This is a genomic window from Helicobacter canis (genome assembly GCF_008693005.1).
Lineage (GTDB): Bacteria > Campylobacterota > Campylobacteria > Campylobacterales > Helicobacteraceae > Helicobacter_B > Helicobacter_B canis.
Genome location: NZ_VXKE01000022.1, coordinates 1 through 57671, shown reverse-complemented (window position 1 = coordinate 57671; position 57671 = coordinate 1). Strand labels below are relative to the sequence as shown.

Genomic DNA, 57671 nt, shown 5'->3' with positions numbered 1-57671 from the left:
TTTCGTTGTAGAATCTAGGCTCACATTCACTAAAGGAGAAGGTTATGAAAACACTTCAGCAAAAACTTGTCGCTACATTGGGGATTTTGGGCTGCGCAGTCGCTCTTAATGCTGCTGAACCAGCAGATATTATTAAGACAAAATGCCAAGCTTGCCACGGAGCCAATATGGAAAAACAAGCACTTGGTAAAAGTAAAATCACAAACACAATGACAGAAGAAGAGATTAAAAACGATCTTCTAGGCTATAAAGCAAAGACCCTAAACCACTTTGGTCTTGGTGCTACGATGTGGGGGCAAGCAGCAGCATTAAGCGATGAAGAGATTGATGCGCTTGCAAAATATATCCCAACTTTGAAAAAGTAGCTGCAGTCCCTAATGCCTACCTACCCTAGGGTGGTGGGCGACCTTAAATATCCCGCGCATTACACACACACCACATAGAGAAGCTATAAATTGAAGCCACATAACGATACAAACACCCTAGATTCTATGGATTCTAGCTCCAAAAAGTCGCCACTAACTTTTACCGACACTGATGGTGATGATAAGGCTGGGCAGGATTTTTTACGCGAAATCCAAGAAAATCCAGAGAATATCAAGCAGCTTTTGGAAGAGTTTATCAATATCAGCTACCGCTACGAAAAAGATGTCAAAGATGCTAAAGCCTTGTATGAATGGCTCATTGAGACGCTGCCGCAAGCGATTTGGGTTTATAATCACGATGGCAGCTTTTTTTACCGCAACACGCGTGCGATAGATATTTCCCCGATATTAGATTCTATACAGGCAAAAAAGCCCCACTATAAGCACAAAGCTGGCAATGGAGTAGATAGCGAGCTTGAAGTCGAGTATGATAAGAGGATTTTCCTTGTGCAAACAGGCTCTTTCCAAAACCGCCTGCTTATCACTGCCACAGATATTACAAGCCAAAAGCGTCAGGCTAGGCTTGCATCTATGGGGCAGATTTCTGCGCACTTAGCACACGAAATCCGCAATCCTATCGGCTCTATATCAATCTTGGCTTCTGCATTGCATAAATCCGCACGAGAATCACAAATCCCACTAATTGATGAGCTGCAAAAATCGATATTTCGCGTGGAGCGCATTATTAAGGCGACATTGTTGTTTTCTAAAGGGATTAGTGCTAATAAGCAGCCGATGAGAATCTGCGAGCTACAAGATGAGCTGCAGGCATTGGTAAAGAGCTATAGCTTTAGCAAGCATATAGATTTTATCTATACATTTGCCGATAAGATTGCGTATATGGATAAAGACTTAATGCTCATCGCTTTGCAAAATTTCTTATTTAATGCCATTGATGCGATTGAAGAGAGTGAGAGCGAAGATGGCACGATATTGATACAAGGCGATGTTGTGCAGGGGCAAGTGTGCTTTTTGATTAAGGATAATGGTAAGCCTTTTGATGACCCAAATATTCTCTTTGAGCCATTTGCGACCACTAAGCTTAAAGGCAATGGCTTAGGGCTAGCACTCTCTAGCCAGATTATCCACGCGCATTCCGGGCGGATAGAGCTTAATGCCAAGGACAAAGAGTTTAGGATCTATTTGCCCAAGGTAGGTGTCTAGCAAAGTGGGATATAAATACTAGGCTTGTTGTAGAGCTAGAATCTATAGTTAAAGATTACTTATTAAGGCTGTATATGCTACAAATTATCGACTCCACGCAAAAGTTAGATTCTAGCTTTTTGCAAGCCTTGCAAGCAAGGCTTCAAGCTGCGCTAGAGCAAGCTGCCGCTAGCTTGGCTACACACGCGCCCACTCTCTTGCATAAGGATATTGAGCTGCTTCTTTGCTCTAAAGAGTATATGCACTCGCTCAATGTTGATTTTATGGGTAAGGATTATGCCACTGATGTGCTAAGCTTCCCGCTTGCGCCACTGGATTTTGCTAGAGATTCTAGTGGGCTGGATTTTATGCCAGAAGTCCCTTTGGGGAGCATTGCTATCAATCTTCCTTTAGCTCAGATGATAAGTGAGCGGTATCATCATAGCCTTTATGATGAGTTGTGCTTGCTTTTTTTGCACGGGTTACTACATCTACTAGGCTTTGATCACGAAAGGGACAATGGCGAGCACCGCGCACTAGAATCTAAACTGATCGCTTCTCTAGCACTTCCAAGTGGGCTGATTGATCGCACGCTTTTGCCATAGCCATATTTATAAATGCGTAGAATCTAAACACATATCCTCCAATATGCCACTAGTTTTTATGATTTCGCCACTTTATTTTTGCCATTCCTATGCTGTTTTGTGAGTTTGTGTTAAAAGTGTGTTAAAAATACACAAAAACCCAAATGGATTTTGTAAATTTTTGTGTATTAAGCGGAAATCTCTTACACTAAATCGTGGTCGCTTTAAGGCTGGCTTATGTATTAGGCTTTATGCGTCAATCTTACTAAGGAGAGAGATTATGAATGTCTTAGTTATCAACTGCGGAAGCTCATCGCTAAAATTTCAGCTTATACAGACTTCTACAAGCAAGGTGCTCGCATCTGGTATATGTGATCGTATCAGTCTTGATGGGAGTGAGATTAGCTACAAAAATGAAAATGGAGAGAAAACGAGCATAAGCACACCTATAGAATCCCACGCTAAAGCCATACAGCTTGTGCTGCAATGTCTGGTAGATAAGAATAAAGGCGTGATTGGCTCACTGACAGAGATTTCTGCTGTGGGGCATAGAATTGTGCATGGCGGGGAGACTTTTAAAGAGTCGGTGCTTATTGATGAGAGGGTTTTAAATGAAGTCGCAGAATGCTCAATGCTAGCCCCACTGCATAATCCTGCTAATATTATTGGCGTGCGTGCTTGCCAAGAGCTTATGCCAAATGTCCCTATGGTTGGCGTATTTGACACAGCATTTCATCAAAGTATGCCACCTAGAGCATATGTCTATGGCGTTCCTTATGAGTGGTATGAGAAGCATAGGGTGCGCAGGTATGGGTTCCACGGCACAAGCCACAAGTATGTCTCGCGCCGAACTGCGGAGTTTCTAGGTCTAGATTATCACAACTCTAAGATTATCGTCTGCCATTTGGGCAATGGCTCATCAATATCTGCGATTAAAAATGGCAAATCTGTCGATACAAGTATGGGGCTAACACCACTTGAAGGACTGATTATGGGGACAAGAAGCGGGGATTTAGACCCGGCTATTTTGGAGTATATTGCCGATAGAGAAAAGCTAAGCACAAAGGAAGTTGTCAATATTTTAAATAAAAAATCCGGCGTGCTTGGGATCTCTGGGCTATCAAGTGATTTTAGGGATCTTTTAGATGCTGATCTTAAGGGCGGTGAGCGTGCTAAATTAGCTCGAGCTGCATTTGCATATCGTGTTTTAAAATACATCGGCTCATATTGTGCGGTGCTTATTGGTGTAGATGCGATTAGCTTCTGTGGTGGCGTAGGTGAGAATGCAAAATTTATCCGAGGAATGATTGTGGAGCATTTGGAGTTTTTAGGCGTGAAGCTTGATACAGAAGCTAATAATGTCTGCGGGCAAGAAGCCATCATCTCCACTGCGGATTCTAAGGTCAAAGTATGTGTAATCCCAACAAATGAAGAGCTTATCATCGCTCAAGATACAGAAGCAATCGTTTCTAAGCTCTAATGTTAAAGCTAGCCTAATTGCGCAGGCTAGTGGCTCCATAGCTTGCCTAGATTCTAGTGTTTGATTCCGCTAGAATCTACTTTAATCAATTTTTAGCACCGCGAGAAATGCTTCTTGCGGTAAATCAACTTTACCGATAGATTTTAGACGCTTTTTGCCCTCTTTTTGTTTCTCTAGGAGTTTGCGCTTTCTTGTTATATCCCCGCCATAGCATTTAGCGGTTACATTTTTGCCAACAGAGCGCACACTCTCGCGCGCAATAATCTTTGAGCCAATGCTTGCTTGAATGGCTACTTCAAAGAGCTGGCGCGGGATAAGGTCTTTCATCGACTCTACAAGCGCACGCCCCTTTTCGTAGGATTTGGACTTCTCCACAATGATTGAGAGCGCATCGACAATCTCGCCTGCTACGCGTATATCAAGCCGCACCAAATCCCCACTTCGATACTCGATAGGCTCATAGTCAAAGCTCGCGTAGCCTTTGGTGCAGGATTTTAGCTTGTCATAAAAGTCCATTACAATCTCATTGCTAGGTAGGGCATACTCTAGTAGCACGCGATCTTGTGTGATGTAGTCCATTTTCTCCTGCACGCCGCGGCGATTTGCCAGAAGTGTGATGATATTGCCCACAAATTCGCTTGGCGTGATGATACTAGCGCGGACATAGGGCTCTTTGATGTGATCAATTTTCTGCACTTCGGGCAGCTCGCTTGGATTTTGCACTTCTATCATAGAGCCATCGGTGAGATAGACTTCATACACCACCGTGGGTGCTGTGGCGATGAGACTTAGCCCAAACTCCCTCTCCAGCCGCTCTTTGACAACCTCCATATGCAAAAGCCCCAAAAACCCTACGCGAAATCCATAGCCTAATGCCACAGAAGTCTCTGGCTCAAAGCTTAGGGCGGAGTCATTGAGTTTGAGCTTTTTCAACGCCTCGCGCAGCTCTTCAAACTTATCTGTCTCAATGGGATAGATTCCAGCAAAGACAAAGGGCTTGGCAGGCTTGAAGCCTTCTATTGGTGTTTGTATGGGGGTTTGCGCATCAGTAATCGTATCGCCTACTGCTAAATCTGTCAAAGACTTTACCCCAAGAGAGATGATCCCTATTTCGCCGCATTCAATCCTATCGGTGGGGATTTTCTGCACAGGGTGGGGATAGTAAAGCCCTAAAATCTCATAAGTCTTTTGACTACTCATCACAAGCACGCTCTGCCCCTTTGCTAGGCTGCCATCTTTAAGCCGCACCAGAGCTAGCGCACCTAAGTAGTTATCAAACCAGCTATCATAGATAAGGGCTTTTGTAGGCGCATTTGGCTCGCCACTTGGGGCGGGGATTTTGCGCACGATGGATTCTAGTAGCTCGGCTATGCCTACGCCGCTTTTGGCACTCACGCTTAGGGCATTGGAGCAGTCAAGCCCTATGCTTTCTTCAATCTCGCTGCACACCTTTGGCACATCGGCTGCTGGGAGGTCGATTTTATTTACCACTGGGAGAATTTCTAGGTTATTATCAAGGGCGATATAGACATTGGCGATTGTTTGGGCTTCTACGCCTTGGGTAGCATCTACGACAAGTAGTGCGCCTTCACAGGAGCTAAGAGAGCGCGAGACTTCGTAGCTAAAATCCACATGCCCGGGCGTGTCGATGAGATTTAGGATATATTCTTGTCCTTGATAGACATAGTGTAAGCGCACAGATTGGGCTTTAATGGTAATGCCGCGCTCCTTTTCTATATCCATAGTATCCATAATTTGCGCGGTCATTTCACGCTCGCTCACCGCCCCACACTCTTGGATAAGCCTATCGGCAAGGGTGGATTTGCCGTGATCGATGTGGGCTATGATAGAAAAATTGCGGATAAATTGCTGCACTACACAATCCCTCTAAAATACGCAATGGTCTTTTCTAGTCCCTCTCTTAACTGCACTTTTGGACTAAAGTTTAGCTCTTTTTTGGCTAGGGTTATGTCTGGTTGGCGTTGCTTGGGATCATCTTGGGGTAAGGGGAGAAATACAAGCTTTGATTTAGATTCTGTAAGCTCAAGCACATTTTGTGCGAGTTCTAGCATACTAAATTCGTGTGGGTTGCCGATATTTACCGGTCCATAGAATCCATCTTTGCTATCCATAAGAGCAATCATTCCGCTAATCAAATCATCTACATAGCAAAAGCTCCGCGTTTGACTCCCATCGCCATAAATGGTAATGTCCTCCCCACGCAACGCTTGAATGATAAAGTTACTCACCACTCGCCCATCATTTGGGTGCATTCTAGGACCATAGGTATTAAAAATCCGCATTACTTTGATGTTTAGATTATGCTGCCTTTGATAGTCAAAAAATAGCGTCTCCGCACACCTTTTGCCCTCATCATAACACGCCCTTATGCCGATAGGATTGACTGAACCTTTATAAGATTCTACTTGCGGGTGGATTTCAGGATCGCCATAGACTTCGCTTGTGGAAGCTTGTAGAATCTTTGCTTTCACGCGTTTAGCAAGCCCTAGCATATTGATCGCCCCCATTACAGAAGTTTTCGTCGTTTGCACAGGGTCAAACTGATAATGCACCGGACTTGCTGGACAAGCAAGATTATAAATCTCATCAACCTCCACATACAGCGGGAAAGTTACATCGTGTCGCATAAACTCAAATCTAGGATTTGATAAAAGGTGTAGAATATTTTGCTTTGTGCCGGTGAATAGATTATCCACGCACAGCACTTCATCACCGCGATTTAATAATCTCTCGCATAAATGTGAGCCTAAAAACCCCGCCCCTCCAGTTACTAGAATCTTTTTGTTTAGCATTGGAATCCTTAAATATGTAAGTATTTTGCGATTATAGCATAGTAGCCGATTAAGGTATGTGCAAGAAGCTACAAAGCCATAGGCAATGGCAAGCGTGTAAAATCTTACATCAAGCACTAGAATCTATGTAGATTGCATTAGCAAGGCTTAAAAATGATACTCCACATAGCCGCGGAAAATCATATAGCTTCCAAGGTTTTGTCCAAATTTTGATGGTGCTTGTGTTGGGTTACTTACACCAAGTGCGCTTATGCCCATTCGCACATTTTGTATGGGGGTGATGTCCATTCTAGCTTCCCAGTTTAAAACACTTTGAGAGTCAAGGATGCTTGTCCTAAAAGCTCCATAGAGACTGACATATTTCCACAAATCCGCTGAGACAAAGACATAAGGGGTTGTAGCATTGTAGTAGAACACCCCATCAGCTCGCTCAAAAGGGGTTTTTTGCCCAAAGCCATCGATATAGATCGCCCCGCCTTTTGGCGTGTTGATGATACCAGCACCAATGCGTATCCACGACATATCAACGCCACCTTCTGCCCAGATGATCCCACCACCACTGCTATTGAGTGCCTTGCGCTGGTCATTTAGCTCGACATAAGAAGTAAGATGTATCATACCTTTAAACAAGATTCTCTTAGTAATGGGGAGATCAAGCTCGCCCTTGAGCCCGGGTGCCACGAAGAAATCTGGCACAAGGTAAATGTAGGGGGTGAGAGTGATTGGGGCTTGTGGGATAGAGAGCTTCGCGCGCAGATAAAATGCCCCACCTGTCCATTTCCCTACTTTACCGCTTTGATACTCGCCAAATACTTTGTAGTTTTGTGAGAAATGCGGAGTGATGTAGGCATTCCTTAAAGACCACGCAAATGCTAGTGAGAGATTAGGGATTTGATCATAGCTTAGAGAAAGCCCCTCGTTGAAGTGCGTGATCCACTCTTCGTCCATACGAAATCGTCCAATTGTCCCACCAAAACGCTCGTATTGATTATAGTAGTCTGCATAGAGTTGGGACATTTCAAAATAGGTTTGGCTTTTTCTAAAGTCGTTAGCAACTCCTTCATAAAGCTTGGGGATTAGCCACATTTCTGCGCCAAATTTATAGCCCATAAAGCGTCTGGATTCATAGCCAAGGCTTAGATTGATGTCGCCATAGGTGGGGGCTTTATCAATGGATTGCTGGAAGAGTAGCCCTGCGTGCCCATAAATCAGCCCACGCTCAAAGGCATCTTGAAATGAGTTTGCCGGAGCGTCATTGAGCCTAATATCCGCACCTTGCATAAGCCCAATACTCAAGCAAACAAGCACTAGCTTCCTTAGCTTCATCACCATTCCTTGTAGTAGTTCAAAAGTCTTACGCAGCTACCAGCAAAAATAATGCCAAGTTTTAGATTCTAGTGAAAGTTTTAGATTCTAGCGGGTGTGGGTGAGTGAAAAGCTAGCGCGCTAAGCTAGCAAAGTCTCTGGTGCTCAAGCTTAATGCAGCTATCTTCTTCATAGGTAACCCCAGCTTGCGTGAGCATAGCATTTGCTGCTGCATTATGCAGCCCTAGCTGCACCCAAACACACTTTGGCTTAAGCTTTAGCTCTAAAATCTCTTGGGCGATTTGGGGTAGGGCTTCACTTTTACGAAAGATGTTAATAATATCTATGTCGATATTTTGAGCGCGTAGAGATAGGGCGCACTCTTGCAGGGTAGGGAATGTCTCTTGCCCTAGAATCTTCCCGCCTTTTGGATAAATGGGGATAATGCTATAGCCTTGCTCTTGCAAATACGCAGCGACTCTGTGGCTAGGCTTTGTAAGATCAGGTGAGAGCCCAATAATGACAATCACCCTACTTTGAGCTAGAATCTGCGCTTTTTGTGTGTCGTTTAAGATTGGCATATTTTCTCCTATTCTCTACCTATTTCTTCAATTGTATGACCATTGAGTAGCTCAGTGTCTTCCTTAGAAAGCTCTGTAATCTTGCATTTTTCCAGCAAGATGATGATGTTGCTAGTGGGAGTGCCATTTTTACCAATGAGTGTGTAGGTTTGACTAATGAGACTGAAGTCATTTTTATGCACTAAAAATCCTTCGCAATCAAGCGTCTGCCCAGACTCAAATGCTTCTTCTAAGAGCGTGGTGATGCTTGTGCGCTTTGATTGGGTGTAGTTATATCCACCAATTAGCAAAAGCACGACTGATAATATCGCGCCTATGATGAGCTTTTTTTGCTTTGTGAGGTGTGATTGAAGTAAGAGCACAAAGACAAGCGCACCTAGTAGGCAAAAAATCCCAATAACAGAGATTGGTCCCATCATTTTACACCCCGTAGCTGGTAGGTAATATCCCCTGCGCCAAACCCTATCACTATGCCTTGTGTCAATGTCGTAAGCAATGTGTCATTATCATAGATTTCTAAGACATTGCCATTGCGTTGTGTGCGCGTGGCAAGTAGGGGATTATAGTGGGCAAAAAGCTCTTGCAAGTCTATCTCCCTAGGCTCTTCTCCAGCGCGCCAAACAGGCAGGATAATGAGCCGACTATCGCTAGAAAACGCTCCATCAAAGCAAGCTTGAAAGGCACTAAGATTATCAAAAAGCCGAGAATACTTATGCGGCTGCCAGATTGCTGTGATAGTTGTAATACCTCGCAGCTTGGCATAGATTTGTAGGGATTGTATGGTGGCTTTGATTTCTGTGGGGTGGTGAGCATAGTCATCGATGATTGTGAGTGGGGAAGTGCTTAAAATGTCAAAACGCTTCTTAATCCCGGCAAAATGCTTTAGATTCTCGCGCACTTGTTGGATATGGCTAGGAGAGTAGCTAGCGTGATCTAGTGTCGCTCTTTGTTGAGTGAGATTGCTAGAATCTACTCGCATAGATTCTAGGGCGGCAAGTATGGCTAGGGCGGCATTTTGGGCAGTATGCTCGCCTAGCCCCCACACAGCAAACTCTCCTACATTGCGCAAGCAAAAGTGTGTATAGGGCATATCATTTTCTAGGTGGTAGGTGATATTTGTAATGTCTTGTTGTGGATTTAGGTGTAGGCAGGGGATCGCGCTTGTGCGTAAAAATTCATCACTATCATTAACACAACGCAAAGTAGCTTTGCTAAGGAATTGATTATAAGCAGCTTGCAGCTCTTGGGGGTTGTGGTTATAGGTCTCCATATGTTCTGGCTCGGCATTTGGGACTATGGCTAGGTATGGATTGGAGTTTAAGAAGCTCTTGTCTGATTCATCTGCCTCAAAGATAATGCTCTCGCTCTGGGCTTCGCGGACATTGGAGTGAAACTCCTTGCTCTCTGCGCCAATAATCGCGCCAAAATCTGGGAGTATGCTACTAAGCATAGCACTGATGCTTGATTTGCCGTGTGCCCCGCACACACTAAAGACACGCTTAGAATCTAAGATGAGCTTTAAGGCTTGCGTGCGGGATAGGACAGGGATATTGCTAGCTTTTGCTTGGATAATTTCTGGATTATCTGGCTTGATTATGGCGGAGTGGATTATTAAATCTTGCCCTTGTATCGCGCTTTTGTCGTGGGGGATATGGATTTGCACGCCAAGAGAGCGGAGATAGTGGGTCGTGGGTGAGTGGGCAATGTCGCTGCCACTAATGATCGCGCCCTGCGCGCGCAAATATTTCGCCAGCCCTGAAATCCCTATGCCACCAATGCCGATGAAGTGGATTCTAGCTTTGTGTAGTGGTGGAATCTGCGCTTGTATAGATTCTAGGCTAGAATCTAACGCCAAACCTAGTCCGCTAGATTCTACATAGCTTGTGCGCATAGATTTGTGATAAAACTTCGCCAAATCGCTTAAAATCTCTTGCATTTGCTCTGGTGGATATACTAATGCTATGCGCACATACCCTTGCCCAGCATTTTCTCTGCCTAGAAATCTGCCCGGTAGCACCGCAATGCCTGTATGCTCGTATAGCTCTTTAGTGAAGGCAAGATCATCTTTTACAGGGAGCCACATATAGAAGCTATAAGGCTCGATGTGAATATGTGGGAAGAGAGTTTTAGCAAGCTGCAGGTTTTTGCTATATATTTTGCGGATTTCTAGCGCACTTGTCTCATCACTCCACGCTACTGCGCTTGCGCGTGCTAGTGGCATAGGCTGGGCTAATCCCGCATAAGTGCGATAAGTCATATAGCCTTGTAGGATCTCCCTATCCCCTGCGACAAATCCGCTCCGCAAGCCCGGTGCGCTACTACGCTTGGAGATGGAGTTAAGTGCTAAGATGTTTTTAAAGCTTGTATTACCAGCTTTTATACTTGCTTGCAAAATCCCTGCCGGGGCATAGTCTTTAGTGCAGGTGGATTCTACGGAGTCTGGGATTTGATAAATCTCACTATAACACTCATCACATAGGAGTAAAAAGTCGTATTTTAGGGCTTTTTGCACCCACTCCACTAGCTCATCTAGACTTAGTGTAGCACCTGTTGGGTTATTGGGTGAGTTTAGTATCACAAGATTGGCGAGCTTGCATTGCTCATCGCTTAAGTGTGGCTTAAAGTTGTTCTCTTTTGTGAGTGGCATATAGATAGTTTTAGCAGAGCTTGCAATCGCAGCTCCTTCATAGATTTGGTAGAAAGGGTTTGGGTGGGCTATGACAGGGCTCTTGATTTGTGCTAGGTAGAACTGCGGGAGATTAAAAAGCACTTCTCTTGTGCCAAAGGTGGGGATAAGCTGCTCGTGGCTAAGTGTAATGCCATAGCGAGTTTTGATAAAGCCTAGCATTGCGTCTTTGAGATATGCAGTCCCAGCTGATGGCGGGTAGTAGCGCAGCTCGTTAGCATAGTCTTGTAGAGCTTTGGTGATAGATTCTGGTGTGGGTAGCTGCGGCTCGCCAATTGTGAGCTTGCGGATAGGGGCTTTGGGTGTAATATCGGCTAAAAGTTTCTGCAATCGCTCAAAAGGATAAGGCTCAAAATGCATACTATTCCTTTGAAATTATTTTGTAATTATGGGGCGTATCAAGTGGGGTATTGTAGGGAAAAAATACTAAAAGTTACTTTTATGCCTTGATTTTTTTAATGAGCATTGCTAGAATTACGGCTTTACAACGCGGGAATAGCTCAGTGGTAGAGCACAACCTTGCCAAGGTTGGGGTCGCGGGTTCGATCCCCGTTTCCCGCTCCACTTTTACATTTAATCAATATCTTTGAAATATTTTCACTATTTTCGTCAATACTTGCCCGGGTGGTGGAATGGTAGACACAAGGGACTTAAAATCCCTCGGACATTGTGTCCGTGCCGGTTCAAGTCCGGCTCCGGGCACCACCTTGGGATTAAGGCGACATAGCCAAGTGGTAAGGCAGGAGCCTGCAAAGCTCTGATTCCCCAGTTCGAATCTGGGTGTCGCCTCCAAGCTACATTTTCTGCGATATACGGGAGATGGCTGAGCGGTTGAAAGCGGCGGTCTTGAAAACCGTTGAGGGTAACACCTCCGGGGGTTCGAATCCCTCTCTCCCGGCCACTTGTTTTATCTCTACAAATTTATAGCGATGGTTGTTGAAGTGATATTTTAAGATTTTGGCAATGATATGCTCGCAGAATATGTGCGATGTGGGAGAGTTGTTATAGCTGCTAAAAATAGGCTTGTGAGATTGCTTGTGGAGATTACTCAAGGCTTATATTTTCTAATAATTCAATACTATCCCCCCAAATTAGTAGCGCATCAACACAATATTGACAGCTCTGCAAGTCAATATGCAAGGCTTGTAGGCTTTGCACAATCCTATGGGCATCGCGCTCATATTTGGAAAAGTTAGATTCTAGGGGTAGCTGGAGATTGCGACAGGTGAAAAGTAGCATATCAATGCTAGCGTAGATTTTTTGAAGCTTTTTAGCTGTGATGGCATAGCGCGGAGAGAGTGAGCCTGCTGCGAAAGTCTTTACTTCAACAAAGTGCAAAAGATTATCACATAAGGCGATGATGTCAATCTCGCCAAATTGTGTGTAATAATTACGCGCTAGAATCTTAAAGCCTTTAGATTCTAGCCATTCACACGCCTTTTGCTCTCCTGCTACTCCTTTTATGCGTGTTTGTTTTTGTGGTGGTTGTGCTAGCTTAAACTTTTGATCACTCATCTTCTATACGGATAATGACGGGCTTTTGGCGCACGACTTCTAAGGATTGTAAGCCTGTGATCGCATTTTGTATGGCAAATTCAGAGGTTGTGTGTGTGGCAAGCAGGACTTTAGCGCAGTTTTGAGAGCTGCTAGAATCTAGCGTGCTTGGTTTTTGCAAAAATGTGCTAATGGAAATTTTATTGTGGCTAAGAGTTGCAGCGATTTTCTCTAAAACCCCGTGCTTGTCATCAGCTAGGATTCGCAGATAGTATCTGCTTGTGATGTCTTGCTTAGGGATAATGGCGTAGCTTTGCTCGGTGATAAAGCCTAGCATTGGATTTGCTTGGTCTTGCCTGTGGTTTTGGCTATATAAGCGTGCGATAGCGATAAGATCACTTATGACAGAGCTAGCAGTGGCATTGCCCCCAGCACCAGCTCCATAATACACACTCTCACCAGCGCAGTCGCCAACAACACTCACAGCATTCATCACGCCATCGACATCTGCTAGTAGCTTTTCTTCATCAATCATTGTGGGATGCACGCGTAGCTCTATGGAGCTATCGTGCTTTTTAGCAATCCCTAGTAGCTTTATGCAGTAGCCAAATTCTTTGGCAAACTCAATATCTTCAGGTGCTATATGCTCTATGCCCTCTATAAGCATATCTTCTGGGCGCACATCAATGCCATAAGCAATGCTAGCAAGGATTGAGAGCTTGTGCGCTGCATCAAGTCCGTTAATATCTAGGCTTGGATCTGCTTCAGCATAGCCTAGCTCTTGAGCTTTCTTGAGTGCTTGGGTGAAGTCCCAGCCATCTTGAGTCATTTTGGTTAAGATATAGTTGCTTGTGCCATTAAGAATCCCTCTTATAGCTAGAATCTCATTCGCACTTAAGCCGACTTTGAGCGCATTGATGATAGGGATACCTCCACATACGCTTGCTTCAAATCCTATGGGTGTGCGTGCGAGTTTTGCTAGCTCATAGCGGTGGTAGGCGAGCATAGCCTTATTGGCAGTTACAAACGCCTTCCCCTTTGATAGAGTGGCTTTAGCAATATGATAGGGCAACTCTCTTCCGCCCATTAGCTCAACTACCACATCAATCTCATCATCATTTATTATCTCATCAATATCATCTGTCAGTGGGATAGGACAGGCTCTAGGCTTGCTTATATCTCGCACGCAAGCCTTTTTGATAATGATTTCTACCCCCGCACGCGCGGTAATAATATCGCGATTTTTTTCTAGGGCAGCAATCACACTGCTACCCACTACACCAACCCCTATTACCCCAACTTTAAGCTGTTTTTGCGTTAGCACTTTGCTCATATTACGCCTTTGTCTCTAGGATAAAGAACTCTAATACCGCCATACGAACTGCTACGCCATTTCTCACTTGCTGTAAAACTTTGCAGCGAGAGTCTTTGAGTAGCTCATCTTCAATGTCGATATTGTGATGCACAGGACCCGGGTGCATAATGACTATATCCCTATCGCCTATGAGCTGCTTTGTTAGGCAGAATTGGTTGGCATAATCGCGCAGTGAGCCGTAATTTTGCTTGCTATGTCGCTCTGTCTGTGTGCGTAAGGAGATGATGGCGTGCAGAGAGTCTATCACCTCTGTAATATCGTGTGTGTAGGCAAGCTTGCTATGTGGCGGGAGGAAGTGTGGCGGAGCTATAAGCACAAGCTCTGCACCATAGCGGGAGAGTAGCTCGATATTACTATTTGCCACGCGAGAAGTTTTAATATCACCGATAATGCCTATCCTTTTGCCAGCAAGATTTTGCCCCAGACATTGTCTAAGTGTGAGCAAGTCAAGTAGGGCTTGGGTAGGGTGCGCATGCGCACCATCACCGCCATTGATAATGGGGCAGGAGACGGATTTAGTAAGATGCACAGGCGCACCAGAGCTTTGATGGCGGATAATGATAGCGTGCGGACTCATCGCATTAAGATTTGCAGCGGTATCGCTGATGGTCTCGCCTTTTGAAGTTGAAGAGCGTGAGACATCAAGCCTTGTGATAGAGCCGCCTAAATTTTTCACCGCGCATTCAAAGCTACTTAGTGTGCGCGTGGAGTTTTCAAAAAATATGGTGATGATATTGGTGTGTGCTAGGCTTTGTGCTGGTCTCTTACTAGAATCTAAAGTTGTGGAATCTAACATAGGGAGAAACTGCGTGGCTTTATGTAAGATGCGCTCGATTTCATCTGTGGATAGATCGCTTGTCTCTATAAGGTGGCGCATAGGCTTCCTTGGTATTTGGTAAAAATGGATATAATCATAGCGTTTTTTTCACAAGAAAAGCCTAAAGGATTGCTTTTGGGGATTTGGAGAGTAGGGCTGGTTTTGGTGCTTGCTTGTGCCTTTGTATCTTGCACAAATTACTTTGAGAAAGGCTATCACCCAGAATTGTTAGAAGAAAGGAAAATCCAAGCTACAAGGAAATTCCAAATAATTCGCAATGATAAGATTGATCTAGTTGTGTTTGCAACTTACCTAAATGATATTGAGCGGACATATTATAAAAATTTGGAATATTTCTTTATAGAGATTTATGCTCCAAGTCAAGAGCCTATTATCTTCAAGCGATTGCGTATCGATCTAGCTACACGCGATGGTAAATCGTGGCTAGAGCCGCAGTATATCCGCCTGCTTAATAAAAACGAGTATGATGAAGTGCTGCACCCTATTAACAAATGGTCAAACTGCTATCTTGTGGCATTTGCAAAATCTACACTTATTGATACAGATAAAATGCTTTTGCGTATTGTTGTAGATGAGCAAGAAGAAAAGCTTGACTATAGCTTTAAAGTCATACCATTTCAGGCGTTGTAGGGGATTTATGCGGCTTGACAGGTATTTGGTAGATATAGGGAAGTTTGACTCTAGGCAAAAGGCGCAAGAGGCGATTAGGGCTGGCAGAGTTATGCTTGGTGGTAAAGTGGTGCAAAAGCCATCATTTGAGATTATAGATTCTAGTTTAGAGAGCGATGAGGGTGTGGCAGATAGGCTAGAATCTAGGCTGGCTGTTGAAATTAGTGGGGAGGAGTTTGTCTCTCGGGCTGGAAGGAAGCTTCAAGGGTTTTTGGAAGAGTGCAAGAGGCAAGGAGTGGCTAGAGCTTGGGAGAGTGCCATTGATGTGGGGGCTGCTAGGGGGGGATTTAGCCAAGTGCTGCTGCGCTATGGGGTTAAGCATATTTGCTGTGTTGATGTAGGAAGCAACCAGCTCCACCCAACAATCGCCAAAGACTCTCGTGTGGAGGTGTTTGAGCAATGTGATATACGAGTATTCACGCGCAGATATGCTAGAGATTTTGACCTAGCTGTGTGTGATGTAAGCTTCATTAGTATCAGGCATATTATTGATGATTTATGCAAGCTAAGTAGTGAGCTTATCGTGCTTTTTAAGCCGCAGTTTGAAGTGGGTAGATGGATTAAGCGAAGCAAAAGAGGGGTCGTGCAAGATCACAATGCAGCCCAAAGTGCATTGCAAGAGTGTATAGCGACTATTTGCGCACGCGGACTTTCTGTGCGCTTGGTGGCAGAATCTAGTGTGAAAGGAAAGGAAGGCAATGCAGAGTTTTTCATCTATGCTTGCAGAGAATCTTGCTCCTAAGCAGATTACAAGTCTGGCGATTGGGAAGTTTGATGGGATACACTTAGGGCATAGGAAATTACTAGAGCTGCTAGGTGATCGTGGTGCGGTGCTAATCATCGACAAAGCGATAGAGCAGAATCTAATTAGCCAAAGTCCAAGCGTGCAGAATCAAGGCTTCCTTACTTCGCTACAAGATCGGCTTGATCAGTTGCCAAATGCCTATTTCGTGGAGTTTGCAAGCGTAGCGCATATGAGTGGGGAGGAGTTTGTCTCTACGCTGCTAGAATCTTTGCCAAGTTTGGAGACAATTATCGTGGGGTATGATTTTCGCTTTGGTAGAGATCGACTCTGTGGGGCGGACGATTTGCGGCATTTGTGTGAGATTAGGCAAAGTAGCCAAGGGCGAGCGATACAGGCAATCATTGTCCCCAAGGTCTGCTATGGTGAGATTCCATTGCACGCAAGCGTGATTAAAGACTTTGTGAGACACGGAGATATTGCTGTGGCAAATGCAATGCTAGGCTGGCACTATACGATAACAGGTGATGTGATACGCGGACAGGGGATAGCGAGCAAGGAGCTTTTCCCTACGATAAATATCCGCGCTCAAGGCTATGTTTTGCCAGCAAGTGGTGTGTATGCTACGCGCGTAAATGGAAAAATGGCTGTGAGCTTCTTTGGGCATCGTGTTAGCACAGATGGGGTATATGCAATAGAGAGCCATATTATTGATAGTGAGATTACACAGGTGCCAGAGCAGCTAACGATACAGATGTATAAAAAAATCCGCGAAAATCGCCGCTTTGACTCACTCCAGGAGCTTAAGGCTCAAATAGAGTGTGACATTAAGCAGGCACGGGAGATTTTGGAGCAAAGATTATAACCAACAACAATCTTTTCTGCTTGATTGTGCGGTATCTCAAGAAGCATTTTTTGTGCGAAACCAAATATAGAGAATCCCAAGCACCCCAACAGGAATTGCAAAAGAAAATATCATACCTTTGATAAAAAATTTGATAATAAGCATAGTCCAGAGTGGCAAAAATACCGCAGTGCCTCCCATAAGCATATCGCGCATTTCGTCCCAAACAAGTGTAGCAAATGGAAAGAATAAGAGATTGATTGTCAAGATGATAATAAGTGGTATTGGAATATCTGGCAAAAGAAACACACAAGCTGCCCAAAAACAAATACCAAAAATATAGTTTCTAATCAAAAAGCTAGGCGTGAGCGATGAAAAGATATGTTTGATAAACTGCATAAGAACCCTTTCGTGTCAAAATTAGACAGGCATTCTAATCAAAAAAAAAAAAAACAGCTTAAAGCAAGCAAGATTTTTGAAAGTGTGTGTTTAGATATTTTTGATTTTGGCAGATTGGCTGTGTGGCTTTGAGATTGTTTTGTAGTTTATGCAAATGACTTGCTAGATTCTAGTGTGGATTTGTGTTTGAGATAGCTCGCTGCTATGCAGCGAGTATATACTAGTGGAGATCACTCCATATTTTACGCTTCCATAGGTATGCAAGAATTGTCATAACAAGGAAGAATATAATAATCTTAAATCCAAGTGCATTGCGCTCGTGTTTTTTGCTATCTCCTACAGAGTCTAGGTATGCGACAATTTGTTTCTCTGCTTGCTCTGTAACACCAACCCTAGGCATTGCAGTCTGTGGCAATAGTCTTTGAGGATCATTGATAAAGTTGCTTAGGTAGTGCTCTCCACGAGATCGAATCATCATTGAAAGATCTGGGACTTTTGTCCCAAGGTATCGCTTGAGATCTTGTGGATCACTTGTGCTTGCAAGATTATCGTAGCTTACACTATGGCAGCGCGCACACGCTTGCTCAAACACTTGCTTATCATTTAGAGACTTTGGCGCAATTGATGCGAAGTATGCAATAATATCTGCAATTTCCTGATCGCTAAGATATGAGTAGGGTGGCATAGGGTAGGCAAGTCCATCTTTATGCCAAAGTTTTGATGCCAACACCGGATCTTTTAAGAAGTGTGCCAAGTAGGTGTGGTCAAATACAGCAGCGATATTGGACAAGTCTGGGGGGGTTACACCATAAGCAGCAGATACATCAGCATTGCTTTGTCCGCTAGAGCGAGCGAGCTTTTGAGAGTCAATAGTATGGCAGGCGAGACATTGTTCTACAAGAGCTCGTCCAGCCTGCGCATTGCCTTTACTTAGGTCTATTTCCTTCCAGAAATTTTCAATAGAAGCAAGATAGGATTGATTTTTGGCAAGCTCTTTCTCCAAACGCTCGATATTGATCGCATCATTTGCATTGCGCGCACTTTGAAGCTCTGTTTCAAGGTTTGCGATTGTAGCTTTTAGCTCTGCCACATCATCGGCATTTGCTTTAATATAGTCATATTGTGCATCGGCAACTTTAGGGTGCATAATGCTATGCGCTAAAGGCTCTACACCCCAATATATTACGCCCACGACAACAACTAGGATTGCTAGGATTTTTAGCTCTCTCATTTTGCACCTCCTGCATTGCCGCACTGCCCACAGCAGCTTGAATTTTTACGCTCGTTGATTGTAATAAGTGGAAGCGCAACAAAGATAAGAAGCAAAAATGCAATAGAAGCAACAAAGCCAATGTAAGTGTTAATGCCCTCTGGTGGTAGCTTGCCATACACGGTGAGCACAATAAGCACAACTATAAGCGACCAGAACCATACAAAGTATCCTTTGCGTTGATGGGCTGGGCGCACAACAGGACTTCTATCAAGCCAAGGGAGAAGCAAAAACACTACCTGTGCCACACCAAATGCTACAAGACCAATGTCAGCAGCTTTAATTGGTCCAACATCAAAGAAAAAGCCGCGCAACACTTCATAGCTCCATAGGAAATACCACTCTGGATAAATATGTGGTGGAGTTTTAAGAGAATCTGCTGGATCGAAATTCACTGGATCCATAGCAAAGTCAAAGTGGTAGCATACAAGGTAGAAAAATAGTGCCATAAATGCACAAACTACAAAAATATCTTTAGACATAAATACGGGCCAGAATGGGATCACTTTGGCTTCTTTTTTCTTGCCTTCTTGATATTTTTTCGCTTCTGCTTCGAAGTCTATTTCTTCACCAGCTTGATTATTTACATGCGGGAAGCGGAGAGAGTAAAAGTGGAATGCAATAAGGAGCATAATAACAACGGGAAGCAAAACAACATGCAGCATAAAAAATCTTGTCAAGGTCGCATCGGCTACAATGTAATTCCCACGAATCCACTCAACCACATCATCACCTATTAGGGGGATACCGCCAAAAAGGTTGGTGATAACAGTTGCTGCCCAATAGCTCATCTGTCCCCACGGAAGCATATAGCCACTAAATGCCTCTGCAGAAAACACGACAAAAAGCAGCATACCACCAATCCATACCATCTCACGCCCTTTTTTATAAGAGCCATAATAGATGGCTACAAACATATGGATATAAATAATCACAAATATCATACTTGCAGCCACCGCGTGGATATGTCGCCACAGCCAGCCATAATCAGCCTCTTGCATAATCGTGTAATTTACACTATAAAATGCCATATTGACATCAGGCTTGTAATACATCAGCAAAAACAAACCACTTACTACAAGTAGTGTAAATAGTGTAAGAAGTAGCACACCCATAGCCCAAAGAAAATTGATATTCTTTGGAATCCAATATTCCGTCATCATCACTTGGAGAAACTTTTTCACACCAAGTCGTTGGTCAAGCCAATCAACAAGCCCGTCTGCTTTTTTAATTTCTGCCATTTTCTCTCCTTATGCCAGTGCGGTCATTTTGTTGTATTCTTCCCCAGCCTCGCCCAGCGTTAGAGTCATACCCTCTACCTTAAAAGGTGGTATGTCAAATGGGCGTGGAGGTGGTGTGCCTTCGACATTGATACCATCGATAGTGAATTTACCGCCGTGGCACGGACAGAGAAATTCTTTTTCACTTGATTTGTATAGCGGGATACAGCCCAAATGCGTGCAAACCTGTAAGCCAAGCGTATAGACATTATCGCCAATCTTAAAGTCTCGGCGATCATCAAACCCATCACCACTAGACTTTCTTATGATAAATACTGGCTTGCCCCTCCACTCTACTTGGGCAAATTCTCCCTCTTGCAAACTGCCTAGATCAACTGTCGTAAATCCAGCAGAAACAACACTTGGCAATGGATCCCAAGTCTTTTTCATAGCGATTAGGGAGGCGATACCGCCGACAGCGGCGACGCCACCAAGCGTCAAGCCTAAGAAATCGCGTCTTTTGACTTCAGCCATACTCTCTCCTTTTGACTTTATTGAAACACCGATTGTAACGCTAAACACTTAAATTTTACTTTAATCTTTGGTTAAATAATTTTTAAACAAAATCGCAAAATTTACAATATTTTGACCAAGTTATCAGGGCTTGTTTAAAGAGACTATGCTTACTCTTTTTGACGAGTGATATTTGCACCAAGTGCGCTAAGCTTTTGCTCCAAACTCTCATAGCCTCGATCAAGGTGGTAGATTCTATGCACATTGGTGCTACCTTGTGCCACAAGCCCAGCAAGCACTAGGGCTGAAGAAGCGCGCAAATCTGTCGCCATCACATCTGCACCTACAAGTGGATTGTGCTCATCGTTGCCAATGATAGTGGCAGTGTTGCCTTTAAGTGTGATGTTTGCTCCAAGTCGTTGTAGCTCACTTGCGTGCATAAAGCGATTTTCAAAGAGCCGTTCCTGTATGACACTTGTGCCTTGGCATTGGGTCGCTAGGCTCATAAACTGCGCTTGCATATCGGTAGGGAAGCCGGGGTGCTCTGTGGTGATGATTTCAAAGCCTTGTCGTTTGGCTGCTGGGAAAATGCTAATAGAATCATTTGTAGATTCTAGCTTAAAGCCTATTTGGCGGAGCTTTTCAAGCACGGCTTCAAGGTGGCTGGGATTAGCATTTGTAAGCTTTATTTGGCTATTTGTAATTGCAGCAGCGCAGAGATAAGTGCCTGCTTCAATCCTATCTGGTATGACAGAAAAAGGCTGGAATCTAAGTGGCTCTCTATCTGTGCCTTGGATTTCTAATACTGAAGAGCCTATGCCTTGGATTTCCACGCCTGCTTGCATAAGCACTTCACACAGCTGGACTACTTCAGGCTCTCTAGCTGCATTGATGATTTGCGTGCGTCCTTTAGCAAGAGCAGCTGCCATAATGACATTCTCACAGCCTGTTACGGTGATTTTGTCAAACACGATTTGCGCACCTTTTAGTCCATTTGGAGCACTAGCTACAATATAGCCCCCTTGGATAGTGATTTGTGCGCCCATTTTTTCCATAGCAGCTATGTGGAGATCCACAGGACGCGCGCCAATAGCACAGCCACCCGGCAAGCTTACTTCGCAATGCCCACAGCGCGCAAGCAGTGGTCCAAGCACAAGGATTGAGGCACGCATTTTGCGCACAATGTCATAAATTGCCTTAGTGTGGATAATATGGCTTGCATCAAGCTCCACACTATGCGCACTATCCCAGCTAACTATGGCACCTAAGTGCTCCAAAAGCTTTGCTAGAGTTTTGACATCAGCGACATTTGGGAGATTGTCGATCTTCACAGGGGTGCTAGATAAAAGTGCGGCAGAGAGTAGGGGGAGTGCGGCGTTTTTGGCTCCGGAGATTTGCACTTGCCCGTGTAGCTTGGCACCCCCGATAATGTGTAGATAATCCATAAGCTTCCTTTATGTTGGTATGTGTTGGGTTTAGCTAGCCCATTGTAGAATCTAAAACACAATGGTTTTGTTGCCGTTGATAAACACCCTATCGTGCAAGATAAGATCAAGTGCGTGAGCAAAAACGCTTTTCTCAATATTGCGCCCGGCTTTTTGCATATCTTGCCAGCTATATGTGTGATCGATTTTAATAATATCTTGCGCGATAATTGGTCCTTCATCAAGCTCTTGGGTAACAAAATGCGCCGTTGCACCGATGATTTTCACCCCCCTTTCATAGGCTTGCTTGTAAGGATTAGCACCGATAAATGCGGGAAGGAAGCTATGATGGATATTGATCATCTGCCCTTGATAGCGTGCCACAAACGCGGGGGAAAGGATTCTCATATATTTGGCAAGGGCGATTATATCTGGGTGGTAGCGATCAATAATGCCACTAAGTGCTTGCTCGTGAGCTTCTCTATCATTACTAGATTCTATGCAGTAAAATGGTATATCAAAGCGGCGCACAAGGGCTTCTAGGTCGTTGTGATTAGCGATGACTGCTTGGATATGGGCATTTAGCTCGCCGCTCTCATAGCGCAGAAGCAAATCGCCTAGGCAGTGGTTTTCTTTGGTGGCAAGAATGATTAGGGATTTTTGTGTAACGGGCTTTAATGTAATGTGCGCTTTGTCGCCAAGAGCTTGGCGTAAAGAGAGCAGGATTTCTCTAGAATCTAGTGCGCCGGCAATCTGTGTGCGCATAAAAAACAGCATTGCTTCCCTATCGACAAACTCGTCATTTTTCTCAATATTAAGCCCAGCTTCGTGCAAAATCCTAGAGACTTGATAGATGAGACCGCTTCTATCTTTGGTGCTAATAAGCAATATATGCTTCATCGTAAGCCTATCCCAAGCATTGCGCTTAATACTTTGCTGGCACTAGATTCTACAAGTGTGTCGATATAGCTCTGCCACGAGCTTTTCTGCAGCCATATTGCATCTTCTACTTTGGCTAGCTCTTTAAGCTTGTCTATGGCTTGATTGCGGGACATCACATCATCTATGAGTCCTAGCTCTTTGGCTTTGGCGGCATTAAACACCTTGCCTTGCGCAAACTTGCTAGAATCTTTTAGCTCTAAATTCCGTGCTTTTGCGACATCGGTGATGAAGGTTTGATACTCTTCTTGGATAAGGTTTTCTATATAGGCGCGCTCCTTTTGTGTCCAGTCGCGGTAATATGCGCCCACTTCTTTATACTCGCCAGCAGCGATTACCTGTGGCTCATAGCCGATTTTTCTCAGTAGCTCTTTGATATTTGCACCACTAAATAGCACACCAATGCTGCCAATAAGCGCGCCGCGATTAGCATAGATTCTACTTGCGTAAGCTCCTGCATAGTATGCCCCGCTTGCCATAACACTCTCTGTATGCACGACAACAGGCATTGTGCTAGCAAGCTCTTGGATAAGGTCAGCCATCTCCACGCTCGCTCCAACTGCCCCACCCGGAGAGTCAATCACTAGTAGCACGCCTTGCAAGCTAGGATAATTGCGCAGATCTTCGATCTGTGTGCGTAGCATACTAGAGTCCATAATCGCGCCTTTAAGGTGGATTCTGGCTAGGTTTGGGTGCTGGGTGGGCTCTCTTGTGCTAAGTAACAGCAGTGCTACAATAAGCAAAAATACAAAGGCTTTGAAGTATTTGGTGATACACTCAAGCACAGCGACAATGGGAGAAAAAAGCTTTTTTATCATTATTATAATCCTTCAATCTTATCGAGCACACTAAAATCCATAAGTGGCATAGCTCGCAGGCTAGATTCTAGCTAGCGCGCGTGTGGGATTATTTGTTGGCTAGAATCTGGGCTTGCTTTTGGGAGATGACGACAAAACGGGTGGTTTTATTATGCTTAGAAGTTTTGGCATCTTCGACAAGCTGCTTTGGATTACCACGGATAAATGGGTCGATATAGCCTAGCTCAAATGATTGGGAGTTGATATGTGAGAGAAACTCTCCATCAGTCTTAGCGATTACGACACTATATTCTTTAGAAGCGGACATTATTTGAAGCTTTAGATACATCTCAAGCTTTTGGTTGGTGGTGTAGATTAAAAAGAGCTTTTCGTGCTGCTTTTTGTATTTGTGGAAGTAGTTGTAGCCGGTTTTTTCGTTATCAGCGAGCTTGTTTTTATCAAGTCGCTTGAGATACTGCCCATAGAAAGTCATCGTGCAGTAGGGATTATTGATGTCGTGCTTGAAGAAGTTATTATGCACAGAGGTAGAAGCCATACCGATTTTCCACATCTTATTATCAAGTGCCGTGGCGACAAGATTGAGTGCCTCGCGCGTTTGATCGACTAGGTCGTTATGCATTTTGTGGAATGTCTCGCTAAACTCATTCAAGTAGCTTTCTCTAAAGTTTTTGGTGATTGTCTCTAGCCGCTCTTGGCAGCTTGTTAGGATTTTGACTTCTTCTTCTGCCTTTGCCATAATGGTCTTTTGCGTCTCAAGCTTGGCTGGCAGTGTGGAGTCCTTTTTGTTAAGCTCCATTTGATTCCTAAGCTTGCGCACTTCATTCATACAGAATTTCGCCTTATTGCGTAGCTGGATAGTCTTCTCCTTAATGCCTAAAATCGCCTTGATCGCGCCGCGGTAGTGAAGCTGCTTTTCTAAAAACATATCTTGGTAGATAGATTCTGGCTTTAGGTTTGCGCTTTGGACTAGGGCTTTGTAGGAATACTCGAGATTATTGACCTTTTGCAAGTCGCTAGCAAACACATCTGGCGTGATGTTTTTATCACAATACACTAGATAGTCCATAGCTTTTGAGAGAAATCGGCGCACGATTAGGTAGTTGAGCTGGTTTTCTGGGGCGATTTCTTCTATGTCTGCAAGCGAGAATTTAATGGAGTTAGATTCTGGGGCGAAGTATTCTTTTAAGCAGTCTTCCACAGATACAGAAGCTTCAATGCTCTTCATCTCTAGGTAGTTTGTCTGCTTAAAGATATTTTCTGCGATTTGGTTGCGCAGGTCTGTCTCTTTTGTGCGTAGCTCTTCATCAGTGTCTGTCTTCCAAAAGTCCATTTCTTTGATGAGCGAGTCCGCGCCAAACTCTTGATATGCAGAGCTATGTGCATCTACGATATGCCCACTCTCATCAAGTCTAAATTCTACATACATTCCCGCTGCTGGCAAAAGCTTGCGATCGTGCCAATGCTCCTTGCGCAGCTCAAAGATTTTTTTGGAATAGTTGGTAACAACACCAGATCCTGTCGCCATAGAATAGCGGCTGATTCTCCCGTGCATCTACACCCCCTTGAACAAAACGAAGTCTTTGTGCATTATGCTATAATATCTTTAAAAAAAATTTGCTTAAAAGGGATAGACCATTAAAAAAATCTATATCTTATGCGCTTGGTGTGCGCTGTTTGTTATCCTAACTTTAGCGACTATTTTTGGCGAGAGTGGTAGTATGGGTGAAATGGGGCGAGCGTTTGCGCTGCTTAATCTCTCGTGGTTTGGCTATTTGGGCTATGTGTATTTGCTATTTTTCTTATACCCTGCTTATGCACTTTATAAAGACTCCACACTTAGCGCAAGACGCTTGAAAATCATCATAGCAGTGCTGCTTATAAGTCTAGGGGTGCTACTGCTGCAATCACTCTGGCTTGGCAAAGGGCTTTTAGGCGAGATTCTCATCGCAAAAATCACGCCAAGCTTTGGTGTATTTGGGGTGTGGATTTTGGTGGTTGGCTGCTTTTATGCTGGCGTGCTTTTGCTTTTACCTATGCAGGTTATCGCTGTGCAAAGGTCTTTGCAAAAAGCCATAGTAGCACTTGCCCGCTATCTTACACGCAATGTAAAAGAGGCATATAGCTATCTCGCTCCCCATATCGTGCGCAGAGCTAAGGACTACTACCACGCTTTAGCTTCGTGGCTAGAAAAGGTCTTTGCCTCCCCATCAATCAAGCAGTTTGATAGAGATTCTAGTGTAAAAGAGCCGCCCCAAACAGAATCTAGGGTGGAATCTAAAGTGGAAGCTCAAGTAGAATCTAGCCCCACTGCACAGCTACATCAAAGCTACAAGCCTACTACCCAGCCACACTCGCAGGTAAATACGCTAGATTCTAGCCAAGAATGCAAGCAAGCACATAGAGAAGAGCCGGAGTTTGATGAGAAAGAAGTCGTTGTGCTCTATCATAATGAAGAGCGAGAAAACCGCGCAAAAGAGCAAGATGAAGCGCGCTATAAGACGATGGTGCGGCTTGTGGATAGAGAGCAAGCAGATAAAAACACCGAAGTGCTGCGCATTGATGTGGGGCAAGCAATATCTCGCGCTAAAGCGTATGAGCAAGAAGTGCCGCTACAAGAAGCCCCAGCCTACCACACAAAGATCATCGACTCCCAACGACTAAGCCAGCTTGATGAAGTGGCAAGCCCCCCTATCATCAACCCCTCTGCCATCGACTCCCCTGCCATTGATCGTATCGCGCTAGATTCTAGCGCAATGGCACATATAGAGCCTAGCCTAGAATCTAGCCCCCCAGAATCTAGCCAGATAAACCCAAGCACGCAGGCAAGCCCCCTAGAATCCAGCTCTAGTGCTAAGGATATAAATGAGAGTGCAGGAGAGCAAGTTTCTTTGCCAGAGCTAGAGCCCACTTCTCCACTAGAGCCAAGTTTAGATTCTAGCTCTGCTCTAAGCCAAAAAACGCAGCCCACCATAGCAAGAAGCCTAGAATCTAGCGCGCAGCATTTAGAGAGCTTAGAGCGTGGTGAGCTAGTGCGCCCTAAGGACTACACCTTGCCCCCTACGACACTCCTACAGCCCGCACAAGATAAGAAAATAAGCTTTGAAGAAGGCGAGATTGATCAAAAGATCCAAAATCTCCTAACCAAGCTTAAAGTCTTTAAAATCGATGGCGATGTGGTTAGGATCTACTCTGGTCCGGTGGTTACGACCTTTGAGTTTCGCCCAGCTCCTAATGTCAAAGTCAGTAGAATCCAAAGCCTAAGCGATGATCTTGCTATGGCACTAAGTGCGCGCTCAATCCGTATCCAAGCTCCCATACCAGAGAAAGATGTCGTAGGCATTGAAGTGCCAAATTCACAAAAAGAGATGATTTATTTGCGCGAGATTTTGGAGAGTGAAGTGTTTAAGAGCTCTTCTTCGCCGCTTGTGCTTGGGCTTGGCAAGGATATTGTGGGGAATCCGTTTGTTACAGACTTGCAGAAGCTGCCACACTTGCTTATCGCAGGCACAACGGGGAGTGGGAAAAGCGTGGGGCTTAATGCGATGATTTTATCCCTACTCTATCGCAACTCCCCAGATAATTTGCGCTTAATAATGGTCGATCCTAAAAAAGTAGAATTTAGTCTCTATGAAGAAATCCCACATCTACTCACCCCCATCATCACCGATGCCAAAAAGGCGATCATCGCGCTTAATAATGTCGCTAGAGAAATGGAGCGCAGATATGAGATGATGAAAGCCATTAAAACAAAAACTATTGATGGCTACAATGCTAAAGCTAGGAGTGAGGGGGGTGAGATTTTGCCCTTTATTGTCATCATTATCGATGAGCTAGCAGATCTTATGATGACAGGGGGCAAGGAGGCGGAGGGCTCAATCATTCGCATAGCGCAGATGGGTAGGGCGGCAGGCTTGCACTTAATCGTAGCTACACAGCGACCAAGTGTCGATGTCGTAACAGGACTGATTAAAACCAATCTCCCAGCAAAAATTGCCTACAAGGTCGGCTCGAGAATGGACTCTCGCGTGATTTTAGATGCTGAAGGCGCGCAGAATCTCCTAGGGCAGGGCGATATGCTCTTTTCTCTTGGTGGGGGTGGTGGCGTGCTGCGCTTGCACGCGCCTTGGGCGAGTGAAGATGAGATAGAATCCATTGTCGATTTTATCCGCGAGCAAAGAGAAGTGCAGTATGACTCGAGCTTCCTAGCAGACTCTAATGCACTTCGTGCGGAGAGTGAGAGTGATAATGGTGATGAAGGCGACTTACTTGCAGAAGCTAAAAGGGCAATGAAGCTTGATGGCAAGACTTCCATTAGCAATCTTCAGCGCAGGCTTGGTATAGGCTACAATAAAGCCGCGGTTCTTGTAGAAGAGCTAGAGAAGCAGGGCTTTTTGTCCGCGCCTAATGCAAAGGGCACGCGTGAGATTATTGGCTAGATCGCTAGAATCTACTTGCAAAGGATCGATATGAAAAGGGTGTTTATAGGGATTTTAGGGCTTGGTGGCGTGGTGATAGTAGCACTGCTTGTGCTGCTCTTTGTGATGAGCCATAGACTTAAAGGCAATATAGAAGATAGTATCAATACGCAGCTACAAGCACTGCAAGAGTCTATGCCAGAGTTTTCCTATGAGCCATTTAGCTGCAGCGGGCTTAAGCAAATAGCCTGCAAGTCTTCTAGCGTGGGCTTTGAAGATATGAAGCTAGAAAATGTGCGCTTAGAAGTGGGGCAATTTACGCAAAATCAAGGGAGTGTTCGCTTAGTGAGTGAGAAAATGTCATTTGCTGGGGAAGAGCTTTTAACACTGCTTTTTGGCGTGCTGGCACAAGATGTGGATTTCTCTAATGTGTTATTGCCAAAATCGCTTGATTGTAGCATTAGCGGAGTGCTTGGCAAAAGTGAGCAAGCACAAGATGTAGATATAATGGATACTACTGCTACTTGTTTGGCTAAGGGGGAGAATTTATCCTATAGCTTTGCGTGGGGTATGCAAGCTGGGGTTGGTGCTATGCTAGAGCAAGCTCCTGCGCATTTTAGCGATGCGCTTGCTTCAATGATTAAGGCGTATGAAGAAGATAGCCAAAAGGTCTTAACGCAAACGCCTGTGCTATTTAAAAGTGCTAAGCTATCCCTAGAGCCTAGGGATCTTGCTTCTGCGATTATCGCAAGGCTAGCGCAAGGCAAAGAGCTAGAGCCCCAAGCCTACCAGCAGCAGCACGCAAATCTAGCTCGCTCTTTGCAGTCTGTGAAAGCCTTTATAATGTATATCGCTTTGCTAAGCGATACTAAAGGGAAAGCACAGAGTCTTGAGCCATTGGTTGATGGGCTAGTGGCTATGGTTTTGGGTGAGAATAATGGCGTAATCTATGAGCTAAAGCATAATGAGATAAATACTGATAGCTCTCTATCTCTTGGGGAGTGGCTGCATAATCCTGTGCTGTCTTTGCAGCAATCTAGGGCTACATTTAGCTTTGAAGAAGTGCCGCTAGATTCTACCAAGGTAGAATCTAAAAAGGACTAGCGTGGATAGCTCCAAGCGCAACGCACAAAAGGGCAAAGGCGGCTTAAGTCGCGTGCGCAATGCGTTTTTGTATTCTAAAGATGGGATTTTGGCTGCGTGGAGAGAGGAGCAGGGGTTTCGCCAAGTGGTTTTGGTGGCTGCTCTTGGGCTGGCTCTTGGGCTATGGCTGGGGGAAGGCTTTGCGCAAAAGGTGCTTTTGATCTTGCCCGGAGTGCTTTGCGTGATTGTGGAGCTGTTTAACTCAGCCATAGAAAATGCGATCGATCACACAAGCATAGAGCCCCACCCCTTTGCTAAAAAGGCAAAAGATATGGGCAGTGCGGCGCAGTTTTTGAGCCTGCTTTTTGTGATGCTGGTGTGGGGGGTGTTTGCGTATGAGTGGCTAGCTAGCTAGATTCTATCTCAAAGTAGAATCTAGTATAGAATCTAGCGCGATCTGCCCTTATAGAGTGCGGACTAGATTCTAGCACTTTAATGTAAGCGCACTACAACTACGCATAAATGATTTTTGTTTAACGGGCTTACTGCTTGGCTGTGGAGTGGTTTTAGGGCAGAGAGTGGAATTTTGCTATAATGTGCGCTTTTATAGCTTAGCAGCAAAGAGAGAGAATGCAGGATCAGGGATTAGCGCAGGTGCGCGTAGCAATACTATTTAGCGGTAGCGGTAGTAATTTAGAAAACATCATTGCCCAAAAGCACGCAATCACTGCCGCCCTGCGCCCATATCATCTAGCACCCCATATCGCCCTAGCTATGAGCAATAATCCTAACGCCTATGGGATCACGCGCTGTAAAAGACTAGGGCTAGAGTGCAAGGTGATTGATCACAGAGACTTTGGCTCGCGTGCGTTGTTTGAGCGGGCTTTGGCGCAATGCTTAGAAGAATATAGGATAGATTTAGTGATTTTAGCTGGGTTTATGCGTATCCTTGGGGTGGAGTTTGTCAAACGATTTAGGGCTATCAATATCCACCCATCATTCCTGCCGCTGCATAAAGGCGCGCACGCCATAGCAGAGAGCTTTCATAGCACAGAGGATTTTGGGGGCGTTAGTGTGCATTGGGTGAGTGAAGAGCTAGATTCTGGGGCGATCATTATGCAAGAGAAGCTTCCAAAAATAGCAGGAGAGAGCCTACAAGACTTTGAGAGTAGAATCCACGCCCTAGAGCATAAGCTCTACCCCAAAGCCATTATTGAAGCCATTATTGAAGCCTTTGGTAATCGCGCCAAAGGTGTAGAATCTAGCGGGCAGGAGCGATAATGGAGCATATCTTAGGCGATATTTTTCTCAATTTTGCCATTATCGCTTTGCTTATTGCTATCGCGCCTATTTTGGCAAAAGCGAGTAAGATCCCCGTTGTTGTCGTGGAGATGTGTCTAGGCTGCTTGGGGCTGTATTTTGGGATATTTCACGCGAGTGAAAGCCTAGCGATAATGGCTAAGGTTGGGTTTTTGTTTTTGATGTTTTTATGCGGTATGGAGGTGGATTTACGCGGCTTCCAAAATCTTGGGAAGAAGTTTTTGCGCAATGTTTTGGTGTATTTTTTCGTGCTATATGGGCTATCAATCACGCTAGTACTAGTGCTTGGGCTTAATAAAATCTTCATCGCGGCATTTCCGGTGATGAGCCTTGGTATGATTATGACGCTTATCAAAGACTATGGCAAGGATAAGCAGTGGCTAGAGCTTGCGCTGCGCGTGGGGGTTGTAGGAGAGGTGGTGAGTATCGCTGCGCTTACGCTTATAAGTGGATTCTACCACTATGGGAATTCGTGGCAGCTGTATGAGAGCTTGGCGGTGCTTTGTGCGTTTATAGCAGCGATTGTGGGGCTGTTTTGGCTGTTTAAGATTCTGTTTTGGTGGTTTCCTAATCTTAAGCTCTACATTATGCCCTACAACGACTTGAGCAATCAGGACATTCGCTTTGTGATGATGCTCTTTATCGTGCTAGTGGCATTAGTGCTGTTTTTGGACTTAGAGGCGGCTCTTGGGGCGTTTTTGGCTGGAATGATTGTGGCGATATTTTTCTCTTATAAGCACGAGCTAGTGCATAAGCTTAATGATGTGGGGTTTGGGTTTTTTGTCCCGCTATTTTTCATCTATGTGGGTAGCACGCTTGATTTAGCACTTATCATCTCTAACCCCACCTATATCATCTATGGTGCATATATCGCAGGCGGAATGATTGTGATACGACTTGTAGCGGCAAATGTGGCGTTTGCTAAGTATTTTCGCAGTCCTAAAGATGTAACGCTCTTTGCCCTTAGTGATTCTATGCCGCTGACCTTCCTTGTCGCCACGGCAAAGATCGCCATTGATTGGCACGCTATCAGCCAAGAGGTGTATTATGCCTTTATCTTAGCAGCGATGATTGAGGGCGTGGTGTTTAGCATTATGATAAAGCTGCTTTATACACTATGGCAGCAGCCTAGTAAAAGCACGCTAGAATCTTAAGGCATAAGGTGCTAAACTTGCCAAATGCTAACAAGAGAGTTATAACTTTTAGCTATACTTTTGCATTTATTGCCCTGTGCGTGTGAGTAGGTAGAATCTAGTTTATACACTTAGTTAATTTTTAAGGAGCAGACATTGAGCAAGGTTAGTGTGTTGTTTGGTGGAGCGAGTTTCGAGCACGAGATTAGCATTGTAAGTGCTATTAGTTTAAAAAAGGTCCTAGGAGATAATATCGCGCATTTTCTTTTCCTTGATGGTGGGCATCATCTCTACCTTATCCCAGCAGATAAAATGCAGGCAAAAATCTTTGCCACAGGGGAGTATAAGCAATGCAAGCAGCTAGAGTGGATTCTAGGGGGGCTTTGCTATAAGGGGCTTTTTGGGAGTAAAAGGCTTAGTGATCTAGGCGTGGTGCTAAGTCTTATCCACGGCGGCGATGGGGAAGATGGCATTATCTCAAGCGTGCTTGAGTTTTATAAGCTCCCTTTCATCGCACCAAGAGTGGCTGCCTGCGCACTTAGCTTTAATAAGATTTTGACCAAAAATTACGCCGCACACATCGGGGTAAAAACTCTGCCATATCAGCATTATCGCTATGGTGATGATGTGCGCTGCTCTTTTGTCTATCCATTTATTGTAAAGCCTGCCACACTTGGAAGCTCCATAGGCGTGAGTGTCGTAGAGCAGCAAGGCGATATGGAATACGCGCTAGATTCTGCCTTTAGCTATGATAGGGAGATACTTATTGAGCCATTTTATAAGGGCGTTAGGGAATACAATTTGGCAGGCTATAAAAATGCCCAAGGGGAGCTAGTCTTCTCTATGGTTGAAGAGCCTAAGAAAACAGAGCTTCTAAGCTTTGATGATAAGTATTTAGACTTTTCGCGCACCACGCAGGCGAAGCAAGCTAGCATAGATAAAGAGCTAGAATCTAAACTGCAAGAAGCCTTTAAGCGCATTTATGGCGATATGTTTGCAGGCGCGCTTATACGATGTGATTTTTTTGTCATTGATGATGAAATTTATCTTAATGAAATCAACCCAATCCCCGGCTCTATGGCGCACTATCTCTTTGAGGATTTTGGAAGCCATATTCAAGCACTCTCGCAAGCTTTGCCAAAATCCAAGCCCATCAAAATTACCTACAACTATGTGCAAAAAATCCGCGCAGCAAAAGGCAAGTGATGGCAAGTCGTAGGATCACCTATCTAGGGGAGTCGCTTGAGATAGCCTATATCAAGCAAGCTTGCCAAAAGGCACAAGAGCCTAGAAATATTGTATTCCTACACGGCTGGGGGAGTCATAAGGAGCTTATGCACCAAGCATTTGCAAAGAGCTTTGCTGATTATACGCACTACTACATTGATTTGCCCGGCTTTGGTGCTAGCCCTTATGGAGAAGAGCTAGAATCTAAAGTAGATTCTAGCTTGGACACGCAGGAATTAAGGATTTTAGACACAAGTGATTATGCCCATATCGTGCTAGCATTTTTGCGTGAGCTTGGCATTAGAGCGGATATTGTAGGGCATAGCTTTGGCGGCAAGGTGGCTGTGATGTGCGGCAAATTAGATTCGGTCTTGGGTAATCATTCGCCTGATTGCTCACATTTTGGGGCAGTCACTACCGACAAGGTAGCTCCTACCCTAAAATGTGAGCAAAACAAGCGAAGCGGTGCAGGCGTGAGCTCGCAGGCTTCTTTAGAAAAAGCCAAATCCACCAGCGAGCAGCCAACGCCCAAAACCATAGGGGAGATTATACTCCTTAGTTCCGCTGGCATTGTGTGCAAAAAGCCTTTAAAAGTCCGCGCTAAAATTGCTTGCGCCAAGATCGCCAAGCTAGCGCATATCCGTCTGCCGTTTTTGCGTGCTAGCGATGCTAGAGCACTTAACCCCACGATGTATAGCATTTTTAAGCGTGTGGTTGATGAAGATTTCTCTCCTATATTTGCGGCGTGTAGGCATAATGTCAGCATTTTTTGGGGCAGAGATGATAAAGCCACGCCACTAGAATCTGGGGAGAAAATCCACGCACTTATCCCTAGTAGCAGGCTATTTGTCTTAGAAGGGGATCACTACTTTTTCATCAATCAAGCTACAAGGATAGAATCGATGTATCACTCACAAGCGTGGCATATTAAGGTGTGTGGTAAGGTGCAGGGCGTGGGGTATAGGAAGTTTGCTAAGGCGAAGGCTGATGAGCTTGCACTCTATGGTAGCACGCAAAATCTCCCCGATGGGAGTGTGGAGATATTTGCTTGTGGGAGTAGTGAGAGCTTGGAGCAATTTTTGCAGGCTTTGCGCGTAGGACCAAGCAGGGCGCAGGTGCAAGAAGTGCATAGCGAGCCTTGCACGCTTAAGCAGGAGTGGCTAGCTGGTGAGTTTAGGATTTTGACATAGGAGAATTGATGATTCATATTTTAGAGCTATTTTCTCGATTATTTTTCTTACTTGGGATTTCTTACTACACTATCACGCTTTTGCAGTGGTATAACTACAGCCCACTTCGCGTAATCACCAAGCACCATAAATGGCGATGGCATTTGCTGTATTTTGTGCTGCCTATTGTGGTGTTTTTCACACTTTTTGCGCTTGGATTTGGCGTGGTGTTTTATGCGTATTTGTATCTTGTGTATTTGCCTATGCTGATTATATGGGCATTTAAGCTTGATAAAAGGGTGGTTTTCACGCCTAGGGTGTGGCGATTTTTTGGGATTATTGCTATTTTTGCGATTATCAATGAAGCCATATTTATTGGGTTTAGCGCGACTTCGTTGTATTATCTCTGGCTTATGCCTTTTGTCTTTGGGGCGTTTATTTGCGAGATTTATGAAGCGATTTTGCTGCGCAATTTTATCAATCTAGCTAAAGATAAGCTAGCAATGATGCACAATCTCAAGATCATTATGATTACCGCAAGCTTTGGCAAAACAAGTATCAAAAACTTCTTAGCCCAGATTCTAGAAGGGCAGTATAATCTCCACTTCACGCCCCGCAGTATCAATACTTTTAAAGGCATTGTTGCAGATATTAACAATAATCTAGCCTTTGGCACAGATGTATATATCGCTGAAGCTGGAGCTAGAATGCAAGGAGATATTAAAGAAATCGCCACGCTTTTGCACCCGCAAATTGGGGTCATCGGTGAGATAGGTAATGCCCATATTGAGTATTTTAAATCTCTAGAATCCATTGCAAAAACAAAATTTGAGCTACTAGAATCTAACCGCTTGCAAAAGGTCTTTGTCTATGAGAAAAACACACTACCTAGCGATATAGATTCTAGCAAGAAAGCTCTTATACAGACCTACCCACCACCTTTGCGCAATATTGAGACGACTTTAGAATCTACGCGCTTTGAGATGGAACTAGATGGTGAGTGGGTGGAGTTTGAGACTTATATCCTTGGGCGATTTAATGTCGATAATATCGCTGTGGCAGTGATGGTGGCGCATTACTTGGGTATGAAGGTCGCTACGATCCAAAAGCTTGTCAAAAAGCTTTCCCCAATCCCACACCGCTTCAATCTCTCTATCTCTAATGGCAAAACAATCATTGATGATGGCTTTAATGGCAATATCAATGGTATGTTAGAGGGCATACGACTTTGCAGTCTCTATCAAGGCAGAAAAGTCATCGTTACGCCCGGACTTATTGAAAGTGATGAAGAGTCTAATCACAAGCTCGCCCGCGCGATTGATGAAGTCTTTGATCTAGCCATTATCACAGGCGAGCGCAACAGCGATGTGATAGCCAAGTCGCTGCAGCACACACAGCGAGTCATTTTGAAAAACAAAACCCAGCTAGAAAATGTCCTAAAGGGTATGGTAAATAATGGGGATTTGGTGTATTTTGCCAATGATGCACCAAGCTATATTTAAGGCTAAATCACATAAGGAGTGTTTATGCAGCATATTTACGCCCCGTGGAGAAGTGAGTATTTTACAAGCACGGATTCTGGTTGCCCATTTTGCGCTATTGCACTAAATGCAGAAGATGATGAGAAAAACTTTGTATTCTACCGCGATGAAGTGTGTTATGGTGTGATGAACCGCTACCCCTACACACCCGGACATTTTTTACTAATCCCTTATGAGCATATCGACTCACCTAGCGCGCTAAGCACGCAAAGCTTCTTGCACTTAAGCAATCTGGCGCATAAAAGTATCGCGCTGCTAGAAGACTTTGGCGCACAAGGCATAAATATGGGAATGAATATCAAGCAAATAGCTGGAGCGGGGATACCAGAGCATTTGCATTGGCATTTTGTGCCTAGGTTTAGCGCAGATACCAACTTTTTCACCACCATTAGCGAGTGTCGCACTTATGGGGTGGATTTTAAGGCTGTTTATCAGCAAATCAAAGAGCTTGCTGCTATACATTTGGCAAAGGAGTTGTGATGAAAGGCAAGGGTAGGGTATTTACTAGAATCTTGTTGCTATTATGCGCTGCTTGCGCGCTCTTGCAGGCAAATCGCTATGACTATTTGCTTTTTTCAAATACTTATGCAGATGTGAGAAAGGGTGTAGATCTAGGCGCAGATGTAGATGCTAGACTGCGTGGTAGCACGCCTCTTTATGATGCTTCTAGGAAGAATAATATGGAGATTCTCTATCTGCTTTTGCGCAGGGGTGCAGATGTGAATGCCATATCACACGGAGAGACTGCTCTGCATAAAGTCGTGCAGTTTAATAATCTCAAATTTGCCCAAGCATTGCTAAAACACCGCGCAGATCCTAATATCCAAGACAATATCCGCGGTAATACTGCCTTGCACTATGCCACTGCTTCGCGCAATAGTGAGATGATCGCACTGCTTATGAACTATGGCGCAGATATGGATATACAAAACAATAAAGGCGATACCCCAGCGCAATATATCCTAGCTAATGTCAATGTCCCATCAATGAGTATGGAAAATAAGCATATCCGCCTAGTAAGCTCTGCATTTCGCGTGGGATCAGGGAGCGTGAGCCTTACCATCACCAACTTGACCGATGAGTTTGTAACCATCACCTATGGGGCGTTATATATGGATGGCAATCTAGTCTCTGACCAAAGTTTAAGCAAAAAGATCCCCCCAAGATCAAGTGTGGCAGTAGGCGCGCTTCCTATCACAAGTGCGGCGTATGAGAGCGTATCGATTAAAAAGGGTGGTGTAGCAAGTATCAAGTATGGCTTTGCCATAGAGTATGATGTGGCTGGGGCTGATGATAGCTTGTATAAAAGCACCAAAACTGAAGTGAGAATTTGGTAGAGATTAAAAGTTATAGAAGGATTGAGCTATGGATATATTAGATCAGGTGTTGCAAGGAAGAGAGTTTAGCGCAAATGAGCTAGCAAAGCTCTATGAGTATGATATTTTTACCCTAGGGCAAGCGGCAAATGCCTTGCGAGAAGAAAAGTATGGCAAAAAGGTATTTTTCAATATGAATCGCCATATTAACCCCACAAATATTTGTGCTGATGTGTGTAAATTTTGCGCATTTTCAGCAAGCAGGAAGAATCCAAACCCCTATGAAATGACTATTGATGAAATCATCGCCCAAACAATCGCTTCGCACAAAAATGGCGCGAAAGAGGTGCATATTGTCTCAGCCCATAGCCCAAATTATAGCTATGAGTGGTATATGACCTGTTTTGCCGAGGTAAAACGCGCAGTGCCACAAATCCACCTAAAGGCAATGACTGCTGCGGAAGTAGATTACCTTGATAGGAAGTTTGGGGTTGGGTATCAAAAAGTGCTAGAAGATATGGCGCGCGCGGGGGTGGATTCTATGCCCGGAGGTGGGGCAGAGATCTTTGATGAAAAGGTGCGTAGGCATATCTGCTCTGGTAAGGTTAGCTCAAGTAGATGGCTTGAGATCCACACGCATTGGCACTCCATTGGCAAAATGAGCAATGCGACTATGCTCTTTGGGCATATAGAATCTAGAGAGCATAGGCTTGATCATATGCTGCGTTTAGCCAATGCGCAGTGCGATAGGCAAATAGTAGAATCTAAAAATGGCGGCTTCAATGCCTTTATCCCTTTGCTCTACCAGCGCGATAACAACTATCTCAATATCCAAACCCCGCCAAGTGGGCAGGAGATTATCAAAACTATAGCGATTGCTCGAATCGTGCTAACAAATATTCCGCACATTAAGGCATATTGGGCGACTTTGGGCACTAATGTCGCGCTTCTAGCCCAAGAATTTGGCGCAGATGATATGGACGGGACTATTGAGCTTGAGAGCATACAATCTGCTGCTGGAGCAAAGTCTAAGGGCGGTATGAGTGAAGAGATGATTATCCACCATATTAAAGATGCGGGCTTTACCCCTGTGGAGCGCGATAGTCTTTATAATGAGCTAAGAGTATGCTAGATGGCAGATGAGCAGGAGAAGACCGAAGCCCCTTCCTCGCATAAGTTAGAAAAAGCCAGACAAGAGGGCAATGTCGCTAAAAGCCCCGAGGTCAGCGGGGTTATGGTGATGTTTGTGGGGCTTGCGGTGCTTTTTGTGCTTTTTCCATTTTGGCTAGAGAAGCTAAAGGGGATTTACATTTATGCGATCACATTCCCTAAAGAAGATATAACCAAAGGTGATGTAGCGGAGATTATTTGGACATTGGTTGGCACAGCTGGGATTATGCTTTTGCCCATTTTTTTGGTGCTTTTAGTGGCGAGCGTGATAGGGAATGTTATGCAGTTTGGATTCTTGCTGACACTTAAGGCTATCAAGCCAAAATTTAGCAAGATCAACCCCATTAGCGGCTTTAAAAATGTCTTTTCTATTAAAAAGCTTGTTGATGGAGGAATGATCACGCTAAAGGTCCTTGTGGCACTGGTTGTTGGGGGGATTATTTTGGCTCTATTTTTGCACGATATTGCTGGAGTCGCGCATTTTGAGCTGATGAAGCAGGTGCTGTGGTGGCGTGATAAAAGCTTGATTTTAATAGGGGCTATGCTTGGGGTGTTTGCCTTTATGGCATTGATTGATTTTGTGCTAAAGCGCAGGCAGTATTTAAAAACCTTGAAAATGAGCAAGCAAGAAGTCAAAGATGAGTTTATCCAGCACGAGGGGAATCCAGAGATAAAAGCACGCATACGGCAAATTATGCGCAAAAATGCAATGAATCGTATGATGAGTGCAGTCCCAGAAGCGAAAGTTGTCGTTACCAACCCTACACACTATGCTGTGGCAATCGCCTTTGACCCGCAGAAAGACTCCGCGCCAAGAGTGGTGGCAAAGGGCATTGATCATCTTGCGATCCGCATTAAAGATGTCGCTAGGCACAATGACATAGAAATCATAGAGAACCCAAAGCTAGCGCGCAGTCTCTATAAAGATGTGGATTTAGACCAGCAGATTCCACCGGTATTTTTCACCGCTGTGATTCAAGTGCTTGTGGAAGTGGAGCGACTGCGCCAATTAAAGGGCAAAAAGCCTTATGTGTGGCAGTAGATTCTACTAGAATCTAAAGGGCTTTATTGCGTGATTAATTTTTATTTGTTACATTTCGCGCTTTACATTATTTACAAGGAGATCCAATAAAACGCATAGTGTGCGGTGTTGGTGCGCTACTACTTCTAGGGAGCGCATTAAAGGCAGATATAATGGTCTATGGTCCGGGCGGTCCTGCTCCAGTGCTCAAAGAGCTAGCCAAGCAGTTTGAAGAGCAGACAAAGCATAAAGTCCAAGTAGTCGCTGGACCTACACCTTCGTGGATAGAGCAGGCGAAAAAAGATGCAGACATTATCTTCTCTGGTAACTCATCAATGATGGACGGCTTTATTAAAACCCTACCAAAGCAGCTTGAGACAAACAATATCCAAGTGCTTAATATCCGTCAAGCAGGGATTGTCGTGCGCCCCGGTAATCCAAAAAAGATTAAAACTTTTGATGATATTTTGCAAAAGGGTGTAAAGGTGATGGTTGTTGATGGTGCTGGACAAGTGGGATTGTATGAAGATATTGCATTGCGTAAGGGTAAGAGAGAGAATCTCGCTACTTTGCGTAAAAATATCGTGTTTTATGCGCCAAACTCTAAAGCAGCAGTAGAGAAGTGGAATCAAGATAAAAGCATTGATGCATTGATTATTTGGTCTCATTGGGCGCATACTTTAGGAAGTGATAGTGCGGCATTTGTAAGTCTTAAAGCAGATGAAGTGATTTACAGAGCAGCGGAAATTGCCGTAAGCAACACTTCTAAGCAAAAAGATGTAGCGCAGCAGTTTATTGATTTTGTGCGATCTAAAGGTGCAGAACAAGTGTGGAAAAAATGGGGCTGGCAAGCAAACTAGCCTTAGATGATATAGACTCTTGCATATTTAGATTCTAGCTAGTCTTTATCCGCTAGCTAGAATCCACTTTTAAAATCCCCAGCTCTCCGCTTCATTATATGCCAAAGCAAGTAAGCAACACAAACAATGGCAATAAAATATTAAGGATTGTCTCGCTACAATGCGCCCAAAGTGCTTACAAGCCAAACTTTAAACCCTTGAAACATCATCTTGCAAGACCCACAGGAGAGAGAATGCCAAAAAATCCAAGTAGCCTAAGTGATCCACAAGTGGCTATGCAAGCTACATTTGAGAAGCTTCACACCGCGCAAAGCACCCAAGCCCTAGAGCAAATCCGCATAGAAACCATAGGAAAAAAGGGGATTTTAACAGAGTATTTCAGCACGCTTAAATCTCTCCCAGAAGCTGAGAAAAAGCAGCTTGCCACCTCGCTTAATAGCCTGCGAAAGGAGTTTGAAGAGCATTTTCAAGCAAAGCTTATAGAGCTAGAATCTAAAGAGCTAGAATCCGCTTTAAGTGCGCAGGGCATTGATGTAAGCTTGTTTAATCTAAGCAGCAAGCGCAGTATAGGACACCCCATCAACTACACAAAAGACAAAATTATCGAGTATTTCACGCGTATGGGCTATGAGCTATGCGATGGTCCGCTTGTAGAAGATGATTTTCATAACTTTTCAGCACTCAATCTCCCAGAGTATCACCCAGCAAGGGATATGCAGGATACTTTCTACTTCCACGATAATAAGCTTTTGCGCACTCATACTTCTCCTGTGCAAATTCGCACAATGCTTGATCAAAAGCCGCCTATTAAGATGATCTGTCCCGGAGAGACATTCCGCAGGGATTATGACCTGACACATTCGCCTATGTTTCATCAAGTAGAAGGGCTTGTGGTCGATAAGACGGGCGCGGTAAATTTCGCGCATTTAAAGTATGTGCTAGAGAGCTTTTTGCACTATATGTTTGGCGATGTTAAGGTGCGATTTCGCTCGTCATTTTTCCCTTTTACAGAGCCTAGTGCTGAAGTGGATATTTCTTGCATATTCTGCCAAGGCAGTGGCTGTCGTGTATGCTCGCACACTGGCTGGCTTGAGGTGCTAGGGTGCGGAATGGTTGATGATAATGTGTTTAGGGCTGTGGGCTATGAAGAAGTGAGCGGCTATGCCTTTGGTATGGGGGTGGAGCGGCTTTGTATGCTAAGTCTTGGCATTGGGGATTTGCGTAGCTTTTTTGAGACAGATTTGCGGTTGTTGGAGCAGTTTTGATGATAGTTTCTAGCCATTTTTTATCCTATTTTGTGGATATAGAGCATCTTAGCATAAGCCAGATTTGTGAAACGCTTAATGATATAGGCATAGAGGTTGAGCAGTGCCATAGACTGCAAATCTCCAAAAATGTCGTTGTAGGCAAAGTGCTTGAGAAGGTCCCACACCCCAATGCCGATAAGCTCAACATTTGCCAAGTCGATATTGGCGAAAAGACATTGCAAATTGTGTGCGGTGCAAAAAATGTCGCCAAAGATCAGTTTGTAGCCCTAGCTTTAGAAGGCGCAAAGCTCCCATCAAAAAATGAAAATGAAGCATTTTTGACAATCAAGCGAAGCACGCTAAGAGGTGTGCAAAGCTATGGTATGATCTGCTCTGCTAGCGAGCTTGGACTGAGTGAGGTTAATGATGGGATTATGGTGCTAGATTCTAGCATTGGCGAGCTTGTGCTGGGCAAGGAGCTTAGTGATTATGCCTTTTTTAATCAGCATCTTATAGAAGTGTCTTTAACGCCAAATAGGGGGGATTGTCTGTGTGTGCTAGGTATTGCTAGGGAGCTGGCTTCAGCGCATAATCTTATGGTAAAAACTCCAAAAGAAAAGGAGTATGGCATAGCTCTTGGCATAGGGCGCGCGGTCAATCTCTCCGCGGAGTGCCATATCAAATCGCATCTTTTGTATAAGGTCGTGCAAATTGATAGCATAGAAAATGCCTTGCAAGAGCAGATTATGCTCTCTTATAATGGGCTTTTGAGCGATAATGTATTAGAGAATCACAAGCGGTTTGCTATGTATATGAGCGGGGTGATGTTTGATATTTATCCCCTACCAGAGCAAGCGCAAACACCCACCGCTCTTAAGGTGCGCCAAGATGAAAAGGGCTTTGAATGTGTCTTTGATGCACAGGGTAATAAGCTTTGTGTCATTGGGGTGAAAAACTATGCCAAGCCGCTAGAATCCTACCCAAGCCTTGCCATTATCCAAGCAAGCTTTGTCCCACCTGAAATACTTGCTAAAGCGTTGTTTGCTCACAACATAGAGCAAGATCACATTACCACTTATCGCTCTGTGCGTGGGAGTAATACGGAGCTGCTAATGGGAGCTAGCCTGCTGTGTGAGCTACTTAACACCTATGCGGAGTGCTCGGTGTATTCTGGCTATCAAGAGCTTGATATGACTGAAGAGAGCGAGCAGTGCCTAATCACTATGGATTTCCACACGATCCCACAAGCCGTTGGCAAAGATGTGCAAAAAGAAGAAATCGCCCAAGTGCTAAAGCAGCTTAATTTCCATATTGAAGCAAGTGGTGATGGAGCGTTTTTGCATATTACGCCTCCGCCATATCGCCACGATATTGCTAGTGCGCAAGATATTACAGAAGAGTTTTTGCGTATTTATGGGATTAAAAATATCCCTTCGCTTCCATACAAAAGTGCGCAGAAGCTCAATATCACTGACACACTACTTGTGTATCAACACAAGCGCGACATCGCCAAACGCGCGCTTGCGCTTGGGTTTTATGAGTGTATCCACTATGTATTTTACCAGCGATCAAAGCTGCTTGAGTGGGGCTGTGAGGTGCTAGAATCTAAACTTGATTTGCAAAATCCAATCACAAGCGAGCTTGATACATTGCGCACGAGCCTTATCCCAGCTCTCTTTGAATCCGCAAGTCGCAATCACAACTTAGGCTTCAAAAGTATCAAGCTGTTTGAAATTGGCAGTGTATATAGTGCTAAGAGAGAGGAGCGCAAGGAGCTAGGCATTGTTGTGAGTGGGCTAAAGACGAAAGAAGCCTACCCCTATCCTAAGGGAGAAAAATGGGATTTTTATAGCTTTGCTAAAGAAGTTAGCGCGATTATTGGCGACTTTACATTGGTGAAAACGCTCACCCCACCCAAAAACGCTCACCCACACATTTGCGCCGATATTATGCAAAATGGCAAGGCTGTGGGGATTATCGCCAAGCTTCACCCAAGCTTTGAAAAGTCCCTAGATCTCCACGATGCGTTCTATGCGCAGATTTATACGCTTCAAACACACGCGCTAGATTCTGCTAAGCCATATCCAAAGCTGCACGCAAATATCCGCGATATTACAATTATCATCGATAAATGCACGCCATTCCACACGATACAAGAAGCCATTAAAGCGTTGGAAGTAGAAGATTTGGAGGCGATTTATCCGCTTGATGTGTATGAGGATACGCAGTTTGCGCTTACAATCCGCCTAGTGTTCCGCGCACAGGAAAAGAGCCTTACAGAAGAAGAGCTTGCAGGTAGAATCCAATTAGTGCTAGCCTGCCTTGAGCAAAAGTTTAGCGCGAAGTTGAAGGCATAATGCTAGCAATCACCCCTAGAGCCAAAGGCTTCCATAAAGAGATAGATTCTATCGCGCCAGATAAGTCGATCTCTCATCGCACAGCGATGTTTGCTTTGCTAGCTAAAGCTCCAAGTGTCGTGCATAATTACCTACTCGCACAAGATACGCTCCACACCCTTGAGATCGCTAGGAAGCTTGGGCTAAAGGTAGAAGAGCAGGGGTGCAAAGGAAGCTTTATCTTCACTCCGCCTAGCAAGATTATGGAGCCAGATTGCGTGCTTGATTGTGGCAATGCTGGGACTGCTATGCGCCTTTATACAGGGCTTTTAAGCGCGCAAAAGGGCTATTTTGTCTTAAGTGGGGATAAGTATTTACACGCTCGTCCAATGAATCGTGTGATAAAGCCCTTGCAAAGTGTGGGCGCACAAATTTATAGTAGAAGTGGCGGCTATGCACCTCTTAGTGTGATTGGCACAGAGCTGCAGGGCTTTAGCTTTATAGGCGAGATAGCTAGCGCACAGGTAAAGTCCGCACTCATTCTTGCTGCGCTTTTTGCCAAGGATTCTAGTGTGTATGGTGAGAGAGAGCACACAAGAGATCACACAGAGCGTATGCTTAGTGGTATGGGCGCGCAAATCGCTAAAGAGAATAAACAAGGGCTATGTAGCATTACTATCAATCCGCTAAGCCAGAAATTACAGCCGCTTGATATAGCAATCCCCGCTGATCCTTCAAGCGCATTTTTCTTCGCGGTGGCTGCGACAATCACACCAGATTCTAGCGTGCTTTTAAAAAATGTCTTGCTAAACCCCACGCGTATTGAAGCCTTTAAGGTGCTAGAATCTATGGGCGCGATTATTGAGTATCACCGCACGGAGTGCGCGTATGAAGAAGTGGGCGATATTTATGTGCAAAGCGCGCCGCTAAAGGCAGTGAGCGTGAGTGAAAATATCTCGTGGCTTATTGATGAGTTGCCAGCACTTGCCATAGCATTTTGCTTTGCTAGTGGGCGCAGTGAAGTGAGTAACGCCAAGGAGCTTCGCGTAAAAGAGTGCGATAGAATCCACGCAGTGGTAAGCAATCTCAAAGCCCTAGGGATCACCTGTGAAGAGAGGGAAGATGGCTTTGTCATCGAGGGCTTGGGCGATAAGCTAGAATCTAAAAAGATGGATTCTAGTGCCCCTTTGCGTAGCTTTGGGGATCATAGGATCGCTATGAGCTTTGCGATTATGGGGCTGCGACTAGGGGCGGTAATCGATGATGAAGAGTGCATAGGTGTGTCGTTTCCTAATTTTTTAGAAATTTTGCGCGAGATGACAGAAGTGCGCTTGCTTGACTAACTAGAGTGTAAGGAGATAGTGTGGAAGTGAAACTTGCTAGAAAGCTGGGATTTTGCTTTGGGGTGCGCAGAGCCATAAAAATCGCTGAAAAGAACAAAAACAGCTCCACACTAGGACCACTTATCCATAATTACCAAGAAATCAACCGTCTAAAAAACGACTTCAATGTAGGGCTTAAAGAAACTTATGATGATATACAAGATGGCTCTACGCTCATTATCCGCACACACGGCATACCCAAACAAGTGCTAGAATCAATCGCCACAAAGCCTGTGCGTATAGTTGATGCGACTTGCCCTTTTGTTACTAAGCCGCAGCAAATTGTGGAGAAAATGAGCGAAGATGGCTATGAGATTGTGATTTTTGGCGATGAGAACCACCCAGAGATTAAGGGCGTGAAAAGCTATGCGAAAAATGGCGCGCTAGTGGTGGCAAACTTACAGGAGCTAAAGCAGCATAAAGTTAGAAACAAAGTCGCCTTAATCTCTCAAACCACAAAGCAGATAGAGAAGTTTAATGAGATTGCCGGCTATCTTATAGAAAACTGCGCAGAAGTGCGCGTGTTTAATACAATCTGCAATGCGACTTTTGACAATCAACGCGCGTGCAAGGAGCTTAGCAAGGAGGTGGATATTATGATAGTAGTAGGTGGTAAAACTTCTTCTAACACCAAGCAGCTCTTAAGCATTGCACTTGAGCATTGTAAGGATAGCTATCTTGTCGAAGATACAAGCGAGATAGATTCTAGCTGGTTTGTAGGGAAGCAAATGTGTGGGATCACTGCTGGGGCTTCTACACCGGATTGGATTGTGCAAGAAGTAGTCGCCTATGTCCAAAATATCTAGTATAGCAGTGGAGAAAGGTATGGCACTTTGTAGCAAAAAAGACTTACAGCAAAAAAGTGTAGGAGCGTTTTTCGGGCATACAGCGCGCTTGCTTGAGACTTATATGATCAATCTCCTGCGCCCCTTTGACATTGGGCTAGAGCAGCTCTGGGTGCTGCATATCCTGCACTCAATGGACAAGGAAGTGCGCGTAAGTGATCTTGCACAAGCTTTGCTAAAGGATATTACAACAACATCGCGCCTGCTCTCTACCCTTGAGAGGAAGAGCTTTATTAGCAAGTATAAAGACCCAAGGGATAAGCGTGTAGCGTATGTGCATATCACACAAGCGGGGCTACAAAAGCTTGAAGAAATTTCGTTTTTAAAAGACAAGATGGATATGATCTTTGACACAGCTTTAAGCGAGCAAGATCAAGTCCTTTTGCGTAGCTTGCTTGAAAAGATTGAGAAAGTAGCGTTGCAATGAAAAAAATCAGTATTTTGCTTTGTGTGGCTTTGCAATTAGGAGTGGCAAAGAGCGTCCCTGTGGAGAGTGCTGAGATTAAGTATGGGACACTAAGCAAGGTAGAGAGCTTTGTAGGTAGTGTGCGGTTTAAGGAGATTAGCTCTGTGGCTACTTCTGCCCAAGGCGTGGTAGAGGGGGTGTATTTCTCTATCGGCGATAATGTCAAAAAGGGGCAGAAGCTTATCGCGCTAGATTCTGCTCTGCTTTTAGAAGATATTAAGATTAAGCAAGCAAAGATTGCTGATGCGCGCTATACGCTAGAGCGGCAGAAAAATGAGCTAGAGCGGTATAAAAATCTCTTGCAATCTCAATCCATCTCTATCCAGCAGTATGAAAATTTAGAATATGAAGCCAAGTCCCAAGAAGCTAGAATCCAAGCCTTGCTAGGTGAGCTAGAAATCTCCAAAGTCCAAAAGGATCAAAAGGTCATCTACGCGCCTTTTGAAGGGATAGTCGTGGAGCAGCGCGTGCATAAGGGCGAGTGGGTGCAAACAGGGGCTGTGGTGTGCCAGATCCTAAACTCGCGCGATACGGAGGTGATTATTGATGTGCCAAGCTCTGTTGTGCGCACGCTAAAAGCAAGGCAAAAGGTCAAGCTCCATATCGGTGGCAAAGAATATCAAGGCTCTATCTCCGCGCTTATCCCACGTGCCGATACGCTCTCTAGGACATTTCCTGTATATATTGCCGTGCGTAATGATGGGAGCTTTTTAGATGGAATGGCAGCGCGCGTGCTACTTGATATATCTGGGGGAGAAAAGGGCTTTATTATCCCGCGCGGCAGTATTGTCTATAAGGATAATAAGCCCTATGTCTTTGCGATTCGCGCGCAAAAAGCAGAGCAAATCCCAGTGGAGATTCTACACACACAGGATTTTCAAATGCTTGTGCGTGCCAAGCTTACAGAGGCAGATTCTCTCGTGCTACGCGGACAGGAGAATCTACAAAATGGCACGCAAGTGCATATCATCAAGCCTAGATAAAGCACGCAAATGAATATTGTCGCATTTTTCCTAACTCGCCCGGTTTTTGCCAGCGTGGTGGCGATATTTATCACGCTTTTTGGGTGTATCGCATTTGTGAAGATCCCCTACCAGCTTCTACCCCAGACTACGCACCCTACAATTGGTATCTATACCTACTACGCAGGTGCCTCACCATATCAAATAGAAAAAGAGATTGTCCAAAGGCAAGAAGCCAAGCTAAAAAATCTCAAAAATCTCAAAAATCTCACTGCCACTATGCGCGATGGCATAGGGATTGTGAATTTAGAATTTGGGCTTGAGAGCGATTTGCGCAGTGCGTTTGTAGAAGTCAGTGCCAAGCTTGAAGAGATCACAGGCTATCCAGAAGGTGTGCAAAAGCCCATTGTCAAAACCACAGGTGAAACAATCCCTATAAGCGTGTATCTGTTTGTCTCGCTTCAAGAAGCTATATTCTCCATAGATCAAAATGGGGGCGTTGATAGCGCGATTGATACATATAAAGGCATTATAGAAAATGAAGTGCTGCCCCATTATGAGCGCATTGCTGGGGTGGGGGAAGTCATACTTGCAGGTGGGGTGCAGCCGCAAGTCCAAATCGTGCTAAACACCGCCCAGCTCGCCTTTAACAACATCACTATCCAAGACATCATTAACGCCATAAACAAGCAAAATCACAATATCTCTGCTGGGAGTATCGACTTTGACCAGCATAATTATCGCGTGCAAACCATCGGTGAGTATCGCTCCCCTGATGAAGTGCTAAACACCATTATCCGCGTGCAAAATGGCAAAATCACGCGGCTAAAGGACATCGCCAGCGTGCAGAGCGGCTACTCGGGCAAAACAAGCTACAACCTCCACAATAGAGAGCAAGTCCTATCAATCCAAATCCGCCCCACCGCAGATGCCAATATCCTTGAAATGACAGAGTCCATTAAAGCTCTCACCCAAAAGCTCAATGACCAAGTCCTGCCAAAAGAGCTAGAAATCACTTGGGGGCGCGATCAAAGTGGCTTTATCCTAAATGCCATCGCCCAAGTTAAGCAAAGTGTGCTGCTAGGTATGGTGCTAGCAATCGCAGTGCTGCTGCTATTTTTGCGCAACCTTACTTCTTTGGTGCTTGTAGCCCTTGTGATCCCTCTAAGCATTATTGGGACATTTATCGTGCTGCATATCTTTGGCAGGACGCTTAATATCATCTCCCTTGCGGGCATATCCTTTGCCATTTCTATGGTGATAGACTCTGCCATTGTCGTGCTAGAATCCATTATCCGCAATCGCGCTAAAACGCCCAACTCCCCCGTAGAATCCACTCTTACAGGAGTGAGAGAAGTGCTAGGCGCGCTCTTTGCCTCAAGCATTACGACAATCGCCATTTTTGTGCCGATTTTCTATCTCAAGGACGAAGCTGGGCAGCTCTTTGCAGATATTGGGATTGCTGCTAGCAGTGCGATTGTGCTGGCATTTGTGGTTTGTGTCCTTATCGTGCCGGCATTTTTGCTGCTTTTTTTACAGGAGTCTAAAGCACCAAGCCCGCTTAGCCAGAAGATTGGCGTATTTGGGCTAAGGTGTAGTGAGCGGATTATGCACTTTGTGCATAAATGTGTCCAAAGCGGCAGGGCTAGATTCTACACCATAGCTGGGTTTTTGGGCTTTTGCCTTGCGTTTAGCTATTTCACCTTTCCTAAAACAGACTATCTTCCGCGCGGAGAGCAGAATTTCATCATCGCATATATATCAACCGCGCCCGGTCTCTCCTACAATGAAAAGCGTTATATCGTGGATCAAATTAGCCAGCAAATCGAGCCATTTGTCTGCAGATATGCGCGCGATGCTCTTGGGCAGGAGCTTACAGACACTTGTATAAAATCCCAAGAAGCTAGCGAGCAAGAAGAAGTCCCAATGATTAAAAATTTCTATATCGGGGCTGGGAGTTCGATTTCCTTTTATCTCATCGCCCAAGATCCTAAGCAAAGTGCCAAGCTTATCAAGTTTGCCAAAGAGGCTATCGAGCAAGTCCCCGGTGTCAGCGGCGTGGTGCTGCGCCAGCAAATCTTTAGCGGGGCTTCTAGCTCGAGCATTGACATCAATGTCAGCGGAGATGATTTAGAGCAAATATTTGCCGCTTCAGCGCAGATCAAATCGCAGCTTAATGAGCGTTTTAGCGATATGAGTGTGCGTGTGGTGCCCGGCATTGGCGCGAATAATCGCGAGATAAACCTCTACCCCAATGACTTTGCCCTGCTAGAAAATAAGCTTGATGTAGCGAGTTTTGGCAATATTGTCAGCGTGCTTTTAGGCGGCAAGTCGCTTGGCAGTGTGAAAATCGATGAAGGCTATGTCGATCTTATGCTGCAATCCCAAGAGAATAGGGAGAAAAAGAATTCCCCAGAAGATATTTTATATGCCCCCATTTACGCGCCAAATGGCAAGGTTGTTATGCTAGGGGCGTTAAGCGAGGTGGAAAGCACGCTAGGAGTCTCCACGATCCGCCACTTTGAGCAAAAGCGCAATGTCTTGCTTATCCTAAACCCAAGTGGCAACACACCGCTAGAGGAGTTCATCACAACAATCCGCAAAGAAGTCATCGCACCCATAGCGCACTCCTACCCAGATCTACACATCACACTCAATGGCAATGCCGATAAACTTAGCACACTTAAAAATGAGCTTTTGGGCGGATTTTTGCTAGCGGTGGCGATTACTTACTTGATTTTATGTGCGCTGTATGGGAATTTCTTTTATCCATTGCTAATTATTGCTTCTGTGCCTTTGGCGGTGAGTGGGGGGCTTATGGGGCTGTTTTTTACCAACCACTTCATCGCACCGCAAAATCTTGATGTCATCACAATGCTAGGGTTTATTATCCTTGTAGGGAGCGTGGTGAATAATGCGATTTTAATCATCTATCAAGCGCGGATCAATTTCTACACCTATAAAATGCCTTGGACACAAAGCGTGCTGGACTCTACCAAAACACGCCTTTCACCCATTTATATGAGTATGCTTACAAGTGTGCTGGCACTGCTGCCTTTGGTGGTGTTTGCAGGGGCGGGGAGCGAGATTTATCGTGGGCTTGGCTCAGTGCTTATTGGCGGGCTATTTTTCTCCACGATTGTGAGTGTGTTTATTATCCCTGCGATGCTGTTAAGTATCAAGCCTAAAAGCTAGAATCTAGGGGCAAGTCTAGTAGATTGCCATCCGACAAGTCGGCTCACAATGACTAGGAAAGTAGATTCTAGCCACACTTGCAGCACAAACTTCTCCTAGAATCCACTTGCGTTTTTTTTTTTTTTTTTTTTTGATAGAATCCCAGCTTGCCTTTTTGTACTTGTAAAAAGGTGTAAAAAACTTTAGGAGTGTTTTATGAAAGGAATTTTTGTAGGTTTGAGTATGGCGGCGGCTTTGGCGTTGTTTTCCGGGTGTGCTACTACTGCTCCTGTTGGTGCGCTTTATACCGATGCGTCTTTGCCCGTAACTGCGACTTCTGCTAGCGGTGCTTCTAAGGAAGGTCAAGCGACTTGCACAAGTATTTTAAGCCTTGTAGCCACAGGTGATTGCTCCGTAGAAACAGCGGCGAAAAATGGTCATATCCAATCCATTAAAAGCGTAGATTCTAAAGTCTTTAGCGTGCTTGGGATTTATAGCACTTATACAACAATCGTCCGCGGCAACTAAGCCTTCTAGCGTGCTTGCAAGCGCGCTAGATCCAATCCTCCTACTAGAATCTAGTATAATATCTCTCTTTAAGCATAAATACATCACAAAGGTATGAAATGTTTGCCTATATCGCAAAACGATTGGGGCTACTTATCCCCACGCTATTTGGCATCATTTTGCTAAATTTCTTGCTTATACAGCTTGCACCCGGAGGTCCTGTGGAGCAGATGATAAGCAAGCTAGAGGGCGCAAGCCTTAGCGAAGCTGGCAGTGGGATCAAGCCGCAAGATTATAAAGCCGCGCAAGGCTTGCCCAAAGAGCTTATAGATGAGCTTAAAGTGCAATATGGCTTTGATAAGCCCCTGTGGGAGCGGTTTTGGCTGCTGCTTAAATCTTATATTGTCTTTGATCTTGGAGAGAGCTACTATCGCAAAGCTCCTGTATGGGAGATTATCTGCGAGAAGCTGCCCGTATCCATTAGCCTAGGGGTGTTTAGCACTTTGCTTATTTATCTCATCTCTATCCCACTTGGTGTATATAATGCCTATCGCAATGGCTCGAGATTTGATAGTGTGAGCTCTTTTATCATTGTGGTGTGCAATGCGGTGCCGCCATTTTTGTTTGGCGTGGTGGGGATAGTGCTGCTAGCAAGTGCGTGGCAGGTATTTCCGCTGCGTGGGCTTGTGGGCGAAGATTTTGCTTCTTTAAGCACATTTGGTAAGGTGCTTGACTATCTCCACCATATCACACTACCGGTGCTGTGCCTTTCACTTGGCTCTCTAGCGTGGCTTACTTTTCTTACGAAGCATTCTTTCATCGATGAGCTGCATAAGCCCTATGTGCTATGCGCTAGGGCAAAGGGTGTTAGCGAAGCGCGCATACTCTATGGATATATTTTCCGCAATGCAATGCTTTTAGTCATCGCATCTTTTCCTAGCGCGTTTTTAGGAATGTTTCTAAGCGGGAGCTTGATGATTGAAATGCTCTTTAGCCTTGATGGGCTGGGGCTTTTAGGCTATGAGAGTTTGCTAAGTAGGGACTACCCCGTAGTGTTTGGAAGCTTGTATATTTTCACGCTTTTGGCTCTTGTGTTTGGGATTATTAGCGATATTACTTACACGCTAATTGACCCTAGAATCCACTTTGATACACGCTAGATTCTGCTATAATGTGGCAATCCCTTAATTGAAGGTATCTCGTGCGTGTTGTGTTATTAGTGGCTTGTGTGATCACTTCTTGGCTCTATGCTAGCTCACCTACATCTCTGCCCCAAGACTTATGCGATGATGAAAACGACTCTTGTGTAAAGGCTCAAGCACAGGAGCAAAAAATAGCCAAAAAGCACGCCCTAGCACTTGGTGTGTCGATTCTTAGCGGTGATGGGGTGCTGCTTGAGAGAGACACTGATTTTAATGTAACCAAAAAAACCCATGCCAAAGATGGCAATATCACAGGGCTTTTGGGTGGAGTGTATCGCATAGCCCCTAGGCATACTCTGCGCTATGATTTGCACGCTGGATTTTCATCAATTAGCTTTAGCGGCGCACAAGAGCCCGGGCTATTTGAGCTAAATGGTGCTAAGATTGGCGTAGGGCTTGGCTATGAGTGGGGATTCTACCTAGGAGATAGATTCTCTTGGAGTCTTGCCATTAGCGCGGAATACACCACCTACTACTACAAGCAAGATAAGACACTTTTACTACTGCAAGAAGCTATGCCAAAGGTGGGGGTAGGCTTTGAAGGGCGCGGACATCACTACTTTGAAGTGTTTTTTGGCGTGCCTGTGTATGCAAATCTTAAGGTCAAAAACGACAGCACATCTTTCATCGTCTCAAACTATCCTAGGCATTTGCGCTTAGGGTTTTTATACGCATATAGATTCTAGGTAGGCTATGGAGTGGAGCTTTGGCGATGTGATGGAGCAGTGGCTCTATGGGGAGCTAGGCTACTACGCCCACGCGCATATAGGGAAGGAAGGGGACTTTTACACCGCAGTGAGCGCGTCTAGGCTCTTTGGTGGCTCAATCGCGCGCCATATCATTACACTCCTAGAATCTAGCCAGCTTACATTGCCGCTGCATATAGTGGAGATCGGCGCGCACCACGGCGAGCTAATGTGCGATATATACGACTTTTTAGATGCGCTAAGTGAAGGCGTCTTGCCCCATACAAAATGCACTATCATTGAGCCTTTAGCGGCTCTGCAGGCTAAGGCTAGGCTCAATATCGCTTCGCGTGCGATCGCGCAAGTAGGAAGCTTTGATGATGTGGCTTTAGAGGCGGGTGAGAGTGTGTTTATTGTAAGCAATGAGCTTTTTGATGCATTTGCTTGTGAGATTGTGCGCGAGCAAAGTGGGCATAGAGAAATGCTCTGCGGCTTTACAAATGGAGAGAATCTAGTGGATTCTAGGGAGTCTTTGCGCTTAGAGTGGCGAGATTTTGCCGGTGCTAAAAATGCGCGCAAAGTCGATAGCTTTATGCGGCATTATGGGCTTAATAGCGGTGAAATCCCGCTTGGGTGGGCGGAGTTTATAAATGAGCTTTGTGTCTTTGCTAAGGGGGCAAAATGCTGGAGATTTCTAAGCTTTGATTATGCGCATTTGGGGAGCAGGGGGCTTAGCTTGCGGGGATATGGGGAGCATAGGGTCCTTGATCTAGCGGATATTATGCGCGATACTTCTAGGCTTTTTGGCAGGATTGATCTCACTTATAATGTCGATTTTGCTCTACTAGGGCAGATATTTATAGAAAATGGCGTGCGCGAAATATTTTGCGATAGGCTCAATGTGCTTTTGGTGGAGTTTGGGATCGCTGAGCTACTACAAAGCCTGCTTGAAGTTAGTCCCAAGCAATATGAGATTGAAGCTCTGCGTGTGCGGCAGCTTTTAGGCGGGGGGCTTGGAGAGAAGTTTATGGGTGTGTGCTTTGGCGGCTAGATTCTAGGTGTAGAGATGAATTACAAATGCTTTTGGTTGTGTAATCAAGCATAGCAGAGCCTAAGCTCTGCCTTGCCTGCAACTTTGCAATGCTTAAAACTCAGTCCTAGGGTCGTGCGCACCTTGCATTACACCAGAATCTATAAGGATTGCATTTACATCGCCCATATCAGGCAGCTCGACAAGTTTGTAGCCCATCTTTTTAAGATTGTCTTTAGTGTCTTGCCCTAGTCCAAAGGCTTCAAGGCGCAGCTCATCAGGCAGCCACTGCATATGGAATCTACTAGATTCTACCGCTCTGGCTATGTCCATTTTGTAATCAATCACATTGATGATGACTTGCAGCACGGTTGTGATGATCCTAGCACCCCCCGGACTTCCTACAACCATATAGAGTTTGCCGCTTTTATCTAGCACGATTGTAGGAGACATCGAGCTTAAAGGGCGTTTGCCCGGAGCGATCGCATTAGCATCGCCACCGACTAAGCCATATTGATTAGGCACACCGGGCTTAATGGAAAAATCGTCCATTTCGTTATTAAGCAAGAATCCAGCCCCATCAATCGCCGCATACGCACCAAAAGAGCCATTGATCGTGTAGGTAACACTCACGGCATTCCCCCATTTATCTGCGACAGAATAGTGTGTGGTGTTATTACCCTCGTGGATTGGTCCAAGCCCGGGCTTTACTTGCGAGCTTGGTGTAGCATTTGGCTTGATATTTGCGTAAATGCTTTTTGCATAGGCTTTGCTTAGAAGCTTGTCTAAAGGGATTTTTACAAATGCTGGATCGCCCATATACTCGGAGCGATCTGCGTAGGCTTGGCGCATAGCTTCGGCGATGATGTGGATCGCTTGGGAGCTTTGGTAGCCATATTGTGCGATATTGGTGTTTTCTATGGTGTTTAGGATTTGGATAATGTGCGTGCCACCACTGCTTGGCGGAGACATAGATAGAATCTTATAGCCTCTATAAGTGCCCTCCACAGGCTTTCTCCACACTACTTCATAGTTTGCTAAATCGGCTTTAGTGATGATCCCGCCATTTTTCTTCATATCTGCTTCAATAAGTGTGGCGATCTCGCCTTTATAGAATGCATCTGGTCCTTTGTCTGCGATTAGGCGCAAAGTCTTGGCAAGATCTTTTTGCACGAGTATTTCACCTTGCTTATATGCTTTGCCATCAGGCTTTAAGAAATACTTCCTAGAGCTTGCAAACTTTGCTAGATTGCCTCTAGCTTCTAGCATTGTCTGTGCTTGTCGCTCTGTGATGGCAAAGCCCTTTTCTGCTAGCTCAATGGAGGGTGCGATTAGATCCTTTAGCTTCCTAGTGCCGTATTTATCAAGCATAGCACTCATACCTTTAACCGTGCCGGGCACACCAGCAGCCAAATAGCCCACGACACTAAGATCGTTTATGACATTGCCGTTTTTGTCTAAATACATATCACGCGTAGCCTTTTTAGGCGCGACTTCACGGAAGTCTAGGGCGATGTTTTGCCCATTTGCTAGGTGGATTAGCGCAAATCCCCCGCCACCGATATTACCCGCTGCTGGATGCACGACAGAGAGCGCATACCCCACTGCTACTGCCGCATCAATGGCATTCCCACCAGAATCTAGCACCCTTTGCCCTATGGCATCTGCTAGCTCGTGCGTAGAGACAGCTAGCCCTGTGCCCTTGCTTGTGATAGGTGGATAGCTTGCCCCAAAGCTCTGTGTGCTCACAAACGCATACAGCAAGAAGAGTAAAAACTTTTTCATCAATGCTCCTTGAAGTGTAGAAATAAGCTAAGATTCTAGCAGAAAACGCTTGAATCTAGAATCTAAATGCTATGGAGCTGTGCGCTATGACACTCTATATTCACATACCATTTTGTGCGAGTAAGTGTGGGTATTGCGCTTTTAGCTCTTATACGGGGGTAGATTCTAGTGTGCAGCAAGCTTATGTGCAAGCCCTGCTGCTTGATATTACTAGCACGCTAGATGGATACTATCACGGCTCCCTAGAGTTTAGCTTGTTGGATTCTAGGGAGCTAGAGCAGAAATCTAGCATACAAGATACTAGAGTGCTAGAATCTAAATCGCTAGGATCTGCTAATTTTGCGCAGCTTGATAGCATTTACATCGGCGGAGGCACACCAAGCCTGCTGCCAAGCAGCGCGTATGCGCTGATATTTGAGCAAATCGCGCGATTTTGCGATATGCAAAGCGTGCAAGAAATCACCATAGAAGCCAATCCCAACTCCCTGCAAGCGCAGTGGTGCAAGGATCTAGCAAGCTTTGGGGCAAGCCGCATAAGCTTTGGGGTGCAGAGCTTTAATCCGCGCAAGCTTGTATTTTTGGAGCGCGAGCATAGTGGGCGAGACATTTACCACGCCCTAGAAGCAGCGCAAGTTTTCCCACACAGAAGCATTGATATGATGTATGGCACGCCCTTTGATGATGAAGCCACGCTGCGCGCGGATATGCAAAAAGCCTGCGCACTAGATATTGATCACCTCTCTGCTTACTCGCTAATGATTGAGCAAGGCGCGCGATTTGCCCATAAATATCAATCTCTGGCCACTTCCACACGCGAGCAAGGAGATGATCTTGCTATGCAAGCAAAGCTTGTGCGCACAATTACTAGCGAGTGTGGATTCTCCCAATATGAAGTATCAAACTTCGCTCGCCCTTACAAATGCCTGCATAATCGCAAATATTGGGCTGGGGAGGAGTATTTGGGCTGTGGAGTAGGGGCAGTGGGTAGGGTAGGACAGGTGCGCTACAAGGGCGCAAAGGATCTGCGAGCCTATATGCAAAATCCTTTGGCTAAGGAGTGCGAGAGCCTAGCTCTAAGCGATCTAGCCTTTGAAGCGGTGTTTTTGGGGCTTAGGAGTGAAGTGGGCGTGGATATTGCTGCGGTGTCTGCGTATATCAATCCCAATCGCTTGAGCATCTTGCTAGAAGAAAAAATGTGTATCGTGCAAGGTGGCAGGCTCATAGCAAGCGATATATTTCTAGCTGATGAGATCACTCTGTGGCTTATGCGCGAGTAGGTGAGCAGGCTTTGGTGCTTGATGGCAGGCTTATTCCCTTAAGCGTTTTCAAAAGTAGATTCTAGCGACAATACCCCCTTTCTGTCATTGCGATCCAATGTAACCCCTAGAGCCTGCTTGCTCTGTCATTGCGAGCAAGCGCGGTAGCAGTGGCGTGGCGATCCACAATCCACGCAAGTGGATTCTAAGGGGGTGTTTTTGTTTATGGATTGCCGCGCCGCTAAAGCGGCTCGCAATGACAAGAGATATTTCGCCTAAAGGCTCAATATGACAAAAAAAGGGCGTTAATGTAAAAGCTTGAAAAACCAAGAAAGTCGCTGGCGGCAGGATTTGCCAATGTTTAAATAAAAGTGGATTCTAGGGAAAGCAAGAAATGTAAAAAAGCAAGCAAAGGATTCTGGGAGTGAAGTTGGATTCTAGGGAGAAAGTTCATTTTGTAATAAAACGATTCTAAGAGCTCTAAAGAAACTGCGCTTCGCTTGTTTTCTAAAGAAGCTACGCTGTGCGGTGGGGCTGTGTTGAAAAACTAAGAGAGTCATAGGCGGCAGGATTTGCCGATGTTTAAATAAAAGTGGATTCTAGGGAAAGCAAGAAATGTAAAAAAGCAAGCAAAGGATTCTAGGAGTGAAGTTAGTTTGAGAGTAAAACGATTCTAAGATTTGCGGTGTTGCTAGTGGGGCTTTTTAAGGATTTTAGGGGGGAGCTAGACTAAGAGGTCTGCGGTTCCCCTAAAATCCTTAAAATCGCCGCTATGGATACCCAAAGCTGAATCGCCCTAGGCTAGAAAAAGTAATGCCACCTTACAGAAGCATTATGCGTAATCCCCAGCTCCCCACCTACTGCCACATATCCAGCAGAGAAGTTCCCTGCTTTGTCTGTGTGGTAATTTATCACAAAGGTGCCTTGGTAGAAAAATGGAGCTACATGCACTGCTGCTGCTCTACCTGTCTTTTCA

General features: G+C 44.9%; 50 protein-coding genes, 4 tRNA genes and 1 pseudogene. 36 read left to right on the top strand and 19 right to left on the bottom strand.

Annotated elements, in window-relative coordinates:
* The first annotated feature begins 44 nt into the window (after positions 1 to 44).
* From F4V45_RS08875 to F4V45_RS08860, 4 genes are all read left to right on the top strand, one after another.
* Positions 45 to 365 carry a c-type cytochrome gene (locus F4V45_RS08875; RefSeq protein WP_023930830.1) on the top strand — a complete coding sequence of 107 codons (321 nt, stop codon included), beginning with the start codon at positions 45 to 47 and terminating at the stop codon, positions 363 to 365.
* Between the two features lie 90 nt (positions 366 to 455).
* Positions 456 to 1589: a sensor histidine kinase gene (locus F4V45_RS08870; protein ID WP_150337964.1), complete on the top strand. Its 1134-nt coding sequence runs from the start codon at positions 456 to 458 to the stop codon at positions 1587 to 1589.
* A 74-nt stretch (positions 1590 to 1663) separates the two neighbouring features.
* A complete protein-coding gene (gene ybeY / locus F4V45_RS08865; protein ID WP_150337963.1) occupies positions 1664 to 2173 on the top strand; it encodes an rRNA maturation RNase YbeY in 510 nt (169 codons plus the stop codon).
* A 259-nt stretch (positions 2174 to 2432) separates the two neighbouring features.
* Entirely contained in the window at positions 2433 to 3632 is a 1200-nt protein-coding gene (locus tag F4V45_RS08860; RefSeq protein ID WP_150337962.1) for an acetate kinase, read from the top strand.
* Between the two features lie 81 nt (positions 3633 to 3713).
* Here F4V45_RS08860 and lepA read toward each other — a convergent pair whose 3' ends face one another.
* From lepA to F4V45_RS08825, 7 genes and pseudogenes are all read right to left on the bottom strand, one after another.
* Positions 3714 to 5507, bottom strand: a complete 1794-nt coding sequence (gene lepA, locus F4V45_RS08855) for a translation elongation factor 4 (protein ID WP_150337961.1) — start codon at positions 5505 to 5507, stop codon at positions 3714 to 3716.
* Positions 5507 to 6445, bottom strand: a complete 939-nt coding sequence (locus F4V45_RS08850) for a UDP-glucuronic acid decarboxylase family protein (RefSeq protein WP_150337960.1) — start codon at positions 6443 to 6445, stop codon at positions 5507 to 5509. Before F4V45_RS08850 ends, lepA begins: the two co-directional genes overlap by 1 nt.
* A gap of 147 nt (positions 6446 to 6592) precedes the next feature.
* Entirely contained in the window at positions 6593 to 7771 is a 1179-nt protein-coding gene (locus tag F4V45_RS08845) for an Opr family porin (protein ID WP_170235225.1), read from the bottom strand.
* A 125-nt stretch (positions 7772 to 7896) separates the two neighbouring features.
* On the bottom strand, positions 7897 to 8331 hold the full coding sequence (locus F4V45_RS08840) for a CoA-binding protein (protein ID WP_150337958.1): 435 nt from the start codon (positions 8329 to 8331) through the stop codon (positions 7897 to 7899).
* 8 nt (positions 8332 to 8339) lie between these two features.
* Positions 8340 to 8750, bottom strand: a complete 411-nt coding sequence (locus F4V45_RS08835; protein WP_150337957.1) for a hypothetical protein — start codon at positions 8748 to 8750, stop codon at positions 8340 to 8342.
* Positions 8747 to 10222, bottom strand: a complete 1476-nt coding sequence (murC, locus tag F4V45_RS08830; protein WP_150337972.1) for a UDP-N-acetylmuramate--L-alanine ligase — start codon at positions 10220 to 10222, stop codon at positions 8747 to 8749. The genes F4V45_RS08835 and murC overlap by 4 nt, the downstream gene beginning before the upstream one ends.
* 12 nt (positions 10223 to 10234) lie before the next feature.
* Positions 10235 to 11377 (bottom strand): annotated as a pseudogene (locus F4V45_RS08825) (succinyldiaminopimelate transaminase); the annotation flags it as partial.
* Between the two features lie 129 nt (positions 11378 to 11506).
* Here F4V45_RS08825 and F4V45_RS08820 point away from each other — a divergent pair.
* The 4 genes from F4V45_RS08820 (at position 11507) to F4V45_RS08805 (ending at position 11918) form a co-directional block, all read left to right on the top strand.
* A tRNA-Gly gene (locus F4V45_RS08820) sits at positions 11507 to 11581 on the top strand.
* 54 nt (positions 11582 to 11635) lie between these two features.
* Positions 11636 to 11722, top strand: a tRNA-Leu gene (locus F4V45_RS08815).
* 12 nt (positions 11723 to 11734) lie between these two features.
* Positions 11735 to 11809 (top strand) — tRNA-Cys (locus F4V45_RS08810).
* A 21-nt stretch (positions 11810 to 11830) separates the two neighbouring features.
* Positions 11831 to 11918: transfer RNA gene (locus F4V45_RS08805), tRNA-Ser, on the top strand.
* Positions 11919 to 12061: 143 nt separating this feature from the next.
* Here F4V45_RS08805 and F4V45_RS08800 read toward each other — a convergent pair.
* Genes F4V45_RS08800 through F4V45_RS08790 form a run of 3 tightly spaced genes read right to left on the bottom strand, consistent with a single transcriptional unit; the run spans position 12062 to position 14763 of the window.
* Positions 12062 to 12532, bottom strand: a complete 471-nt coding sequence (locus F4V45_RS08800; RefSeq protein ID WP_150337956.1) for a YraN family protein — start codon at positions 12530 to 12532, stop codon at positions 12062 to 12064.
* Positions 12525 to 13844 carry a homoserine dehydrogenase gene (locus F4V45_RS08795; protein WP_150337955.1) on the bottom strand — a complete coding sequence of 440 codons (1320 nt, stop codon included), beginning with the start codon at positions 13842 to 13844 and terminating at the stop codon, positions 12525 to 12527. The genes F4V45_RS08800 and F4V45_RS08795 overlap by 8 nt, the downstream gene beginning before the upstream one ends.
* Before the next feature lies 1 nt (position 13845).
* Positions 13846 to 14763, bottom strand: a complete 918-nt coding sequence (locus F4V45_RS08790) for an aspartate carbamoyltransferase catalytic subunit (protein WP_023930816.1) — start codon at positions 14761 to 14763, stop codon at positions 13846 to 13848.
* A gap of 75 nt (positions 14764 to 14838) precedes the next feature.
* Here F4V45_RS08790 and F4V45_RS08785 point away from each other — a divergent pair, with 75 nt between their 5' ends.
* The 3 genes from F4V45_RS08785 to F4V45_RS08775 are packed head-to-tail and all read left to right on the top strand — an operon-like array spanning position 14839 to position 17000.
* Positions 14839 to 15354 (top strand): hypothetical protein, encoded by a 516-nt coding sequence (locus F4V45_RS08785; RefSeq protein ID WP_150337954.1) that lies wholly within the window; start codon positions 14839 to 14841, stop codon positions 15352 to 15354.
* Between the two features lie 7 nt (positions 15355 to 15361).
* Positions 15362 to 16135 (top strand): 23S rRNA (cytidine-2'-O)-methyltransferase TlyA, encoded by a 774-nt coding sequence (gene tlyA / locus F4V45_RS08780; RefSeq protein WP_150337953.1) that lies wholly within the window; start codon positions 15362 to 15364, stop codon positions 16133 to 16135.
* The gene (locus F4V45_RS08775; RefSeq protein ID WP_150337952.1) at positions 16092 to 17000 is read left to right on the top strand and encodes a bifunctional riboflavin kinase/FAD synthetase; all 909 of its coding nucleotides are present in this window, start codon (positions 16092 to 16094) and stop codon (positions 16998 to 17000) included. Before tlyA ends, F4V45_RS08775 begins: the two co-directional genes overlap by 44 nt.
* A 36-nt stretch (positions 17001 to 17036) precedes the next feature.
* On the opposite strand, the gene F4V45_RS08770 is transcribed toward F4V45_RS08775, so the two are convergent.
* The 8 genes from F4V45_RS08770 to F4V45_RS08735 all read right to left on the bottom strand — a co-directional run bounded on the left by F4V45_RS08770 (position 17037) and on the right by F4V45_RS08735 (position 25114).
* A complete protein-coding gene (locus F4V45_RS08770; RefSeq protein ID WP_150337951.1) occupies positions 17037 to 17378 on the bottom strand; it encodes a hypothetical protein in 342 nt (113 codons plus the stop codon).
* A 220-nt stretch (positions 17379 to 17598) separates the two neighbouring features.
* A complete protein-coding gene (locus tag F4V45_RS08765) occupies positions 17599 to 18609 on the bottom strand; it encodes a c-type cytochrome (protein WP_150337950.1) in 1011 nt (336 codons plus the stop codon).
* Positions 18606 to 19889 (bottom strand): cytochrome b, encoded by a 1284-nt coding sequence (locus tag F4V45_RS08760; protein ID WP_150337949.1) that lies wholly within the window; start codon positions 19887 to 19889, stop codon positions 18606 to 18608. Before F4V45_RS08760 ends, F4V45_RS08765 begins: the two co-directional genes overlap by 4 nt.
* 9 nt (positions 19890 to 19898) lie before the next feature.
* The gene (locus F4V45_RS08755) at positions 19899 to 20402 is read right to left on the bottom strand and encodes a Rieske 2Fe-2S domain-containing protein (RefSeq protein ID WP_150337948.1); all 504 of its coding nucleotides are present in this window, start codon (positions 20400 to 20402) and stop codon (positions 19899 to 19901) included.
* Between the two features lie 149 nt (positions 20403 to 20551).
* Positions 20552 to 21826 carry a UDP-N-acetylglucosamine 1-carboxyvinyltransferase gene (gene murA / locus F4V45_RS08750; protein WP_150337947.1) on the bottom strand — a complete coding sequence of 425 codons (1275 nt, stop codon included), beginning with the start codon at positions 21824 to 21826 and terminating at the stop codon, positions 20552 to 20554.
* A gap of 51 nt (positions 21827 to 21877) precedes the next feature.
* Positions 21878 to 22705, bottom strand: a complete 828-nt coding sequence (gene purU / locus F4V45_RS08745; RefSeq protein WP_023930805.1) for a formyltetrahydrofolate deformylase — start codon at positions 22703 to 22705, stop codon at positions 21878 to 21880.
* On the bottom strand, positions 22702 to 23562 hold the full coding sequence (sppA, locus tag F4V45_RS08740) for a signal peptide peptidase SppA (protein ID WP_150337946.1): 861 nt from the start codon (positions 23560 to 23562) through the stop codon (positions 22702 to 22704). The genes purU and sppA overlap by 4 nt, the downstream gene beginning before the upstream one ends.
* Before the next feature lie 88 nt (positions 23563 to 23650).
* Positions 23651 to 25114, bottom strand: a complete 1464-nt coding sequence (locus F4V45_RS08735; protein WP_150337945.1) for a hypothetical protein — start codon at positions 25112 to 25114, stop codon at positions 23651 to 23653.
* Positions 25115 to 25280: 166 nt separating this feature from the next.
* Here F4V45_RS08735 and F4V45_RS08730 point away from each other — a divergent pair, with 166 nt between their 5' ends.
* From F4V45_RS08730 to F4V45_RS08615, 24 genes are all read left to right on the top strand, one after another.
* Complete coding sequence (locus F4V45_RS08730) at positions 25281 to 27998, top strand: DNA translocase FtsK (protein WP_246145313.1); 2718 nt, start codon at positions 25281 to 25283, stop codon at positions 27996 to 27998.
* Between the two features lie 30 nt (positions 27999 to 28028).
* The gene (locus F4V45_RS08725) at positions 28029 to 29081 is read left to right on the top strand and encodes a hypothetical protein (protein WP_150337944.1); all 1053 of its coding nucleotides are present in this window, start codon (positions 28029 to 28031) and stop codon (positions 29079 to 29081) included.
* Between the two features lies 1 nt (position 29082).
* On the top strand, positions 29083 to 29475 hold the full coding sequence (locus F4V45_RS08720; RefSeq protein ID WP_150337943.1) for a diacylglycerol kinase: 393 nt from the start codon (positions 29083 to 29085) through the stop codon (positions 29473 to 29475).
* A 215-nt stretch (positions 29476 to 29690) separates the two neighbouring features.
* Positions 29691 to 30341 carry a phosphoribosylglycinamide formyltransferase gene (gene purN / locus F4V45_RS08715; RefSeq protein ID WP_150337942.1) on the top strand — a complete coding sequence of 217 codons (651 nt, stop codon included), beginning with the start codon at positions 29691 to 29693 and terminating at the stop codon, positions 30339 to 30341.
* Positions 30341 to 31534: a cation:proton antiporter gene (locus F4V45_RS08710; protein ID WP_150337941.1), complete on the top strand. Its 1194-nt coding sequence runs from the start codon at positions 30341 to 30343 to the stop codon at positions 31532 to 31534. The genes purN and F4V45_RS08710 overlap by 1 nt, the downstream gene beginning before the upstream one ends.
* A gap of 135 nt (positions 31535 to 31669) precedes the next feature.
* Entirely contained in the window at positions 31670 to 32719 is a 1050-nt protein-coding gene (locus tag F4V45_RS08705; protein WP_150337940.1) for a D-alanine--D-alanine ligase, read from the top strand.
* Complete coding sequence (locus F4V45_RS08700; protein ID WP_150337939.1) at positions 32719 to 33930, top strand: alpha/beta fold hydrolase; 1212 nt, start codon at positions 32719 to 32721, stop codon at positions 33928 to 33930. Before F4V45_RS08705 ends, F4V45_RS08700 begins: the two co-directional genes overlap by 1 nt.
* 8 nt (positions 33931 to 33938) lie before the next feature.
* On the top strand, positions 33939 to 35411 hold the full coding sequence (locus F4V45_RS08695; RefSeq protein ID WP_150337938.1) for a Mur ligase family protein: 1473 nt from the start codon (positions 33939 to 33941) through the stop codon (positions 35409 to 35411).
* A 24-nt stretch (positions 35412 to 35435) separates the two neighbouring features.
* The gene (locus tag F4V45_RS08690) at positions 35436 to 35930 is read left to right on the top strand and encodes an HIT family protein (protein WP_150337937.1); all 495 of its coding nucleotides are present in this window, start codon (positions 35436 to 35438) and stop codon (positions 35928 to 35930) included.
* The gene (locus F4V45_RS08685; RefSeq protein WP_150337936.1) at positions 35930 to 36787 is read left to right on the top strand and encodes an ankyrin repeat domain-containing protein; all 858 of its coding nucleotides are present in this window, start codon (positions 35930 to 35932) and stop codon (positions 36785 to 36787) included. Before F4V45_RS08690 ends, F4V45_RS08685 begins: the two co-directional genes overlap by 1 nt.
* Before the next feature lie 28 nt (positions 36788 to 36815).
* Complete coding sequence (gene mqnE / locus F4V45_RS08680) at positions 36816 to 37898, top strand: aminofutalosine synthase MqnE (protein ID WP_150337935.1); 1083 nt, start codon at positions 36816 to 36818, stop codon at positions 37896 to 37898.
* Positions 37899 to 38978, top strand: a complete 1080-nt coding sequence (flhB, locus tag F4V45_RS08675; RefSeq protein WP_150337934.1) for a flagellar biosynthesis protein FlhB — start codon at positions 37899 to 37901, stop codon at positions 38976 to 38978.
* Positions 38979 to 39130: 152 nt separating this feature from the next.
* Positions 39131 to 39817 (top strand): extracellular solute-binding protein, encoded by a 687-nt coding sequence (locus F4V45_RS08670; protein WP_150337933.1) that lies wholly within the window; start codon positions 39131 to 39133, stop codon positions 39815 to 39817.
* 275 nt (positions 39818 to 40092) lie between these two features.
* A complete protein-coding gene (pheS, locus tag F4V45_RS08665) occupies positions 40093 to 41082 on the top strand; it encodes a phenylalanine--tRNA ligase subunit alpha (protein ID WP_150337970.1) in 990 nt (329 codons plus the stop codon).
* A complete protein-coding gene (gene pheT, locus F4V45_RS08660) occupies positions 41082 to 43421 on the top strand; it encodes a phenylalanine--tRNA ligase subunit beta (protein ID WP_150337932.1) in 2340 nt (779 codons plus the stop codon). Before pheS ends, pheT begins: the two co-directional genes overlap by 1 nt.
* A complete protein-coding gene (gene aroA, locus F4V45_RS08655) occupies positions 43421 to 44743 on the top strand; it encodes a 3-phosphoshikimate 1-carboxyvinyltransferase (protein WP_150337931.1) in 1323 nt (440 codons plus the stop codon). Before pheT ends, aroA begins: the two co-directional genes overlap by 1 nt.
* A gap of 20 nt (positions 44744 to 44763) precedes the next feature.
* Positions 44764 to 45588 carry a 4-hydroxy-3-methylbut-2-enyl diphosphate reductase gene (locus F4V45_RS08650; protein ID WP_150337930.1) on the top strand — a complete coding sequence of 275 codons (825 nt, stop codon included), beginning with the start codon at positions 44764 to 44766 and terminating at the stop codon, positions 45586 to 45588.
* Positions 45572 to 46054 (top strand): MarR family winged helix-turn-helix transcriptional regulator, encoded by a 483-nt coding sequence (locus tag F4V45_RS08645; protein ID WP_150337929.1) that lies wholly within the window; start codon positions 45572 to 45574, stop codon positions 46052 to 46054. The genes F4V45_RS08650 and F4V45_RS08645 overlap by 17 nt, the downstream gene beginning before the upstream one ends.
* Complete coding sequence (locus tag F4V45_RS08640; protein ID WP_150337928.1) at positions 46051 to 47076, top strand: efflux RND transporter periplasmic adaptor subunit; 1026 nt, start codon at positions 46051 to 46053, stop codon at positions 47074 to 47076. The genes F4V45_RS08645 and F4V45_RS08640 overlap by 4 nt, the downstream gene beginning before the upstream one ends.
* A gap of 9 nt (positions 47077 to 47085) precedes the next feature.
* Positions 47086 to 50250 carry an efflux RND transporter permease subunit gene (locus tag F4V45_RS08635; protein ID WP_150337927.1) on the top strand — a complete coding sequence of 1055 codons (3165 nt, stop codon included), beginning with the start codon at positions 47086 to 47088 and terminating at the stop codon, positions 50248 to 50250.
* A gap of 195 nt (positions 50251 to 50445) precedes the next feature.
* Complete coding sequence (locus F4V45_RS08630; protein ID WP_150337926.1) at positions 50446 to 50757, top strand: TRL-like family protein; 312 nt, start codon at positions 50446 to 50448, stop codon at positions 50755 to 50757.
* Positions 50758 to 50855: 98 nt separating this feature from the next.
* A complete protein-coding gene (locus F4V45_RS08625) occupies positions 50856 to 51896 on the top strand; it encodes an ABC transporter permease subunit (protein WP_150337925.1) in 1041 nt (346 codons plus the stop codon).
* A 68-nt stretch (positions 51897 to 51964) separates the two neighbouring features.
* On the top strand, positions 51965 to 52624 hold the full coding sequence (locus F4V45_RS08620) for a hypothetical protein (RefSeq protein ID WP_150337924.1): 660 nt from the start codon (positions 51965 to 51967) through the stop codon (positions 52622 to 52624).
* Between the two features lie 7 nt (positions 52625 to 52631).
* On the top strand, positions 52632 to 53675 hold the full coding sequence (locus F4V45_RS08615; RefSeq protein ID WP_150337923.1) for an SAM-dependent methyltransferase: 1044 nt from the start codon (positions 52632 to 52634) through the stop codon (positions 53673 to 53675).
* 93 nt (positions 53676 to 53768) lie between these two features.
* Here the strand turns inward: F4V45_RS08615 and ggt are convergent, their stop codons facing one another.
* Positions 53769 to 55439 (bottom strand): gamma-glutamyltransferase, encoded by a 1671-nt coding sequence (gene ggt, locus F4V45_RS08610; protein ID WP_150337922.1) that lies wholly within the window; start codon positions 55437 to 55439, stop codon positions 53769 to 53771.
* A gap of 86 nt (positions 55440 to 55525) precedes the next feature.
* Here ggt and hemW point away from each other — a divergent pair, with 86 nt between their 5' ends.
* Entirely contained in the window at positions 55526 to 56716 is a 1191-nt protein-coding gene (gene hemW / locus F4V45_RS08605; RefSeq protein WP_246145312.1) for a radical SAM family heme chaperone HemW, read from the top strand.
* Positions 56717 to 57671: the final 955 nt, after the last annotated feature.

Bases quoted from the DNA above. Each gene is read 5' to 3' on its own strand.
- F4V45_RS08800 (WP_150337956.1), bottom strand. From the start codon at position 12,532: ATGAGTGATCAAAAGTTTAAGCTAGCACAACCACCACAAAAACAAACA.
- F4V45_RS08775 (WP_150337952.1), top strand. From the start codon at position 16,092: ATGCAGAGTTTTTCATCTATGCTTGCAGAGAATCTTGCTCCTAAGCAG.
- F4V45_RS08770 (WP_150337951.1), bottom strand. From the start codon at position 17,378: ATGCAGTTTATCAAACATATCTTTTCATCGCTCACGCCTAGCTTTTTG.
- F4V45_RS08700 (WP_150337939.1), top strand. From the start codon at position 32,719: ATGGCAAGTCGTAGGATCACCTATCTAGGGGAGTCGCTTGAGATAGCC.
- F4V45_RS08695 (WP_150337938.1), top strand. From the start codon at position 33,939: ATGATTCATATTTTAGAGCTATTTTCTCGATTATTTTTCTTACTTGGG.
- F4V45_RS08640 (WP_150337928.1), top strand. From the start codon at position 46,051: ATGAAAAAAATCAGTATTTTGCTTTGTGTGGCTTTGCAATTAGGAGTG.
- ggt (WP_150337922.1), bottom strand. From the start codon at position 55,439: ATGAAAAAGTTTTTACTCTTCTTGCTGTATGCGTTTGTGAGCACACAG.
- F4V45_RS08670 (WP_150337933.1), top strand. From the start codon at position 39,131: ATGGTCTATGGTCCGGGCGGTCCTGCTCCAGTGCTCAAAGAGCTAGCC.
- F4V45_RS08755 (WP_150337948.1), bottom strand. From the start codon at position 20,402: ATGGCTGAAGTCAAAAGACGCGATTTCTTAGGCTTGACGCTTGGTGGC.
- sppA (WP_150337946.1), bottom strand. From the start codon at position 23,562: ATGATAAAAAAGCTTTTTTCTCCCATTGTCGCTGTGCTTGAGTGTATC.
- F4V45_RS08615 (WP_150337923.1), top strand. From the start codon at position 52,632: ATGGAGTGGAGCTTTGGCGATGTGATGGAGCAGTGGCTCTATGGGGAG.
- F4V45_RS08845 (WP_170235225.1), bottom strand. From the start codon at position 7,771: ATGAAGCTAAGGAAGCTAGTGCTTGTTTGCTTGAGTATTGGGCTTATG.
- aroA (WP_150337931.1), top strand. From the start codon at position 43,421: ATGCTAGCAATCACCCCTAGAGCCAAAGGCTTCCATAAAGAGATAGAT.
- F4V45_RS08635 (WP_150337927.1), top strand. From the start codon at position 47,086: ATGAATATTGTCGCATTTTTCCTAACTCGCCCGGTTTTTGCCAGCGTG.
- F4V45_RS08735 (WP_150337945.1), bottom strand. From the start codon at position 25,114: ATGCACGGGAGAATCAGCCGCTATTCTATGGCGACAGGATCTGGTGTT.
- F4V45_RS08710 (WP_150337941.1), top strand. From the start codon at position 30,341: ATGGAGCATATCTTAGGCGATATTTTTCTCAATTTTGCCATTATCGCT.
- purU (WP_023930805.1), bottom strand. From the start codon at position 22,705: ATGAAGCATATATTGCTTATTAGCACCAAAGATAGAAGCGGTCTCATC.
- F4V45_RS08790 (WP_023930816.1), bottom strand. From the start codon at position 14,763: ATGCGCCACCTTATAGAGACAAGCGATCTATCCACAGATGAAATCGAG.
- hemW (WP_246145312.1), top strand. From the start codon at position 55,526: ATGACACTCTATATTCACATACCATTTTGTGCGAGTAAGTGTGGGTAT.
- F4V45_RS08760 (WP_150337949.1), bottom strand. From the start codon at position 19,889: ATGGCAGAAATTAAAAAAGCAGACGGGCTTGTTGATTGGCTTGACCAA.
- pheS (WP_150337970.1), top strand. From the start codon at position 40,093: ATGCAAGCTACATTTGAGAAGCTTCACACCGCGCAAAGCACCCAAGCC.
- F4V45_RS08795 (WP_150337955.1), bottom strand. From the start codon at position 13,844: ATGAGCAAAGTGCTAACGCAAAAACAGCTTAAAGTTGGGGTAATAGGG.
- F4V45_RS08690 (WP_150337937.1), top strand. From the start codon at position 35,436: ATGCAGCATATTTACGCCCCGTGGAGAAGTGAGTATTTTACAAGCACG.
- murC (WP_150337972.1), bottom strand. From the start codon at position 10,222: ATGCGCACAAGCTATGTAGAATCTAGCGGACTAGGTTTGGCGTTAGAT.
- flhB (WP_150337934.1), top strand. From the start codon at position 37,899: ATGGCAGATGAGCAGGAGAAGACCGAAGCCCCTTCCTCGCATAAGTTA.
- ybeY (WP_150337963.1), top strand. From the start codon at position 1,664: ATGCTACAAATTATCGACTCCACGCAAAAGTTAGATTCTAGCTTTTTG.
- mqnE (WP_150337935.1), top strand. From the start codon at position 36,816: ATGGATATATTAGATCAGGTGTTGCAAGGAAGAGAGTTTAGCGCAAAT.
- F4V45_RS08840 (WP_150337958.1), bottom strand. From the start codon at position 8,331: ATGCCAATCTTAAACGACACACAAAAAGCGCAGATTCTAGCTCAAAGT.
- F4V45_RS08765 (WP_150337950.1), bottom strand. From the start codon at position 18,609: ATGAGAGAGCTAAAAATCCTAGCAATCCTAGTTGTTGTCGTGGGCGTA.
- F4V45_RS08625 (WP_150337925.1), top strand. From the start codon at position 50,856: ATGTTTGCCTATATCGCAAAACGATTGGGGCTACTTATCCCCACGCTA.
- pheT (WP_150337932.1), top strand. From the start codon at position 41,082: ATGATAGTTTCTAGCCATTTTTTATCCTATTTTGTGGATATAGAGCAT.
- F4V45_RS08630 (WP_150337926.1), top strand. From the start codon at position 50,446: ATGAAAGGAATTTTTGTAGGTTTGAGTATGGCGGCGGCTTTGGCGTTG.
- F4V45_RS08685 (WP_150337936.1), top strand. From the start codon at position 35,930: ATGAAAGGCAAGGGTAGGGTATTTACTAGAATCTTGTTGCTATTATGC.
- F4V45_RS08875 (WP_023930830.1), top strand. From the start codon at position 45: ATGAAAACACTTCAGCAAAAACTTGTCGCTACATTGGGGATTTTGGGC.
- purN (WP_150337942.1), top strand. From the start codon at position 29,691: ATGCAGGATCAGGGATTAGCGCAGGTGCGCGTAGCAATACTATTTAGC.
- F4V45_RS08730 (WP_246145313.1), top strand. From the start codon at position 25,281: ATGGGTGAAATGGGGCGAGCGTTTGCGCTGCTTAATCTCTCGTGGTTT.
- F4V45_RS08645 (WP_150337929.1), top strand. From the start codon at position 45,572: ATGTCCAAAATATCTAGTATAGCAGTGGAGAAAGGTATGGCACTTTGT.
- F4V45_RS08725 (WP_150337944.1), top strand. From the start codon at position 28,029: ATGAAAAGGGTGTTTATAGGGATTTTAGGGCTTGGTGGCGTGGTGATA.
- F4V45_RS08835 (WP_150337957.1), bottom strand. From the start codon at position 8,750: ATGATGGGACCAATCTCTGTTATTGGGATTTTTTGCCTACTAGGTGCG.
- murA (WP_150337947.1), bottom strand. From the start codon at position 21,826: ATGGATTATCTACACATTATCGGGGGTGCCAAGCTACACGGGCAAGTG.
- F4V45_RS08850 (WP_150337960.1), bottom strand. From the start codon at position 6,445: ATGCTAAACAAAAAGATTCTAGTAACTGGAGGGGCGGGGTTTTTAGGC.
- tlyA (WP_150337953.1), top strand. From the start codon at position 15,362: ATGCGGCTTGACAGGTATTTGGTAGATATAGGGAAGTTTGACTCTAGG.
- F4V45_RS08860 (WP_150337962.1), top strand. From the start codon at position 2,433: ATGAATGTCTTAGTTATCAACTGCGGAAGCTCATCGCTAAAATTTCAG.